Raw genomic sequence first — 56638 nt, 5'->3', positions numbered from 1 at the left:
AGACAGGGAAATAGCAGTTGGTAGGCCTGCGGCCATCTCTTTGGCAAACGTTGGACCCGATAATACGGCGATAGGGTAAGAGGTGCCTAACACGGACTTAGCTACGTCCTGCAGGAGATTCCCTGTATGAGGCTCCAAGCCTTTGGTTGCCCAGGTAATAGCGTGTTTATTGGTAAGCAGCGGTTTAATAGTTTTGAGCATTGCTGTGAACGCGTGACTGGGTACTACTACCAACACATCTGACGCGTTAGCAATGGCGTCTTGTAGGCGCTTTGTAGGATGCAAGGTTTCAGGAAAGTCAAAACCCGGTAAATAGCGTGTATTTTGGCGAGTATCTATGAGAGTTTGAATGTGGTTAGGATCACGTCCCCACAGATATGTTGGGACGTTATTCCTGGCCAGACAAAAAGCCAAGGCCGTGCCGTAAGAGCCAGCGCCAAGAACGGCTACGGCGGCGTTTTTGTCTGTGTTACTCATAATGTTTGGCTTATGCGTCTAGCTTAGGAGAAGGTTGAGACGCTTGCTCACCCTGCTCAGCCTTTGCTGCTTCTGCTCGCTTTTGCACATATGCTGAAAAGATAGCATCGAAGTTAACAGGTGCAAGGTTTAGTGGAGGGAATGTGCCTTTATTAACTAAACTTGAAACTGTTTCTCTGGCGTAAGGAAACAATAGGTTAGGGCAATACGAACCCACCATATGTGCTTTACTTCCATCAGGTAAATCGCCAATAGCAAAAATACCGGCTTGCTGAACTTCACACAAAAACGCCGTTTCACCTTCAACGGTAGCGGTAACGGTTACCGCAAGCACCACTTCAAACAAGTTATTTTCAAGTTGGTTGGTACGGGTATCAAGATCAAGCTTTATCTCAGGTTTCCACTCTTTAGCGAAAATAGCGGGTGAATTAGGCGTCTCAAACGACATATCTTTTGTGTAAATGCGTTGAATAGAAAACGCTGACTGTTGATTCTGTGCGCCTTGATCGGCTGTATTCTGTGTGTTTTGCTCATCTGCCATGAGTACTTTCCTATAAATTTATTGAGTGTGTTCGATCATGCGTTCAGCAAAGGATCGAGTGCGTTCTTTGTCTCTAATGCAAACATATCGTCGCAGCCACCAATGTGCTTTCCGTCGATAAAAATTTGCGGGACAGTATACCCGCCGTTGGCGCGCGTGATCATTTCTTCGCGCAAGTCGGGTTGTTTGTCTATGGGATATTCAATGTATTCTATGCCTTTGCTCTCTAACAGAGCCTTAGCGCGGTGGCAATAAGGACAGTAGCCTTTGGTGTATATTTCAACATTACTCATAACAAACCCTATTTGCTTACCGGCAGCCCAGCTGACTGCCAAGCATTCATGCCACCTTTCAAAAGTGTTGCACGAGCAAAACCGGCTTTATGTAAATCTAATGCAGTCTTACGCGCGGTATTTCCCATTGCACACACTACGATAATGGGTTTGCTCTTCGATTTTTCAAGTGGCCCGAACTGACTGTTGCGGATCGCTTCTGGTTTTAGTTGCCGTGCACCCAAAATGTGTCCTGCATTGAAACTTTTAGCATCGCGAATATCCAAAACGATGGCATCTTCCTTGTTAATCAACAATGTTGCTTCATGGGTGTTCACTTCTTTGACTGGTGAAACTGCGCTGCTCACGAAACTGTAAATTAGCATTGCGACTAGCGCCACCCAAATAGCTGACAAAATGAAATTATTGCCAGCAAACTCAATCAGCTGTTGCATTGACCATTACTCTTTGTTCAAAATCAGCGCCGAGTATAGCGATTTTGTTCTCAAAAACCAGTGTTCGACGGTGAAGTTGTTGGCAGATAGTCGTGGTATCCCCCGCCTGCTTTGATAAACTGGTTGAACTAGAGAATTGCGTATGGCTTGTAACCCTTTGTTTTTTAGTCAATACCAATTCCGTTTTTATTGAAAAGGTGGGTAGCAAAGAAAATGAAATTTGGGGTGTGTTGTTTGCTTATCCTTGGTGTCTTGTGGCCACGCTTTTGTTACGCCCAAACTGAAGATCCGCAAACGGCCCAGCTCGAAGAGTTGCAGCGAGAGCTAGCAGAACGTCAGGCGAGGCTTGCTGAACAAAAAGCATCAGCCAAAGAACTGGAAGCTATTCTAAAGGAGTCTGAACTTGCTATAGGTCGCGTAGCAAGAGCGTTAAGCAATACACGCAATGAATTACAGACCAATCGAAATGAACAATCTTCACTAAAAGCAGAAAGGCGGGAATTGCAGGCTCGCATCAGTGCTCAACAAGCGCAGCTCAGTGCGCAGTTACGCAGTGCCTATATGGCTGGAAATTACGATTACGCTAAAATGCTGTTTAACCAAGAGGATGCGTTGAAGTTTGAGCGAGTACTTACTTACTATCAATACTTCAGTAAGGCAAGGCAAGATGCTATCAGCCTATTTCGAAACGACATTGCTGAGTTGGTCACCGTCACGCAACGTTTGGAAGAGGCTGAACGCACATTGACGCAATTACTATCCAGACAAGAAAATCAGCAGCAAGAATTATCTGCCCGGCAGGATGATCGCAAAAAAACACTAGACCAGATAAACCGTCAAATTATCTCTGATGCGCAGGCGGTTGCTTCACTGCAAGAAAATGAACAAGCCTTGATACGTGCGATTGAAGCCGCTGAGGCCGCCAGAGCTGCTGCGCGTTCAGCCGAAGTAACATTAGTAGGTCTGGATCAAGTAAAAGGCAATTTGACAAGACCGGCGCAAGGGCGCGTTCAGCGTTTATTTGGTCAAAGAAGACAGGGGCAGGTCAGGTGGAAAGGTATAGTTATTGAGGGACGAGCCGGTAGCCCTGTTAATGCTGTTCACGATGGCAAAGTACTCTATGCGGATTGGCTAAAAGGCTTCGGTCTGGTCAGTATTATTGATCATGGCGAGGGCTACATGAGTGTGTACGGCCACAATCAGGCACTCTTAAAACAGGCCGGTGATATGGTAAGAAGCGGAGAGACTATTGGTCTGGTTGGGCAAAGCGGTGGCCAGGCTTACCCCAATTTGTATTTTGAAATTCGTCACAAAGGTAAGGCCTTGAACCCAACCGGCTGGATAGCTTTTTAGGTAACAACATCATGCAATTTCTTGAATGTCGTATTCCCCCCGTATTGGTTTTATTGATTGCTGGTCTAGGTGCTTTTTTCACTAAACAGGTCTATTCAGATTACATTTGGATTGGCGAATGGCAGCGGGGGGTAAGTGTGTTACTGCTCATCGCTGGCATCTTGGTCGCGGTGGCTGGTGTAATAAGTTTTAAACGTGCGAACACGACGGTTAACCCGGTCGCAATAGATAAAGCCAGTGCATTAGTCACCACTGGCATTTTCCAGTATACCCGCAACCCCATGTATCTTGGGATGCTCCTTGTACTCACTGCTTACTGTATTAAAGCAGGCGTACTCATGGCACTTATCTGGCCCTTATTGTTTGTGGTTTACATGAACCGTTTTCAAATTGTCCCAGAGGAAAAAGCTCTCACAGGACAATTCGGTCAGGTATACATAGATTACACCTTGCGAGTGCGCCGTTGGTGTTAGTAACAGTCATGATGATTGTGTTGAGATACCAAAGAGACGATATATCGGACAAAAACCAACAATGCCAGTAAGAAGAGGCACAATACCAATATAACCCAACGGTGATGTTGGCCCCCAAAATACAAGGCTTAACAACACGAGCCCAAGTACAGTTCTTGCGATTCGGTCTACCACACCTTCATTCATAAACATAGCCATGCTCCAATCTTCATTGAGGTTTTTAGCATACGCTTATTCTCGGAAAGGAGCTTGACGTAGGTCAATCCGGCGTATTGATGATCGACTTTAACGTGTCAAAACTGATATTTTTCCCGCACACAACAATTGCGATGCGTTTCCCTTGATACTGTTCCCTCAATTTATATGCACCTGCAATAGCTACGGCTGCAGCACCTTCAATAATAGTATTATCCAATGCTAATGTACTTTTTATGGTACTGGCTATTAGCTGCTCCTCTACCAAGACCTTTTTATCAATCACAGACTGACAAATATCAAAGGTAATTGTGTTGGCTTCTATGCCGCCTGCAGTGCCATCTGAAAGGGTGGGTTGTTCTTCAACCTCGATAACCTGACCTGCGTCTAGACTCGACGCCATGGCAGTAGAATGCTGAGGCCAGCAGCCAATAATATCTGTGTGAGGTGAAACCGATTTGATGATGGTGCCAATCCCACCAATTAACCCGCCTCCGCCAACGGCGATAAAAACAGCGTCGAAAGGGACTTTTGTATCCAGTAGCTCAATACCTATGGTACCTTGTCCTGCCATTACGGCCCAGTCGTTATAGGGAGAGATATAGGTTTTTTTCTCTTGGCTAGCGAGCCTTTGCGCGTATTGCTCAGCGACAAGACAATCGCCGTTGACTTTAATTAATTGTGCACCCAAGCGGCTGATATTGTCACATTTAACCTTGGCAGCATTGTCTGGCACGCACACGGTTAGCGGTATATCCAATGATGCTGCGGCATAAGCACAACCAAATCCATGATTACCTGAACTGGCAGTAATCACGCCTCGTCTTTTTTGCTCATGAGTAAGACTGAGTATCTTATTTAACGCACCACGAAATTTGAATGAACCCGTATACTGTTGATTTTCTAGTTTTAGCCAAACTTCATTTTTCCATTCCTGCGAGAGTCTGTAAGATTTAACGCAAGGCGTTTTCAACGGCGAAACAGGCGCTTCGTCGAAACGTTGTTTAGCCTGCAAAATATAAGAACAAAGCGCTTCATTTATCATTGAGTTTGAACCGAATTATCGTTGGGTATTTGCACAATACCTGATACAGTAACAAAGAAAAAAGGAAAGGTATTGCATTGAAAGCTGTGCGGCTATGTTGTCAGGTTTTTGTTTGTATGGTGGTTGTAGCTTTTGGTGTACAAGCAGCCGACAAAACACATCGTTCAAAAGTAAACTCGCTCCCCAAAATCATTATTGTGCTCGATGATGTTGGTTATAAAAAATCCGACGCTGCTGCATTTGATTTGCCTGTAGAGGTGGCCTTTTCAATTTTACCTCAAACACCTTACGCCAATGAGTATGCCAATAGGGCAAATGCGCAAGGGCGAGATGTCATGTTGCACTTACCCATGTCTTCCCAACGCAAAAGAGCATTGGGGCCAGCGGCGCTCAAAGTAGGTATGTACGATCAGGATATTGAACAGGTGCTTATTGACGCGTTAGACAGTGTTCCCCATGTCATCGGGGTCAATAACCATATGGGAAGCGCACTTACTGAGCAATACGCGCCCATGCGAACCTTGATGAGTGCGCTAAAATCGAGGTCTTTGTTTTTTTTAGACAGTCGAACATCACCCCACTCTGTTGCTTTTGAAACCGCACGTGACATCGGTTTGGCAACTGATAAGCGTCATATTTTTATCGACCATATTCAAACTGAAGCCTTTTACGAGCAACAGGTCCACCGATTGATACGCATTGCTAAAAAGTATGGCCGGGCGATAGGTATCGCACATCCTTATCCGTCCAGTCTTCGCTATCTCTCACATGCCCTCAACGATATAGAACGTCAAGGCGTCACATTACAGCATGTGTCTGACTACTTTGATTCAAGGTTCCCTCGAGAACGCAAAAGCTATAAAAGTACAGAGTTAGTAGCAGCGCCTTCAGAATAGTTTTTATACACGTTAACACTATCTTCTTTGTGCATTATGCTATATTATCACGTTCCCTTAAAATGTAACCTTATAACATATGCACGAAGCCAAAATACAGTCTACGTTTCTCGACAAATGCGGCATCTGGATTTCCAGCCTATGCGCCGTGCATTGTCTAGTCTTGCCTGTAACTATCGCTGTTCTGCCGGCGGTCGCGAGCACCTTCTTTGCGCAGCACTGGTTTGAGAGGGCTATCTTACTTGCCTCTTTATGTTTAGGTGGCATCGCTATGGGAATCGGTATCCTTAGGCATCATGGTCGTAAAAAGCCCATTTATTTACTCGCAGCGGGCGGATTAACGTACTGGTTTAAAGACAGCTTAGGTCACGACCTTGAGCCCGTGCTGGTGTTGATTGGTGCTGTGCTTATTATTGCGGGGCACACACTAAACATGCGGTTAATTAGGCGTTGTAAAGGATGCAGTAAAAAAGCCACAGTAGACACTGCAACCGCAGCAGAGAGTGCCAGTTACTAAATACAGTCCAGTGCTATGTCAGGGTAATTGGTAAATATTCCGTCCACACCCATTGCCCGGCACCTTTTCATATCCTCTAACTTATTCACAGTGAATACCCAAACCTGCTGATTATTACTGTGAATTACATCAACCAGTTTTTGATTGATGATGTTGATATCCACATTTACTGCAAAGGCATCAAATTCTTTGATTGTTTTTACTATATGCAGAGGGTAATGCGCGATGAGGTAAGCGATTTTTACTGTGGGCATTTGATTCGCGATTTCTCTTAACCAAGGATGGTTAAATGAAGAGATGACCAACTTGTTCACAATATAAGGATAAGCCGCCAGTAGCCTTTTTATCTCATCAACCCAAGCGTGAATGTCCTCGATATATTTCAGTTCTAAATTACACCAGGTAGTCTCATTCAGGCATTCAAACAATTCAGACAAAACAGGGACTTTATTGCCATTGCCCGCATTCAATCGGCGAATGTCTGTTAAGGTGCAATCGGGCACAAAACCCTTTCCATTTGTTGTTCTGTCAAGGTGAAAGTCATGAATAATGACACTGGACGTACCTTCGATTTGAAATACGTCACATTCAATACCGTGAGCTTTTTGTATTAATGCAAGTTTGAAGGCTTCTACCGTGTTTTCTGGCGCGTATCCACTCGCGCCTCTATGTCCGATAATCAACATTGTGTCAATGCTAGACCTTGCTTGACTTGTGTGTCACTACTGTCTCATAGATAGATGCGCTGGTCACCAGAATTCCGCCCAATAGCGTTTGCCAGTTGGGGGATTCATTCAAAATGATGATCGAGAGTGCAACACCGTATATAGGTTGCATCGAGGCCACCAACGAAAATGTTTTAGCGCGTAAATGCTTGAGAGACTGCGCAATTAATGCATGCGGTAATGCGGTAAATACTGTGCCTAAAAGCAATAGCCATAACCAGTCGTCTATGTCGGCTACACGCAATCCATTAAAACCGAAAGGCAATAGGAGTATACAAATTACAGCGGTTTGCCACGCCATGGCTTTTGCACCGCTATACTGGCTAAAATGCTTGCGGTGAATGAGGTTGCGCAGTGAATACAAAAACGCAGAAAAAACACCTACCAACACACCCATTGTTATGTCATTACTGAGGTCAGGCGCTGGGACGATAAGAGCAATACCTAGTAATACTACGAGTGCACTGAGTATGTCCTGCCAGTGAATGGTGCCTTTTTCAATGAAAGGCTCCATAAACACAGTAATCACAGGAAAAGTAAAAAGAGCAATAATACCGACAGAAACACCAGCATATTGCATTGCAGCAAAATAGGTTACCCAGTGCACAGCCATCAATGCGCCTAAAAAGCACGCCATCACATAATCTCGGATATTTGTTAGCACCAGACTGCCCCGTTTGCTATACACGAGCAACGTGAGTACAACAAAGGCAAATATTGACCTGCCTAAGGTAATATCTGTGGCTGGGAGACTGATGATTTGAGAAAAGAGCGCAGTACCACCCAGCAGTACAACAGTGAGATGCAGTGAGACTAAACTGCGCTTAACAGGGTCCATTGACTGAGGCGTCTAACGTATTATCTTGCCAAACAAAGTGCCCAGTTTGGTTGGGTCACCGCTTTGCATGGCTTCCAGGGTGACGGCGTCAGGTTCAAAACATACCACTATGGTAGAACCAAGCTTGAAGCGGCCCATTTCTTCGCCTTTCTTCAATGCAATAACATTATCTCCGTTAGTGGGATATTGCCAGTGAACAACATTCTTTCCCGTTGGTGGTGTTACGTTGCCCGCCCATACCGTTTCAATACTCGCTACTATGGTAGCGCCCACCAATACTAATGCCATCTTACCTGCAGGCGTATCAAAGAGAGTAACAAGCCGCTCATTACGTGCAAATAATCCAGGTACATTCTCGGCCGTTAACGGATTCACCGAAAAAAGTTCTCCGGGAACATAAATCATATCGGTCAGCACGCCATCAACGGGCATATGGATCCTGTGATAATCTCTTGGAGACAGATAAATGGTGGCAAAGTCGCCGCCTTGAAAAGGCGCTGCAATATCAGGTTTTCCGCCTAACAAACTCGTTAATGAATATTCATGCCCCTTGGCCTGAAAAATCTGGTCGCCCTTGATTGGGCCGAGCTGACTAACCGCACCGTCCACGGCGTGACACAATTCGTCGGTCCCTTCAACAATTGGACGAAGCCCATCTTTCAAAGGCCGCGTGAAGAACTCATTGAAGCTTCTATACTCTTCAGGCTGCTCAAATTTGGCCTCTTGCATATTCACATTGAACTGTTTGATAAATAGTCTAATTAATGTGGTTGTTACACTACCAGCTTCTGCCGCAGCCAACTTGCCGACAAGTCGGGATATCAGATGTTTAGGCAAAACATACTGAAGGTTAACTTTAAACCAATTAAGCACAATTTAACTCCGTAATAAAATCAGGTGTAGTGTACATGAGATCGTTGAGATGGTCGCAATGAAAAGGTTATGAATAATAACTTTGTTTGAACGCGGGTTTAAATAAACGACGGCTTTTGTTCTTCCATTGTATCAAGGATTCTATGGTAGCTCTCATAGCGCGACCGGGCTATCTTGCCGCGCTCGACAGCATCGGTAATGAGGCATCCTGGATCACTTTTGTGCTTGCAGTCTCTAAATTTGCAGCCACCTAAATAGGCTTTAAACTCAATAAACCCGTTGGTAACGCGTTCTGCTGGTAAATGCCACAGGCCAAACTCACGCACACCAGGACTGTCTATAAGGTCGCCACCACCGGGTAAATGTAACAGTTTGGCTGCTGTTGTAGTGTGTTGTCCTAGCCCCGAGTTTTCCGATATATCACCAACCAGTTCGTTGGCATTGGGCAAAATTTGATTAATTAAACTGGATTTACCAACACCGGATTGCCCTACGAATATGCTGGTCTTGTCTTTCAGTTTGTTGGACAAATCAGGAATGCCCTGTTGGTCTTTACAGCTTGTAAGCAAGGTTTCGTAACCCAGCGATTGATATACGTGCATCGCTGACTCGATCTGCTTAACTTGATTGGGATCAGCCAATTCAATTTTATTGCCTACCAACAATGGCGCAATACCGATATCTTCGCAGGCTACCAGATAGCGATCAATGATATGTGTTGAGAACTCCGGCAATACCGCACTGACTACAACGATGTAATCAATATTGGCTGCGACCGGCTTTACGCCATCATAATAATCTGGCCTGGACAACAAGTTACGTCTGTCTTTAACAAGCTCAATTATTCCACTGACTTTGTCATCACTGTCGCCGCCTTGTGACACCAGTACTTCATCACCGCATACTACCGAATCGATGGTTCTGCGGATGTGACAGCGCACAAGTTCGCCTTGGATTTCAACATCGGCCTGCTTGCCAAAACGCCCCACAACGCGTCCTGCCTGTGTGGATATAAGGTCGATGTCTGCCTTAGCAGCATCCAAACGCCGTTGTCTGTTGCTGGCAACTCGGCGTTTTTGCTGTCTGGTAAGCTTAGGTTTTTTGGCCACGATTACCTTTCTTGTTGCGTTTACTCAATCGACAGTGTTAAAGATACACTGACAATGTTCATACTCGATTATTAAAATAGCTATGATACGCTTACCCGGAAATGGTTGCCAGAGGACGTTCTCATGAAAAATGATTTAAACCTTGTTTGGATAGATATGGAGATGACAGGGCTAGACCCAGAAACCTGTGTAGTATTAGAGATTGCAACCATAGTCACTGATCCACAATTAAATGTGTTGGCAGAAGGGCCGGTTATTGCGGTGCATCAACCCGATGACATACTCAACGGGATGGATGAATGGTGTACCAAAACACATGGTGAAAGTGGTTTAACTCAGCGCTGCAAAGAAAGTCGCGTGAGTGAGGCTGACGCAGAAAAAATGACTATCGACTTTTTAAGTACCTATGTTGATCAGGGAAAGTCACCGCTATGTGGCAATACCATTGGGCAAGACAGACGTTTCATGGTTAAGTACATGCCAGTATTGGAAGCGTATTTCCATTATCGAAGTATTGATGTTAGTACGATTAAAGAATTAGCTCGTCGTTGGCAACCTGAAATCGCCACTGGATTTAAAAAGAAAGGCGTTCATTTGGCGTTAGACGATATTCGCGAGTCAATTGAAGAACTGCGTTATTACAGAGAAAAAGTGTTTAAGATTTAAGCAAACAAACAAAAAAACAAAAATAGGGCTTGCACGCCGTCAGTTTTTTTGTAAAATGCGCCCCACTTCAAACGAAGTGTCCAAATTGCGAAAGCAGTTAACGCGGGAATAGCTCAGTTGGTAGAGCACAACCTTGCCAAGGTTGGGGTCGCGAGTTCGAGTCTCGTTTCCCGCTCCAAATTTTCACACNCGAGTCTCGTTTCCCGCTCCAAATTTTCACAGCTATGTAAGAAAATAAACATCAAGCATGACCCCAAGGGGTACGCGATCGGTGACCGCAAGTTGCGAGTCTCGTTTCCCGCTCCAAATTTTCACAGCTATGTAAGAAAATAAACATCAAGCATGACCCCAAGGGGTACGCGATCGGTGACCGCAAGTTGCGAGTCTCGTTTCCCGCTCCAAATTTTCACAGCTATGTAAGAAAATAAACATCAAGCATGACCCCAAGGGGTACGCGATCGGTGACCGCAAGTTGCGAGTCTCGTTTCCCTCTAGTTAAGAATCTCAATACTTTTTCTGGTCATACCAGTTAAGCCCAAAGTACTTTTTGAATTCTAAAAATATATGCCAGTTTTTTACGAGCGTTACCCTGAGAACTCATACACGCAATTTTAACTTGCGAATTGCTTTTTAGTTGGTGCTGTATGGCGCTATATCAAGTCAATAAAAAATAATGTGTTTTGCCAAAATTGAGTGTCTTGCATTTATGTCATTGAGAACTTGGAAGTCGCAGTGATAACAGGCAATTCTCAGAAAAAGACGAGCAATATCTTTTCGCCAATATATAAGTTTTATGGTCTTTTCCGCGGCCTACATCATTGTTGTTTATTGACCACGACACTCTATTGCGCATTGTCATGAAAATTTTATTTGACACTTTCGCCACTGTTATCTAAATAAAAGTGAAACCAATGCGAGGTAGAAAGCGATGGCAACACTAACACGTGAACAACTCATTAAGCGCGTTTTTGCTGACCCCAAAAATTACCCATATGGATTTGCGCGCTCCGGTGACTTTTCAATTAATGAAAGCAGAGCATTGTCTCAGTATGGATCGTTAATTGCTGCGTTGGTTGATGGAAAGCTGACACCTGAAATGGATGAAGATTTTAACTATCTGGCAGTCGCACATGGTGATAAAGAGCCAGAAAACATCGCTGAGCGTGCATGGTTGAAGTACCAAAAGCGGATTAATCGCCCAAAAGCTGCAAGCATTTACGGCAGGACGCGTGTGACTGTTGATGAAGACGATGACGATGAAATAAGTGACAATAGTGACCTCACGTTAACAATCAGTGAGGACTAATGTTAACGCAATGTTAACATTATCCTACTTTTAATCTCTTTTTTAATTGGATCGAGATATCTGTCCTAAATTTTCGCTTATATGGGATAAATATCTCACTATTTGCCATTTTGCTGTTTTATCTTCCTAATCACTTCGTTATAGTCACATCAAATTACCTATTCCTGTCAATATGAGGAGAAAAGCAGTGAAAATGATGTCGGGCGCGGCCATGGTTGTGGAAGCGCTGAAAGATGTAGGTGTTGAGCTTGTATTTGGCTACCCAGGTGGTGCAGTACTTGATATTTATGATGCGCTATTTGCACAAGATCAGGTCAAGCACGTACTGGTCCGTCACGAACAAGCCGCTGCTCATATGGCGGACGGTTACGCACGATCTACGGGTAAAACGGGGACAGTGCTGGTAACCTCTGGGCCAGGAGCAACTAACACTATTACGGGCATTGCTACTGCTTATATGGACTCGATACCAATGGTTATTTTATCGGGTCAGGTACCGTCAATGCACATTGGAGAAGATGCTTTTCAGGAAACCGATATGGTAGGGTGCTCGCGACCCATCGTTAAGCACAGTTTTTTAGTTAAGAAAGCAACAGACATTCCGCAAGCAATTGCAAAAGCATATTACATAGCAAATACGGGACGCCCTGGGCCTGTGGTGGTTGATTTACCCAAAGATCTGGTCAACATCGCCGATGAGCACCCCTATGTATTTCCTGATGATGTGACAATGCGCTCTTATCAGCCCACTTTAAAAGGGCACAATAAGCAAATTAAAAAGGCAGTTGAGGTGTTGTTGAGCGCAAAACGTCCGGTGATGTACGTGGGTGGTGGCGCAATTACCGCCGAAGCTGACAGTCGCTTGATCGGGTTAGCAGAAAAGTTAAACTTGCCCGTTACCTGCACACTCATGGGGTTAGGTGCTTTTCCGGGTACACACTGTCAATCCTTGGGGATGCTGGGGATGCACGGTACCTTGGAAGCCAATAAAACCATGCATAATTCTGACTGCATTTTGGCTTTGGGTGCCCGATTCGACGATAGGGTCACAAATAATGTGGCTAAATTTTGTCCCAATGCGACCATTATTCATGTTGATATCGACCCAACGTCAATTTCTAAGACAGTCAATGCCCATATTCCTGTTGTGGGCTCGGTTGACAAAGTACTGGATCAACTCGAGTCACACATAGGCGATATCGACGAGCAGCAACAAAAGCATAAACTAAGTGAATGGTGGGAACAGATAGAACAATGGCGTGCAAAAAAATGCCTGAACTATGCCAAGGGCGTGGACCAAATTAAACCGCAAGAAGTGATAGAGTCACTCTACAAGCATACCGACGGAAAGGCATTTGTTAGTTCAGACGTAGGACAACACCAAATGTTTGCGGCTTTGTATTATCCTTTTGCTAAGCCTCGTCAGTGGATTAACTCAGGTGGGCTGGGCACCATGGGGTTTGGGCTTCCTGCAGCCATGGGCGTGCAGTTTGCCAACCCGAATGCGATTTCCGCTGTTGTTACTGGTGACGGTAGTATTCAAATGAATATTCAGGAGCTATCAACCTGCTTGCAGTACAACTTGCCAATTAAGGTTATTTCTTTAAATAATCGCGCATTAGGCATGGTTAGGCAGTGGCAGGATATGATCTATAAAGGTCGTCACTCCCACTCCTATATGGAGTCGATGCCTGACTTCGTGAAACTGGCCGAAGCCTATGGACACGTTGGAATTCGGGTTAATCATCCTGATGAGTTAGATGATGCAATGCGCGAATGCTTCTCGCACACAGATCGATTGGTATTTATGGATATAGCGGTAGACCAAAATGAACATGTGTATCCCATGCAAATTAAGTACGGTGCCATGGATGATATGAGATTGAGCAAGACGGAGCGTACCTAATGAAAAGAATAATATCGGTATTAATGGAAAACGCACCAGGCTCATTGTCACGTATTGTCGGGTTGTTTTCGCAGCGTGGCTACAACGTTGACTCCTTGTGTGTAGCGCCGACTGATGACTCTAGTTTGTCTCGCTTAACTATCATTACGCACGGTGATGACAAAGCCATTGAGCAAATTACTAAACAAGTGAATAAGCTTATTGACGTATTGCGTGTGGTAGATCTAACAGAGAACGCGCACATCGAGCGCGAATTGATGCTGATTAAAGTCCTAACGCCCACAGACGCCATTCGCGCCGAGGTGAAACGCAACGTTGATATCTTTAGAGCGCGGATTGTAGACGTCAACGCATCAAACTACACCATTGAAATCACGGGTACGACCGAAAAACTTGATGCTTTTGCCGATACGATGAAGCAGAGTGCAGAAATCATCGAATCCTCCCGCACTGGTGTTTGTGGTTTAGCTAGAGGGGAGCGAGCGCTCCGAGTCAGTTAGTTTTTGTGGTTTAAAAGCCATTCTGATGACTCGCTCTTGTTTTACTGAATACCGTGATATTGGTAATGCAGAGGGCGAGTGAATGGCATATTTTGCCTTCGCATAATTAGAGTGAAGTGGTATATCCGCCATAGAAGACTTCAACCCGAAAGGCGACACCGTAAGAGGTGTCAAAATCTTCTTCTCGCAGCCACGTCAAATAAGGCTCAACTTCAAAATATAGCCACTCCCTCAGAGGGTTGGTTCGCCAGCGTAAGCTGGTGTAGACCTCTTCAACCTGGTAGCTGGGTTCGGTCAGCCCCTCAGTAAAAAGGCTCAAAATGGTTGCAGATTTTGGACCTGTTTGTTTTATGTGGTGGAATTCGTGCCTCCACCGCCAGTCTTTGCTTATGTCGCGGTAGTAAAATCTGTTGCTGACACGAGAAAATGACTTGTCAACGTTTTGCAATTGCCAAGTAAAACCTAATTCTGCTCCCAACTGGTCTCGCGTGTAATAATAGACTTCGGCGTCGTAGATAATCTGGTTTCTATTGTCAAAATTTACACTGTCACGGTATCTCGTTTTTACAAACAACTGATCCCTGCGCCCACCGCCTATCCGGTAGGATATTTTGGCGTCTTCACTGGCTCGAAAACGAAATGCAAGATTTGCTGAGTCCTGCTCATTTAAGGTAACAGGGCGATTGCTTTCAAGGGCTTGTTCATTGAGGTCTTCTTCATTATCGGAAAGAATCAAATCGACTCTGTCTTTTAAGGCAGGCAAAGTGACATTGATACGAAACCTCACAGAAACGTCACTTAAATCTCTTGAGCGAGGAGACCACCCAAGGCGTATTCTGCCTTTGGCCCTGGCAGATGTTGATTCTTCGCTCCCTTCCAGGGCAAAAAAACGGTCCAGCCACTGCGCCGACGTATCCATAGAATCGCTAAGTTCAACATGCCACCTATCGAGCCATTCATGAGGTGGAGGAGGCGTTTCCTCCTCGGCGTTGCAGAACCGCGAGACAGCAAGGGTCAGAATTAGCATGCCAGTAGCGTATTGCCTTACCATGTTTACTGCATCCAGTCAGATCTACTTCTCAGAATATAAGAATGGGCCGCTAATTTACCTAGGTCAACTAAATAGCAAGGTAAAAATAAATATGCTTCTATCAATTCAACACAATTCAGTTAAACTAATCAGCAGTAGGAAAAAACGACTTAATTCGTGGAGTTAGATATGGGTATCAGTGTTCCCAGTTTATTAATAATTCTATTAATCGTGGTCTTGTTGTTTGGGACTAAACGCCTCAAAAGTATCGGCAGCGACTTGGGCTCAGCATTAAAAGGTTTTAAAAAAGCGGTGAATGACGAAGACGCTGACTTTAAAGAAGAGCCTAAAAAAGTGACTGAACAAGCCACTGACGCAACGACAACAAGTAAAAAAGAGTCAGTAGAAAAAGACTAGCGCATGTTTGATATAGGGTTTTGGGAACTGTTGGTGATTGGCGTGCTGGCACTTCTGGTGCTGGGCCCAGAAAGGTTACCCGGCGCGATTCGCTCGACGCTGAACACCGTCAGATCAATTAAAAATACCGCACACGGTTTCAAGAGTGAGGTAGAACAACAACTTCGTATTCACGAACTCCATGAGAATCTAAAGAAGGCCGAGGAGCAAGGGTTGAAAAACTTGTCTCCGGAACTAGAACAGAGTGTCGAAGAACTGAAACGCGCTGCTGAATCTGTGCAACAGCCCTATCAAAGTAAAAAAGATGACTGACTCTCAACCGCTCATTTCACATTTGATTGAGCTTCGCAACCGCTTGCTCAAAGCTATTGGGTGCGTTGCTTTAGTTTTTCTAAGCTTAGCTTATTTTGCGCAAGATATTTACCAATGGCTGGCGGCGCCGCTGCTTGATGCGCTCCCAGAAAATGCGACCATGATAGCTACCGACGTCGCGTCACCGTTCTTTGCACCGTTTAAACTTACTTTAGTTGTAGCTTTTTTTGTTGCTATTCCCTATGTGCTGTATCAGGTGTGGGGTTTTATAGCGCCAGGCTTGTACAAAAAAGAAAAGAAACTAATAGCCCCCTTGCTGTTATCCAGTACGGTTTTGTTCTATGCGGGCGTGGCTTTTGCTTACTATATTGTGTTTCCGCTCGCCTTTGCTTTTTTCAGTAGCGTGGCGCCTGATGGTGTCATTATGAACACAGATATCAATAGCTACCTGAATTTCGTGTTGAAGATATTCTTTGCGTTTGGCTTGTCATTTGAGATACCGGTGGCCATTGTATTGATGTGTTGGACCGGAATGACTTCTGCGAACAGTTTGAGAGCAAAACGTCCTTATGTTGTTGTAGCTGCATTTGTGATGGGCATGCTGCTGACTCCGCCCGATGTGATATCCCAAATACTGCTGGCCATACCTATGTGGATCTTATTTGAACTTGGCGTCATTATTGGTGGGCTCTATGCAGGAAATGATACTGCTGAGACAGAACAAGCTGCAGAATAATGACAACAGAGAAACAGCAGTGCAATGGTAAACGGAATCGGCGATGACGTGGTTTGATGCTGGCGTGAATTTATTGGATTCGCGCTTTGACCCTGCCGAAGTGATCGAGTCTGCGGTCGCGGCAGGTGTAGAAAAAATGTGTGTTATTTGCACCCATCCAAACGAGTGGGATAGCGCTAAAGCCTTATTCGAAACGTATCCACGCCATATCGTCTATACGCTGGGTGTGCACCCGCATAATGCTAAAGTTGTCGATACGGGAACCTTAGATGAGTTGCCTGAACGCCTGACTTGTCCGGGCGCCATTGCTGTAGGTGAATGTGGTTTAGATTTTAATCGTGACTTTTCACCGCGTGACAAACAAATTGATGTATTTGAACAGCAACTGCAAATAGCAAAAGCTGAGTCTATGCCGCTTTATCTTCATGAAAGAGACGCACATGAACAGCAACTCAGGTGCATAGAAAGTGTGTATGGCGAAGAGAACATGTATGGCATTGCACATTGTTTTACGGGCGACACGTACCAGATGAAGGCCTACTTGAAAAAAGGCTTGTATATTGGTGTTACCGGATGGCTTTGCGATGAAGCGCGAGGTCAGGCATTGCGCGATGCGGTGAAGGTGCTACCACTAAATCGGCTGATATTAGAGACTGATGCGCCTTATTTGTTTCCCAAAACGTTCAGACCGCGCAAACGCAATAATATGCCCGCACTTATTCCTCACATTGCCGAGGAATTGGCAAAATTAGTCGACCAGCCTCTCTACGAGATTGAAAAGTTCAGTTACACTAACGCCATCACTTTATTTAGGATTGCCAAGGACTGATGCAATTCGAAGCCAGTAAACATGACAAACGTCACATATGGTTATTATTACCTTGTGTGTTGATTATATGTATATGCGCATTGTTACTGCTCATGTCAACGAGTGGGAAACGTCAGGCAGATGTGCCCTTGTCGGTACTGTATGTGGCAGATACAAGCAACTCCATGACATTACAAGATGTACGCTCTCTTCCAAAGACAGCGTTTAGCCGCGGGGAGGCGAATACCAATCTTGGGATGGCACAATACGCGCATTGGTTCGTGCTCACATTGCCAACGACATTAACCAGCGAGCGCACCAAGTTGCTCGAAATTCCTTATCCCTTGCTTGATAGTCTTGATGTTTGGTTTTTTAGTGGGCCGCGTTCTCCGAACCCGCTTTCCAGGACCAGTCTTGGTGACAGCTTGCCGTTTGCCGAAAGACCGATTAATCATGCATCGTTTCTTTTGCCTATACCCCCCAATGCTGATGGCGAAATTACAGCGGTGATTCGCGTCGCCACAAATGGAAGTATTAAATTGCCCTTCCAAATATGGGAAGAGCAAACTTTTATTGAATACACCTCAAAAGAGCATATTGCAGCGGGTCTTTTGTTTGGTGTACTGGCCGCTATTGCGATTTCCAACTTGTTCTTTTTCCTCACTACCAGAAATGCCACATTCATCATATATACGGGGTATGTTGTTTCTGTTTCGCTCACGCTTGCTGCTATTCACGGGTACGGTTTCGAGTACTTGTGGCCGGAGCAAACGTGGTTGCAGTCGAGGGCTGTGGCTGTTTTTGCTAACGCGAGTATTATGTTCGCGTTGTTCTTTACCTACTTGCTGTTGGAGTTGCCTCGGCACAATAAACACATAGCTATTGTGGTAAAGGCATTGGGCTGGGTGTTTTTTGCTAGTGTCCTTTTTAGCTTGTTTTTACCGTATTTTTATCTGATACAGGCTTTTCTGCTGCTGCTTATTTTAGCTGTGTTAGTGGTCTTTGGTGCAAGTCTCTGGCTTTCATTAAAAGGCGTTATTTTGGCGCGCTACTATACATTGGCCTGGTCAGTATTAATGCTTAGTGCGTTTGTAGTCACATTCGACAATCTGAACTGGTTTACTTTGCCCGTCTCAAGTAGCACGCTATTACTGTATGGTGCCATTGCAGAAACCTTACTCTTGGCCTTTGTGCTAGCAATGAGCTACGGGTTTCAGCGCGATGAACTTGTGCAAACAAAAGATATCGCGCTGGCTCGTGAAAAAGAAGTCGCTGCAGCGAAAGACAAACTACTCCGTACCGAGCAGGAAGCTAAAGATGAGTTGGAATATAAAGTACAGGAACGTACATTGGAGCTTGAGATTACGCTGCGTGAATTGTCAGATGCCAACAGAGAACTTGAGCGACTCAACACGATCGATCCACTGACAGGTATCAAAAACCGTCGTCATTTTGATAAGCGCTTGCTCGCAGAAGGCCGACGAAGTCGCCGTGAGCGCACTGTACTGACGTTGGTAATGCTGGATATTGATCATTTCAAATCAATCAATGATACCTACGGGCATGATGTGGGTGATAAATGCATCATGCATATTGCGGAACTTGCGAAATCGTTTATAAAGCGACCTAGCGATGATATTTGCCGTTATGGTGGCGAAGAGTTTGCTTTCATTTTACCCAATACAGAACCTGAGGGCGCACTGGCATTGATTGAACAAGTAAGAGAGGCTATTGAAAACAGTCCACTTACGGTTGATGAGAAGCGTATTCGTATCACAGCGAGTGCTGGTGTTTCGAGCGGTATTGTTGATGAAAATGGTGGAGAGGTAGCCCTCTTAAAGCAAGCCGATAAAGCGCTGTATGAAGCCAAAGAGCAGGGCAGAAACAAAGTTATTATGTCGATGGAGAGTTAAATGCAGTTCGGACAATTTCCCACTACTCGACCGCGCCGATTGAGAAAATCAGATGCATTGCGCCGGTTAGTCCAAGAGTATGCGCTAAGTGCCAATGACTTGATTTTTCCTATGTTTGTTTTGCCAGGAAGTAACAAAGTCGAACAGGTCACTTCTATGCCAGGTATTGAAAGACTGTCTATCGATCTTTTGCTAAAAGATATAGAAGAATGCATTCGTCTTGGCATTCCCGCGATTGCTTTGTTTCCTGTCACCCCCAGTGCGCTTAAGTCATTGCATGCCGAAGAAGCCTACAATCCGGATGGCCTAGCTCAGCAGGCAGTTCGTGCTATCAAAAGTACTTTTGGGGATGCCATTGCGGTTATCACTGATGTCGCGCTAGACCCGTTTACTACCCATGGTCAGGACGGCATTATCGACGAAAATGGCTATGTAATGAATGACACAACGGTTGAGGCACTGATTAAGCAAGCGTTATCTCATGCTGAAGCCGGGGCAGATGTTGTCGCGCCCTCTGATATGATGGACGGCCGTATTGGTGCTATTCGTCAAGCACTTGAACAGGCCGGGCATAGTTTGACCAATATTATGGCGTATTCTGCCAAGTATGCGTCTCATTATTACGGCCCTTTCAGGGACGCAGTAGGCTCTTCAGGTAACATAAAGGGCGGAGACAAAAACTCGTATCAAATGGCACCACACAATTCTGATGAAGCCATCAAAGAGATTGCATTGGATATTCAAGAAGGGGCTGATATGGTGATGGTTAAACCTGGCATGCCTTACCTGGATATTGTGCATCGGTGCAAGCACACATTTGGTGTGCCCACATTCGCTTATCAGGTAAGTGGGGAATATGCCATGCATCAAGCCGCTTTTGCGAACGGCTGGTTGAAGAAAGAGGCCGTGATGTTGGAGTCCCTAATAGCCTTTAAGCGAGCTGGTGCAGACGGCATTCTGACCTATTTCGCTAAAGAAGCAGCACAACTACTGCACAGCAGCCGTTAAGCTTCATTTAATTCCAGCTGCCAGCCTACCCGGTGTTGTAACCACACTTCATTCATAAGCTCGGCCCGGATTAATGGATGGCTTTTGAGCCATCCTCGGGGGAATGACAATTGCCAATGGGTGTCTTCAATGGTCAGGTCTAACGTCGGCAATTCGTTGTTGTTACGTCTGATACACAACACCACGGCAAGCCTTAATATCCGCAGTAAACCTTGTAACATCGGTTTGATGTCGTCGTGATACGGTGTAAGAACCTCCGTCTCAATAGGTGTTCTGTGTTGGCGCACCAAATCTCTTATTGCCATACGCTGCAGGCGATTAAAACCAGGCATATCAATGTGGTCAAGAATGTAAGCGCCATGCTGATGATATTTTTTGTATTCGATATGTAAGCCAATTTCATGCAAAACGGCAGCCGCACCAAGAATGGCCTCAGTGTCTAAATGACAGACTTGAGATTGCTGGCAAAGCTTCCGACAGAGATCAATAGCTACGCTTTTAACTAGGCCTGCATGCGATTTGTCGATGTGATAACGGCTCATGGTAATATTAAGCGTTTGTTGTTGACGATCGTTCTCAGTCACACTGTCCAGCATGCCGTAGATAAGCCCTTCGCGCAGCGCCCCGCCAGAAATATTCATGGTGCGGATATGCAAGCAAGAAAACAGGCTGATCAAAATAGCCAGGCCGCTTGGGAAGATGGTTCGCCGGGTTTCGGCCAGCCCATTTAAACGCAAGTTATCTATATGGCCTGCCTCGATACACTCTTTTTCCAGTGTATACAAGTAGTCCAATCTGATTGCATCACTGATACCACGGGCAACCAGTATTTCTGTAATTGCCTGAGGAGTGCCTGAGGCTCCAAGGCAGTGATGCCAGTCAAAACACAAAAAGGCATCTTCAACATCGGAAATCAGCTCAGACGCATAAGCCTTGGCCTTGGCAAAGTTTTCCTTTGTTAGCGCACCGTCAGAAAAGAAACGATCCATAAAGGTAACGCAGCCCATGTCTAAACTTGTAAGATGGATAGGGTGCATATCATTGCCGATGACCACTTCGGTACTTGCGCCACCGATATCAACAACTAACATATTGCCTTGGTTTGCAGACGTATAGGCTACCCCTAAGTAAATTTGGCGGGCCTCTTCTTCACCACTGATAACATTCAGCTTATGACCCAGTATCGACTCAGCTTTTTCTATAAACTGGTTTGCGTTATTAGCCAGTCTTAAGGTAGCAGTAGCAACAATTCTTATGTTTGATGTAGGGATGTCCTGTAGGCGCTCTGAAAATGTTTCTAGGCACTGCCAGCCTCTTTCCATACTTGCCTGATCAAGGTTGGACTCTGCATCTAAACCAGCCGCCAAACGCACCTTCTGTTTTATCTTATTAACGATTTGTACATTGCCATTCACCACATGTACAACAACCATATGAAAGCTGTTTGAGCCTAGGTCAACTGCAGCATAGTACTGCCCTTTATTTTCCATTTTCAGCGTTTTCTTTGTTTGGGTCTGCGTTGCCCCTGGCGCTGATTTGTTCCACGTCTTCGGTTGACTGGTTTGGGGGCTTTTATGTCATCAAGCAATTCGCTTGAGTCATAATCGGTAACGGGAATAGCATGCCCGATATAGGCCTCAATCTGGGGCAGGTTAAGTGCGTACTTTTCACAAGCGAAACTGATTGCATGCCCGCTTTTTCCCGCACGTCCTGTTCTACCAATTCGGTGCACATAGTCTTCTGCATCGTCAGGTAAGTCGTAGTTAAACACATGTGTGACGGCTTCAATGTGAAGTCCTCTTGCCGCAACATCTGTGGCAACCAGCACATCCAGTTCACCGGTGGTAAAACCATTGAGTATAGATAGGCGCTTCTTTTGCGGAACATCACCACTGAGCATGCCAACCCTATGGCCGTCAGCTTTTAGCCAAGCTTCTACATTTTCACAACTGTGTTTCGTGTTGGCAAAGACAATTGAACGCTCAGGCCATTCTTCTTCCATTAGGGTTAACAGTAAAGGCATCTTGTCTTCATCTGACGGATAGAAAAGCTCTTCTTTCACTCGACTAGCTGTTTTTTGCTGAGGCTCTATTTGTACATGGGTAGGGTTATTCATGTGTTCATAGGCAAGCTCCTGTACGCGAAAACTTAGCGTTGCGGAAAAAAGCATGCTCAGGCGTTGATCTGCAGGTGGCATTCTGCGGAATATATAGCGAATATCTTTGATGAAGCCCAAGTCAAACATGCGATCTGCTTCATCAAGCACGGCAACCTGAATGTTTTTCAGCGAAAACACGTTCTGTTTATAATAATCGAGGATGCGCCCTGTGGTACCAATGATGATATCAACGCCTTGTTCCAAAGATTCACGTTGACTTTGGTAACCTTCGCCCCCATATATCAATCCAAGGGAGAGCGATGTGTGTTTGCTGAGAAGCGCAGCATCATTATAAATTTGGACCGCGAGTTCACGGGTAGGCGCCATAATAATGGCTCTGGGGCCTGCGCCGCTTTTATTGGGATTAGATAAAAGGTGGTGAAACGTGGCGACAAGGAATGCCATCGTTTTACCCGTCCCGGTTTGCGCCTGGCCTGCAATGTCATTACCCTCTAATAACGGAGGTAAACTCATTGCCTGAATAGGGGTGCAGCGATGAAAACTTGCTGCATCGAGCGCATCAATAACCTGTTTATTGAGCGGTAAATCTGTAAAGTGTGTATCGGTCAAGTGTGTAGTTTGCATAGCTTATTGCTTATCGGTGCTTGCATTAAATAACAGTTTCTATATAACACTTATGGTAGAGCTGAGACAAATCAGCGACAGTACCTTTTTTATCGGAGAAAAGAATGAGCGACAAAATTATCACGTTATCTGATGACAAGTTTGAAGCAGATGTTATCAATGCGGATGGTCCTGTGCTGGTTGACTTCTGGGCCGAATGGTGTGGCCCATGTAAAATGATTGCTCCCATTTTGGAAGAAATCGCCGGCGAATATGATGGGAAAGTAACAGTTGGCAAGTTGAATGTCGATGAAAATAACGAAACACCACCAAAATATGGTATTCGTGGCATTCCAACATTGCTTTTGTTTAAAGACGGTAATGTTGCTGCCACCAAGGTGGGGGCTTTATCAAAGTCACAACTAGCTGACTTTTTGAACGATAACCTGTAAGCCTTACTTCGTTTTGAAACACATTAATGATTGACCGGCGCCTATGGCGCCGGTTTTTTGTTAATTAAATGCTGGACGTAGTCAAAGTATGGTGCTAACGTTTCCTTAGACTCTTACCTGAGCCTTTTTTCATTCAGCCTGCTCGATTCAGCGGCGCCAAATCTAAAATAGTAAAATTAACCTAATCTGACAGCTAAGATATAAGCACAAAGACCCACCAATATGAACTTAACCGAACTTAAGAATAAACCGATCAGCGAACTGGTTGCGTTGGCTGAGGAGATGGGCCTTGAAAACATGGCCCGTGCTCGTAAACAGGACATCATCTTTTCAATTTTAAAATCACATGCCAAAAGTGGCGAGGATATTTTTGGTGATGGCGTACTGGAAATATTACAGGATGGTTTTGGCTTCTTACGTTCAGCTGACTCATCATATTTGGCTGGGCCTGATGATATCTATGTGTCACCGAGCCAAATTCGACGTTTTAACTTGCGAACAGGTGATACGATTGCCGGCAAGATTCGTCCACCAAAAGACAGTGAGCGTTATTTTGCTCTCTTGAAGATACGCGAAGTCAATTTTGACAAGCCAGAGAATTCGCGCAACAAGATCCTCTTTGAAAACCTGACGCCACTACATGCAAATTCTCGTTTGAGAATGGAGCGTGGTAATGGCTCGTCAGAAGACATTACGGCGCGGGTACTCGACCTCGCTTCGCCGATAGGTAATGGCCAGCGTGGGCTGATTGTTGCGCCGCCTAAAGCAGGTAAAACACTATTGCTGCAAAACATCGCACAATCCATAGCGGCCAATCACCCCGACTGTGAGTTAATGGTACTCCTGATTGACGAACGTCCGGAAGAAGTGACGGAAATGCAACGTTTGGTGCGTGGTGAAGTAGTGGCGTCAACCTTTGATGAGCCAGCAAGCCGACATGTACAAGTAGCCGAAATGGTTATCGAAAAGGCCAAACGACTGGTTGAGCATAAAAAAGACGTTGTCATACTGCTAGATTCGATTACCCGTTTGGCGCGCGCCTACAACACTGTAATTCCTTCATCAGGTAAGGTACTCACTGGTGGTGTTGACGCAAACGCACTGCACAAGCCTAAGCGTTTCTTTGGCGCTGCACGTAACGTGGAAGAAGGCGGCAGTTTAACGATTATTGCAACTGCACTTATCGATACCGGTTCCAAAATGGACGAAGTTATCTACGAAGAGTTCAAGGGAACAGGTAACATGGAGCTGCACCTTAATCGCAAGATTGCTGAAAAACGGGTCTTCCCTGCGATTGATTTCAACCGCTCTGGTACACGTCGTGAAGAGTTGCTGACTTCACAAGAAGAGCTGCAAAAAATGTGGATATTGCGAAAAATTGTTCATGAAATGTCAGAAATTGATGCCATGGAGTTTTTGATCAATAAATTGTCTATGACGAAAACAAACGACGAATTCTTTGACGCGATGAAGCGACAAAGAAGCTGATTTTCGTACAGCCAGTAAGTGTCTAAACCCCGACTTGTTCGGGGTTTTTTATTAATGATGTCCAACATTTAGGATTTATACGTTAGATCCATTGGTCCGTTCTTACGACTAAGGTCGTATTGACTGCTAGTGGGGGTGTGTATGAACGATTATCTTCTCAAAGCTGCCCGTGTGGTGAGCGACCCTGAGCAAACCAGTGAGGCTAAGGTTGTCGCTACGCAGATATTGCGCAATGCCGGTTTTTCAAATCAAGATATTGCCACGTTAAATGTTGAAAAAAGCGAGACTTTTGTTAAAGAGCATATGATATTCTTGGCTTGAGAAGCGCATTATTTTGTTATTTTTTCCGGTTGGTTAAATGCATCTATTAGGCTGTCTCTAAACGCACTTGCAGCCAAACTGATTGGTCTGCGCTTATGCGTTACTACCTGCCAGTGTGATTTCAGAGGAAAGTCTTTTATATCTAACGTTTTTAAGTCGTCCTGGCGACTATTCGCGAGGGTGTGCTGGGATAAGATTGCCAAACCAAGACCTGATGCAACCGATAGTCGAATAGCCTCGTTACTTTCAACAATCATCACTTTGTTCAAGATGACACCGTTTTGTCGGCAGTATTGGTCAACAAGTCGCCGTGTGCCACTACCCGGCTCTCTTAGTAAAAACTTTTCTTCTGCCAGGTCAGCGAGTTGGCAATTATTTGGGCCTGAATAGTTGCAGGGAGCAACAACCTGTAGTTTGTTTTCAGCAAAGGGGTAACACACCAATTCTGCATCTTCTGGGGGCTGACTAAAGATATAGAGGTCGTCTTTGTTGTCAGTCAGTCGCTGAATTATTTGAGCTCTGTTGCCAACCGTAAAGTTGATTTCAATATTAGGATGAGCACGGCAAAACTCACTGAGCAGCGGCGGTATAACGTATTTCGCCGTAGTTACCACGGCTAATTTTAAGCTTCCTACCTCTACGCCTTGCAAGGCTGCTATTTGACTGTTCAGCCGAGCATGCGCTGTCAGTACCTCCTGAGCACAACGATAAACCGCATGGCCTGCATCGGTCATAATAATGGAGCCTTGATGCTGCTCAATCAATGGCATGCCTATTTGCGATGAGAGCTTTTTTAATTGCAAAGAAACTGTTGGTTGTGACAGTGAGAGTGAAGTGGAAGCGGCTGTTATCGACCCTAAATCGACAACGCGCTGAAATACTTCCAACAAGCGAAAGGTTAACGCGTTCATTTATCGGATTTATTTTAACTAAAGTAATTAATATAGATGTTTACTATTATAAATACAATGGCAGCGTTAAAAAACGCTGTTTGGTTTGTCTATAGGCTTCGTTGTGGGAATGAGTTAAACTTACGCGCTTTCTCTTTAACAGATTTCAAAATTAGGTAAATAACTATGGCAAAAGTCGCCATCGTGATGGGCTCAACATCAGATTGGCCTACCATGCAACACGCTGCACAAATGCTAACCGATTTGGGCGTGGAATACGATGCCTCAGTGGTGTCAGCGCATAGAACCCCTGACCTGTTGACTGAGTTTGCAAACAGTGCACATGAAAAAGGCTATCATGTCATTATTGCCGGTGCGGGTGGCGCCGCGCATTTACCAGGTATGATTGCAGCACATACGCACTTACCTGTATTCGGGTGTCCGGTGAAATCTAAGGCGCTTAGTGGTGTCGATTCGTTGTATTCGATTGTTCAAATGCCCAAAGGCGTGGCCGTGGGTACCTTAGCGATTGGTGAGGCAGGGGCTGCTAATGCAGGGTTGCTGGCGGCACAAGTGGTTGCCTTACACAACGATGATGTGCGAGAAAAGCTGCTTGCTTTCAGACAGAAGCAAACTGATACCGTGCTTGCCGCGGGGCCGCTGGAGTTAGGTTGATGCAGGTCTTAGTTTACGGCGCAGGTCAACTGGCCCAAATGATGTATTTGGCCGGCGCGCCACTCGGCATCGAAGTGTGGGCGGTAGACGTGTCTGACAAAACTGTTGTTCATCCCGTTTCAAAGAAACTTTCTGACATGTCACTTACACAGGCAATCGATGCCGCCAATGTGCTCACTGTTGAATTTGAACATGTGCCGGAAGAGTTGCTGGAAGAAGCCGATCGCACAGGAAAGCTTTACCCGTCAGTGGATGCCATTTTAGTGGGAGCTGACAGAGTCAGGGAGAAGAAACTTTTAACATCTCTCAATATTCCAAATTGCCCGCATAAAATCGTTACCCATGTTGATCAGCTTGACGAATGCGTCGAGCTCTTAGGGGAGTCGCTGATTATAAAAGCCAGCCGTGATGGGTATGATGGTTATGGGCAGTGGCGATTGAAGTCAAAAAGTGGTCTTGATGACATAAAACAACAGCTAGCAGGTTTAGATTTACGTGCGGTACCGCTAGTTGTGGAACAATGTATCGCCTTTGACCGTGAATTATCAATTATCGGTGCGCGAAATCAGGACGGTGATATTCGTATTTATCCACTGGCACAAAATTGTCATCACGAGGGCCAGTTGCACGTCACCATAGCTCCAGCACCTCGAATGTCAGATGCGTTACAAGAGAAAGCCAATAAAATATTTCATGATCTTGCAAACGGTCTTCATTATACCGGTGTGCTAGCCGTTGAACTTTTTCAGGTGGGCAATGACCTATTGGTTAACGAAATTGCGCCACGTGTTCATAACTCAGGCCACTGGACCTTGCATGGCGCTGATACCGACCAGTTTGATAATCATTTGAGGGCGGTACTCGGGCTGGCACTTGGGAGTACCCGACCACTAGGTGTTTCTGCAATGGTTAATATTATCGGTTGCAGTAGTTTTTCTCGGGATTTGCTGAGCTTGCCTGGCTGCCACATGCATTGGTATGGAAAAAGTGTGCGCGAGAAGCGTAAAATGGGGCACATAAATGTACTTGCTGAAAGTACGTTGGCTCTGGGCTCCACGTTGGAAAAGCTAACTCAGTTTTTGCCTATGGCACATTTTCCTGTGTTACAGTCAGAAGCAGAAAAGCTGTAAAAAAGAAAGAGGTGCTTCATGCGATTGGTCAAAGTAGGTTTGTATGCCCTTTTGTTTGTTTCCTTTTTTTCCTTTGCCACTATTGAAGTCACCGATGCTAAAGCCAGAGCGACTTTTGCAATGGCAAAGACGGGCGCAGCCTACTTAACGATTACAAACAAAGGCATTAATGCTGACGTACTGGAGCGCGTTACAGTTGCTTCTACTGTGGCAAAGACGGTGGAAATTCATACTGTGCTTATGGACGGCGAAATGATGCGTATGCAGGCATTGAGTGAAGGTCTGTCTTTGCCGCCTAAAAATACCGTGACTATGCAACCTGGCGGTATTCATCTAATGCTGTTGGAGCTGGTTTCCCCCTTAACAGAAGGCGATGAGATTGTGCTAACCTTACATTTTAAAGATGCCGAACCAAAGGCATTGCGGGTGCCCGTTGTAAAGATGTAAACGGTTCCAAACGCGCAATCGTGTAGCGTTAACAAACTCTGAACAGGAAAGGATGATATGACAGCTATAAACATTGGTATTGACGAGAGTGATCGAGCAGCAATAGCTGAAGGGCTAAAGAAGTTGCTTGCTGACTCATACACCTTGTATTTGCAAACACACAACTTCCATTGGAATGTAGTGGGTCCTCAATTCCGAGAGCTACATCTGATGTTTGAAGAGCACTACACCGAACTTGCCATTGCTGTTGATGATATTGCCGAACGTATTCGCACCTTAGGCGTAGCCGCACCGGGTACATATAAAGCGTTCGCACAGCTCAGCAGTATTGAAGAAGTCGAAGGTGTGCCAAATGCTGACGAGATGGTTAGATTACTCAATATGGCGCATGAGCAGGTGGTTCGTACTTGTCGAGAGGTACTGTCGCTTGCGCAGAATGCTGATGATGAATCAACGGCTGCGTTGGTGTCTGACCGAATGCGTATCCATGAGAAGACTGCATGGATGTTACGTGCCATACAGCCTCAGTAATTGCTAGAGAGTAAGTGCCGGTGTTATTGCTTTGCCGGCACTGTGTTGTATGTATTGAACCAGGCAACAATGTTACCTACTTTTTGGATCAAGCGGGAAGGCTTGGCCGTGATGCCATGCGGTGCCCCAGGTATCCTTACCATAACTGTATCTATTTGACGCAATTTTAACGCCTGATAATACTGCTCAGTTTCACTGATTGGTGTGCGATAGTCTGCTTCCCCGGTCAATAACATAGTGGGCGTGTTTACGTTGCCTACTAATGACAGCGGTGAGCGCTTCCACAAAGCCTCATGGTCGTTCCATGGCATGTCAGGCATCCAGTATTGTGAAAAATAGGGGTAAGCATCGGCAGTTAATGCAAAACTTACCCAGTTGATGACGGGTTTAGCAACCACTGCAGCGTTAAATCGGTCTGTTTTTCCTATGCTCCACGCTGTAAGTACACCGCCTCCAGAGCCACCTGTTATAAACAGATTGTCATTATCTATGTAAGGGCGAGCACTGACCGCATCTACCACATCCATCAGATCCTGATAATCGTTTGAAGGGTAGTTGTGATGGATAAGGTTACCAAAGTCTGCACCATAAGAAGCACTTCCCCTTGGATTAGACCAAACGACTACATAACCTTGTGCCGCCATCAATTGTACTTCCATGCTAAATTGAGGACCATAAGCAGCATGTGGACCACCGTGAATCTCAAGAATCATGGGGTAGCGTTTACTGCTGTCAAATCCTGGAGGGAAAGCTATCCATGCATCAATGCTAAGGTTATCAATTGATGAGTTGACCACAATAGCATCAACTTCAGCCATGGTGCGCTGAGTCAGTAAATCCTCATTTAATGCTGTCAATGGAGTGATATTGCCCGACCTGCTGAATATGTGTAGTTCTGCAGGATGAGAAGCCGGCGAGTGCGTAAATGCGACGTCCCCGGACTTTGCAAGCGCAAACTCACCCGATGTATAGGGACGTCCCAGTGCCTGACCCCCTACTTTAACGGGCAAGCCTATGATATCTCCATTGAGGCGGACTTCAGCCAGTTTAGTTTCACCTGAATCAAGATACGAAAAGACGATATAATCACTGTTCTCTGCCCATTCAAAAGCAACTGTTTGTCTGTCCAGCGGGGCAGATAACCTTTGCTCTTCACCACTCTCTAGATTGCGTAAAACAAGCTCGGAAAGCTGATACGCCATCTTTTTATCTTCTACGTGCAAATATGCCAGCCACTTACCATTAGGACTAATTTTGGGGTTACTTTCACTGCCTTTCCGTGACGTAACCTGAGACATTTTTTTGCTTGTTATATCCACTTCAACGAGATCAGTACCAAAGGGGGTTAATTCAGGGGAAGGTGTTAAATTAACAGAAGTCACAATACTGTTTGATTGTGGTGAAATGGTAAGCGGTCCGGTAAAGCTATGCTCTCCCTGTGTGATTTGCTCGACCATTCCCCCCTCAGCACTGACTCTGAATACATGGGTGAAACCAGGGTGAGTGTAACCGCCTCCGTCAGCACGGTAGGCAATGCTGTTGATAACCCTGGCCGGTTCAGCCCATTTTGCGTCAGGTGGTGCAGAGGGCATATCAGTGAATATAACGGGAACCTGCGCTTCAACTTTGGCGACAAAATACAAATGTTTATTATCAGGCGACCAGGTCAAATGAGACGGTGAAGTTGTCAATTGTGTAATTTGTAGTGATTTGTCCAAGGATAAATAATGAACAAAAATTTGCGGCCCATTATCTGTCGACGCAATGTATGCAAGTTTTGTGTTATCAGGTGAGAGCGTACTTTGCGCTAAGCCTGGAATGTCATTTAGCACTGGCGAAGCTTCGCCCGTATTTACATCTATCTGCCATACACCAGAGCGAACAGTATCGGAGAAAATGTCCATACTGCGTCGTGTATATAGTAGGCGCTTGCTATCGCTAAAAAAGTGTGGGTCGGCAGCGTATTCCAGTGCAAACACGTCTTCATACTTTAATGGCGAGACAAAAGGGGGCTTGCCTGAGGCTTGGCTCTGCATCAAAAAAGCAAAGCCCAAAATACCCAATATTATCGGTAGCGCTTTGCGCATTAGCCTTGCTCCTTATTCAGAGAGGGAAATCTTTCCAACTAATATATCTTTAAACATCACCCAGTCACCCATTAAGCTGTACCAAGGGTGTTTAAACGTCGCAGGCTTGTTGTGCTCATAAAAGAAATGACCTACCCAGGCAAACCCATAGCCAGCCACAGGCATCAGCAGCAAAAGCCAGGGGTTTTGTAAATAGATCGCCGTAGCCAATAAAAAAAGGACAATCCACGACCCGACGAAATGTAAAGTGCGGCACGTTGGGTTGCTATGTTCCTTAAGATAGTAAGGATAAAAATCGGAGAAGGACTTAAACGGTGTAGGGTGCTCTGTCATAACCTCTGGCCTCTTTGGATAATTAACAAGAGAGTAACAAAATGCGCACTGAGGGCAAAGCGGGTTGTAAAAGTACATAACAACCCTCATATTGGCTGAATAATAGTGATGAAAGAGAGGCTTCATGGATTCTTTGCTAAGTGCAAATATTGTCGATATTACTGTTGAGAACTTTCAGGAGGTTATTCTCCAGGGCTCAATGGAGAAAGTGGTTGTGGTCGACTTTTGGGCAGACTGGTGTGAGCCCTGTAAAGATCTAATGCCCATTCTTGAAAAGTTGGCAAATGAATATGCCAATGAGCTTATTTTGGCGAAGGTTGATTGTGATGCTCAGCAACAAATCGCTGCGCAATTCGGCGTAAGAAATCTACCTACTGTAATGATTGTACAACAAGGTCAGCCAGTTGACGGTTTTGCAGGTGTTCAGCCGGAAAGTGCTATTCGTGAATTGTTGTCAAAATACTTACCTAGTCCTGAAGATGCGTTTCTTGCCGAGGCCAGTGAATTAGTCAGTCAAGGTGATTATCAAGGCGCATTTAGTGCAGCAAAACAAGCCTACGAGGCTAACCCAAACAACATAGATGCCAGATATTTGCTTGCAGATTGCTTCATTGAAACAGGGTCACTTGACGCGGCAAAAGGCTTGTTAGCTGATATAAAACTGGCCGATCAAGATAATCGCTATCAAGTGTTAAACGGCAAAATAGAACTGGCTGAGCAGGCTGCTGAATCACCTGAGATAAAAGCCCTGCAAGCACAAGTTGACGCAGAGCCTGACAATCTTCAGGCAAAAGTTGATTTGGCTGTTCAACTACAGCAAGCGAACAAGGCTGACGAAGCTCTTGCGCTCTTATTTAGTGTGCTGCAAAAAGATTTAAATTTTGGTGAAGCAAAGAAAACCATGCTGGATATGATCAATGCATTACCCGACGGAGAGCCCACTAAGTCAGCTTATCGCAGAAAGGTCTACAGTTTGCTTTATTAAAAATTGTGATTTTCGGGTGAATTGTGCAGTGATTTTTTGTAGAATCCACGCCTAATTTTTAAACTGCAATTCGTTATGGCAAAAAATGTAGTGGTACTCGGCACGCAATGGGGTGACGAGGGTAAAGGTAAGGTGGTCGATTTGCTTACCGACCGCGCTAAGTATGTAGTTCGCTATCAGGGTGGGCACAACGCAGGACACACGTTAGTAATCGACGGTGAAAAAACCGTGCTTCACCTGATTCCGTCAGGTATTTTGCGTGAAAATGTTACCTGTATCATTGGCAACGGTGTTGTGCTAAGTCCGGAAGCGCTTATGACTGAAGTAAAAATGCTTGAGTCTCGCGGAGTACCGGTAAAAGAGCGTCTTAAAATAAGTGAGGCTTGTCCTCTGATTTTGCCTTATCACATAGCGCTTGATGTTGCCCGTGAAAAAGCGCGTGGCGCAAAAGCAATTGGAACCACTGGCCGTGGTATCGGACCTGCCTATGAAGACAAGGTTTCTCGCCGTGGATTGCGCGTAGGCGACCTTTTCAATCCTGATTCCTTTGCAGCCAAATTGAAAGAAGTGATGGATGTTCACAATTTCACATTAACGGAATACTACAAAGAAGCGGCCGTTGACTACGACAAAACACTTGAAGATGCGCTAGCCGTTGCTGATATTTTAAAAGCAATGGTCGTCGATGTGACCGACGTGTTAGATAAAGCCAATCGGGCTGGTCATGCAATTATGTTTGAGGGTGCACAGGGCACACTTCTAGACATCGATCACGGCACATACCCGTATGTAACTTCATCGAATACTACTGTAGGCGGTGTGGCAACCGGGGCGGGATTTGGTCCCATGAACCTCGACTATGTACTTGGTATCGTAAAAGCGTATACCACACGCGTAGGGTCTGGCCCTTTCCCAACAGAGCTTGAGTGTGAAGTTGGCCAGCATCTGGGTGTGAAAGGCCATGAATTTGGTGCTACCACCGGTCGTAAACGTCGCACAGGTTGGTTTGACGCGGTAGCAATGAAGCGTGCAGTACAAATCAACTCTATTACCGGTTTTTGTCTGACTAAGCTCGACGTACTGGACGGCCTGGAGTCGCTTCAGATTTGTGTTGGTTACAAAGATAAAAATGGTCAGGTGCGTGATGTACCACCAATGGCCGCAGACGGTTATGACGAAATGAAGCCAGTTTATGAAGAAATGCCGGGTTGGACTGAATCAACCGTTGGTGTGACTGACTATAATGCATTGCCTCCACAAGCTCGTAACTATATTAGTCGTTTGGAAGTGCTAACAGGTGTACCTGTCGACATTATTTCAACCGGTCCTGACAGAAACGAAACCATGGTGCTGCGCCACCCTTTCGACGCTTAAGCATCTTTTCACTGCAGTCGGAATCAGGTAAAGTTAACGACATGTTAACTACTGGTCCGACAACATGCAGTTTGAATTAAACGAGCGCGCCATTGATGCCACACTCGGCACGTTGCGAAAGGCAGCAACAAGTCTTAAGGCTCATGATTATCAATGGCGCATCGCACAACTCGATGCACTTTTTCAGCTTACCGAAGACCACGAAAAAGCCATTTGTGAAGCGTTAAAAGCTGACTTGAACAAAAGCTATACTGAAGCATTTGTCACTGAGGTCGGTTACCTTCAATCTGAAATTCGACACGCTAAAAAACATCTTAAAGCGTGGATGAAGCCAAGAAAAGTCGGCACTCCACTTATGGCTTTTCCGGGTAAAAGTTTCCACTACCCTGAACCGCTTGGCGTGATCTTTATTATGGGAGCATGGAACTTTCCTTTTCAATTGACCATAGCCCCCTTGGTGGCGGCTATTGCTGCTGGAAACTGCGCATTACTCAAACCGTCTGAATTAACACCCAAAACATCAGCGCTGATTGCTGAGCTCATTCCTCAGTATATGGATAAAGACGCAATAGCTGTTGTGGAGGGCGGAAAAGAAGTATCAACTTATCTGTTAGCACAGCGTTTTGACCATATTTTTTATACAGGCGGGGAAACGGTAGGAAAAATCGTCATGCAAGCGGCGTCTCAGTATTTAACGCCTGTGACCCTTGAACTCGGTGGGAAAAGCCCGTGTATCGTTGACAAGCATTGTGACTTAACGGTTACTGCAAATCGTATTGTCTGGGGAAAATGGACCAATGCGGGGCAAATATGTATTGCACCTGATTATGTGTATGTTCACGAGAGCATGAAGGATGCCTTTTTAGCAGCACTGAGGAAGGCTATTACATCTCAATTCGGCAAACAGCCGCAGAACAGCCAGGATTATGGTCGTATCGTTAATAGCAATCATCTGGCTCGTCTATCAAATTATTTAGAAGGTGTTGAGAGTATTGAAATCGGGGGTGAAATTGACGCTGAGTCTCTTTATTTTGCGCCGACAGTGGTGCTCAACCCACCGTTAACCAGCCCATTGATGCAACAGGAAATCTTTGGCCCGATCCTGCCTGTGTTGACGTATGATTCACATGATCAGGTTATCGACATGATAGGCAGCAGAGAAAAACCCCTTGCATTATACTTGTTTTCATCCGATGAGGATATTCAACAACGCTACCTAGCGCAAACCAGCTCCGGCAATATGTGTATAAATGACACGCTCATTTTTATGACGAATGCAGATCTTGCGTTTGGCGGTGTAGGAAATAGTGGTATGGGACGCTATCACGGCAAGTCAGGGTTTGATTTACTGAGTAATTTAAGAGCGGTAATGAAACGCCCTTTCATACTGGATGTGTTTATTCGGTATGCACCGTACAATAGTCTAAAGACAACACTGCTTAAGGCATTTCAATGAACAACAGCAATATTGCGCCTTTTCACTTAGCGATTCCCGTTACCGACCTTGTGCTGGCTCGTAAATTTTATGGTGAATTGTTGGGGTGTACACAGGGGCGTTGCGATAGCCAGTGGATAGACTGGAACTTTTTTGGGCACCAGCTTGTGACGCACCTCGTTGCGAACATGCCCACTCCGATAAAGCCTAATGAAGTAGACAGTAAGCATGTGCCAGTACCGCATTTCGGTATCGTGTTTCCTATGCAAGTGTGGAGAGCATTAACCGAATCGCTACAACAGTCTCAGGTCGACTTTGTGATCGCACCGTATATCAGGTTTGAGGGGCAGGCCGGGGAGCAAGCAACCTGCTTTCTCCATGATCCATTTGGCAATGCGCTTGAATTTAAGGCATTCAAGAATATGGATAATTTATTCAAAGCCTGATGATATGACGGGGTTATACTGTAAATTTTTCCTAGCGTGGATTATTTACATAGTGCGACGCTATTAAATCCCCTTTTATTGCTCATAAATCATTTGGAATATTTAATAAGCTTCTGATAAATATAGTATAAAAATATTTTTATGCTTTAGGCGTAAAGCTTGCACTTGTTTAGCTACAAACAGCAAATTAACGAGTGTTTTGTTTTATGTTTACTTGTTCTGGCAATCAGTTACCTACTGCCACTGGTGTAGCACCAGATATCTATCAAACTGCTTCGAATGCCTGCGATCACTTTTTTGATACGTTTGATTGTCTGGTTGCGACATCTGAAACCGAGCGGCTTGCCTGCTTTAGAACACGACACAACGTTTATTGTGAAGAGTTTGGCTTCGAACCTGAACGTCACAGTAAATTAGAAACAGACGAATTTGATCAGTATTCTGTCCATTGCCTTATACGTCATAAATGTACGAAAGAAGTTGCGGGAACTGTACGACTCATTGTCCCTGAATATGCATCACAGCCACTCCCCGTTGAACGTCTTTTCAAGGGCATTATTGCTAACCGCGCATGTGTGCCTAGTGAAGTGTCTCGTCTTGCAATTCAAAAAGCGTATCGACGCAAGGGAGGGCAGCTATTTTCCTCGCAGGCCAGTGTAAGCGACTATATTTCCCTTGTGCTTTTTATTATGGCAGCACATACATTTAATTTGCTTTCACGAACAGAAGTCTATGTTGTTATGGAACTGTCATTGGCTCGACGTATTCAATCTGTCGGTTTTAAGTTGGAACAAATAGCCAAGCCTATAGACCACAGGGGCTTACGCGCGCCTTACAAAATGTGTGTTAAGCAGGTTTTACATGACCTTTCTTGCGTGCTACAGCCATTTTATAGTGCTCTCCAGTCGCATATCAGTGAAACGAGTGTTTCCATGGCTATTCCACCGCAAGAAGAGCAGGTGGCTTAAGCGAGAGGAGTAGGAAAGCGAAATTGTTCCATGTGGTTGTTGAAATGCATTGAATGCGCGCGTTCATAGTCCAGTTTACTTAATTTGCCATAGGCAAAGTGTGGCTTGAGCTGACCGTCGAAACGTTTAAACGCGTGAAGCGCCTGAGCCAATCGCTGCAATGCCTGTGTGAGGTTGCCATCCTCAGGAACTAGAGGCGCACCGGGGATAGGGGCGTCCAAAGAATGGTACATGCGTTGCTTGGCAGAAAAAACAGCGAAGGCAGTGGCGCCTATCGTTTGTTTGAACCAGTCTGATTGATGAGACGGGTAGCCAGTCATTGACAACTCCACACTTTGCGCACAGTGGTGAAGCACCTTGGCCAATGGCCAACTGCCTGAATTAATCGAAGTGCTAAAGTTGAGTGTATCCAGTTGTGACAATACGCCATCTATGGTTAAAGGCGTTGACTGATTGCGGATATTTAGCCATGTAAGCCCCGAAACACTTAGTACTGATGTGCCAGCAACCAAGCCTGTTATAAATTGTCGACGATTCATCGCGCAGCGCTCTTTATGTTATGTTCAGTGAAACATTCAACTCCGCATAATTTTGCTCCCATAAAACACTATGGGGAGATCATCGGGGGGCTGTAAATAAAGTATATTTATTACCCGTTATTTCGTCCACTCAGATAAGCGTGTCAATCACGCCGTGATCACAGAGCGCCCTAATGCAAGCCCGCTCGGTCTTGCCGAAATCATTTTATTTTCATGACTCTTCGGATGATACGATTTTTAATTTTGGCCATAATGTAAGCCAATTCTTAGTTGCTATTCTATCGGCAAATACGTCAGGCTGTGCTTTCACGTCATTCAGGGTGACAGTGCCGGCAAAAAGTAGCTGTAAATCAAATGCAGTAACAACTTCTATATTACTGTCTTCATTCAGTCTGACACCCACGGCTGTCTCTTTTTCTATCCAATAGCGCATAGCATCCACCGTGGATGAATAGGCCTTGTCGCCATTACGCAAATGCATTCGTGCTTGATTTTTGACTGACCAAGGAAGCGCTGCCTTTCTTCTAAGTTGTTGCTCCAAGGTCTTATCTCGATGAGCAGACACATTCGATTTGTCGAAATAGATCAGATCTAAATCATTGAGAGGGCTGGGCTTTGAAGTGCAAAAAATGTTGTCCCACACCAGATTTCGCACAAAGCCAGCGGCAAGACACCAATCAGGCAAATTTAACTCTGCTGCAATATTCAGTGCCCGTAAACGGTTTGTATCTGCTTTAACCCACTGCGCAATCTGTTTGCCGTAGTTGCTGTACATTTGTTTAAACTATTGTCGTATATATGATCAATTACTTATATATTAACTTATGTATGGGCTTTATAAGCATAATAGGTGTTGCCTTGCGGGCATTTGTTTTTCTTTTACTGATAGCGATATTGTCGGCAGGGGCTATTGCCAATGAAAATCGCATAGACGCTAAATTGACCGTCGCCGTCTCTGATTTCCCACCCTACTATACAATCACGTTCAGTGATAAAAAATCGGAAGTATCTGGCTTTGAAGTTGATATAGATAACGCGATCTCAGAAATCACAGGGATTCAATTCGAGTACAAAATTTGTCCTTGGGCAAAATGTGTTCAGTGGCTGAAAACAGGTCAGGTTGACATGGCTGCGGCGATAGTAAAAAACAAAGAGAGAGAAGCCTATTTGCGTTTTTCTTCCAATAACTACGCCAGCATTAATGCGTATCGCACTGTCTATTTTTACGTTAGTAAAGCAGGCTCTGTAACGCTGAAAGACTATACAGATTTACGAAACCCCAATTACCTTGTTGGCGTGATACGCGGTGACAATCATTTTCCTGCATTTGACGAAGATACTGCGATAAATAAATACCTGGTGGCTGATGTGCGAGATGGACTGGATTTACTTCGCAAGCAAAGACTGGATGTACTGGCGCTACTTGAAACGCCGCCAACTTGGTTACCCGAGGAATATCAAACTTCGGTCGAGATAGCGTCATTTAAGCATCAACAAGAAGCGCGCTTGCACAGGGCCTTTTCTCGTAGGGGTAAGGGATTGGCTTATCAGCGCATGATAGAACAGGCAATGACGCAACTCGACCAAGATGGGTTCATAAACGCGCTACTAGACAAATATTGCAAACAAGCAAGTTGTAGAACACGGGAGGATTCTGATCGATAGATATTTGTGTCAATGATGTCGATCTCTTTGGAAAATGTGCGCGTATCACATACTTTACAAAGAGGGACCATAGGCATGCACATTCTAATTGTTGAAGATGATGAAGAGGTATCTGCGTTTATTCATAACGGCCTAGCTGAAGTTGGGCATACCGTGGACGTGGCGCATGACGGAAGAGAAGGGCTTGGACTCGCTCAGTCAGGTTCTTACGATATTTTGATTCTTGACAGAATGTTGCCCTCTATTGATGGCGTGTCGTTGTTACAAGCGCTAAGAGATGAAGGCATCGACACTCCCACCTTATTTTTGAGCGCGCTCGATAAAGTTGAAGATAAAGTAAATGGATTGCGCGCTGGTGCGGATGATTACCTGGCCAAACCGTTTGCTTTTGAAGAGTTGCTTGCTCGGTTAGACGTCATGCATAGCCGAAGTCTGGCAAACGGCAATGAGCCAACCACTATCAATGTAAGTGATTTGTCGCTCAATCTCATTACACGTAGAGTGAAGCGGGGAGAAAAAGAAATACCATTGCAAACTCGTGAGTTCAAACTGCTGGAGTTTCTTTTACGCAATCAGGGACAAATTGTGACAAGAACTATGCTGCTGGAGAAAGTATGGGATTACAACTTTGACCCTCAAACCAACATTATTGATGTGCACATTAGCCGTTTACGACAGAAAATTGATAAAGGCTTTCCAACGCCTATTATCAAAACAGTGAGAGGCGCTGGGTATCTTGTAGCAAGCCAGACATCATGAAGGCAATCGGCCATTTTTCAAGAAGTTCGAGCTTTCAGGTTGGCGCACTCTTCACGTTTCTTTTAACGCTAGGCGTTTTGTTTGTGGCCTACTTCTTACATCTTGCCACCAATCAGGTGTTTCTTAAGGAGTCTCAAGTTGCCATAGAGGCAGAACTGGATGGACTATCTCGACTTTATGAGTTGCATGGTGTCGAAGCGTTTAATGCAGCACTTGATGCAAAAGTAGACCCATTAAAACGTAATTTCTTTTATGCCTTTAAGCAGGATGGCAGCTTGACCCCGCGTTCTGATTTTTTGTACTGGCCACAATTGGGGCGTGAGGCTGAACGCGAGCCTGTGCAATATGACCCGGACCATTTTGACGATTCCCTGATGTCAGGTATAGACGCTGTACTCATGTTGAAACAGGTCACGTTGTCAGACGGCAGTCAACTTATTGTGGCGCGAGATGTTCACGATTTAAACGTGGCGCAATGGGTTGCCAGAACTTTTGGCTGGCTTATGATTGGCACCATGATACTCATTAGCGGCCTGAGCTTGTGGGTGGGTTACTATGTGGTTGACAGAATCAACAGAATTGCCGATACCACTGACAGAATTGTACAAGAGGGGGCATTGCATGAGCGCTTGCCCATTGATAGCAGCTGGGATGATTTAAGCCAATTGTCCAGTGCGCTCAACCGGACATTAGACGAGCTTGACCAAATGGTGCAAAGCATTAAGTCAGTTACAGATAATATTGCACATGATCTTCGCACCCCACTTACTCGACTGCGGGCAGACATAGAGCATGTTAGTGACCATGAGCATCGGTCCCGATTGTTAAAAGAAGTCGACGGTATCATGGCTATGTTTAAAGGCCTGCTGCGAATTGCTGACGTTGAATCGAACAAAAAAAGACAGGCATTTGCAGTGTATTCGCTCAACACCATTTTAGAGGATGTGATTGAGTTATATGGCCCCGTTGCTGAGGATAAAGCGATCAATGTTCAACACCAGATTAATCCAGCAATGGTTGAGGGCGACCGGGACCTATTATTCCAGGCTCTGGCCAATGTGCTCGACAATGCCATCAAATTCACCCCTGAAAATGGCACCATTACGTTAGTACTCAGCTGCCACAATCGAGAGGCCATTGTGCATGTGTGTGACAGTGGTCCTGGCATCCCTCAAGCGCTTACAGAAAAAGTCACCCGACGCTTTTTTCGTGCTGACGACAGCAGAAATACTGCGGGTTATGGACTGGGCTTGGCGATGGTCAACGCAGTCGTCAAATTGCACAAGGGCAGCTTGTTGTTTAAGGAAAACCCACATAGTGAAGGCTCTCCTGGATTGTGTTGTTCAATCAGCCTTCCTTTGTCGGCATAACGGTTTTTCGAAGGTGATCAGGGTATGCCAGAAGGCCCAGAAATTAAACATGCTGCCGATGAAATAGCCCGAGTCTTGGTTGGTCAGGGGTGCAATAACATTGCTTTTGGTCTAGCTAGACTCAACACCCATATCAAACATCTGAAGGGGTACAACATTGATTACGTCAAACCTAAAGCCAAAGCTTTACTTATTGGTTTTAGTTCAGGTTATGTTATTTACAGTCATAATCAGTTGTATGGAAAGTGGGTATGTGTAGAACGAGGGCAAACTTTTGAATCTAACCGACAACTGAGAATTAAAATTGAAACCGACAAAGGAGAGGCGAGGTTATACAGTGCTTCAGACATTGACGTGCTGCATTCCAGTGAACTTGGTTCACATTCATTTTTGGCAAAATTGGGCCCGGACCTATTGGATGACGATACGACCATAGAGACCGTACTGACTAGGCTGAAGGAAAGTCGGTTTTCCAAAAGACGCTTGGCAAATTTGTTGCTCGACCAGTCATTTTTGGCAGGTACAGGCAATTACTTGCGCAGCGAAGTCTTATTTTCAGTTGGTATACATCCGTTTAAAAAACTCGGAGAACTCTCAGACGACAAAAGGCATGCGCTTGCCAATGCGCTGCTGAGCATTACCCGAAGAAGTTATGAAACCAACGGGATTTGTGTCTCTGAAGACATTAAACGCTCGCTACAGGCTAGCAGAGATGAATTTGAGTATTACCGTTTTGCGGTTTTTGGCCAGGCTCAGCGACCCTGTATAAATTGTAAAACACCCGTGGAAAAAACGGACATGGCCGGGCGGCGACTCTATCTTTGCCCGACCTGTCAGCATGCTTAGGACGTGTTTAGCTATTAGGTAAAATAACTTTATCGATGATATGAATCACGCCATTACTCGTTGCAATGTCGGTTTGTGTAACGGTGGCACCGTCTATCATCACTTTGCCGTATTTTGTTTTTATATCAATGGTGTCACCTTGCACAGTCTCAGCTTGTGAAAGACTGACTACATCCGCTGCTTTTACCTCACCTGCGACTACATGATAGGTCAGAATGCTCACCAGCTTTTCTTTGTTTTCTGGTTTTAATAACGACTCTAACGTGCCGTCAGGCAGCGCCGCAAAGGCTTCATTAGTGGGTGCGAATACAGTGAAGGGACCATCGCTTTTAAGCGTGTCAACAAGTCCAGCTGCCTGAACTGCAGTAACTAATGTCGAAAAATCAGAGACACTGGCGGCAGTGTCAACAATATCTTTTTTAGCCTTGTAATTTCCGGCAAGGGCGACCGTTGAGATTGCGAAAGACAAACCTATAGCGAATAGAGATACTTTGCGAAACATTATTTGCTCCTTTGAGAACGAAGGCACGATTGCCTACCAGTTTTTACTCATAGTGCTAAATTTTAGTTGATTAAACATTTGTAACCTTGATTGTAACTAGCTGTTACGCTCAGGGGCGATAGTCATATTGTCAGCTATACTTATTACAGCGAGCATGTAAAAGTGAGGTGACAACATGACGCGATTACTTGTACTCATTACTTTAATAGCTGTGGCTGGGTGCACGGCAACACCACAAGCTTATCAAGCCGCTGACCGAGAAGCCCTGTTCAACGACGCGCTTTTTCCCGACTATCAGTCCCGCAACATTGAGTCCATGGAGCAGGTATTTGCGCTAAATAAAGACGCAAAAGAATTTGTTGATGAGGCTGTGGGTGTTGGAAGAAGTAATGAAGATAAAATAAAGCTGCTTTCCAGAGCAGTTTTTAACCGCGCCTATCTAGGATTGAAATACAGCAACGAGGCGACAGCGACAGCCAGTGAGACCTTTAATACTGGTGTGGCAAATTGCCTTTCAATGACAATCATGACATACAGCATGGCAAATTATGCCGGTTTGCAAACACAGTTCTATACGGTTGACGTACCCGAATATTGGACTCGGCGGCAGGGTGTTAGCCTGTTAAATGGCCATGTTAACCTTGAATTGAAAACCGGTGAGTCCACCTTGGGTTCTAATGTTAAACAAAGGGCCGTTATTATTGATTTTGACCCACAAGAAATGCGAAATCTGTTCCGCACTCACAAGATGAGCAAGCAGCAAATACTCGCATTGTTTTATAACAATCGTGCAGCTGACGCGCTGATTGCCAGCGACTTTGTGCTCGCTTATCACTATTTAAATGCGGCGGCTGAATATGCGCCTATGTTAGATGACATCTGGATAAACTTAGGCGTGCTTTATCGCATGAAGGGTGAATACGATCTCGCTGAAAAAGCTTACCACTACGCTGCTGACTTACGGCCACAAAGCTATACAGTATATGAAAATTTAGCGATTTTATATCGCGCCATGGGACAGCTAAAAAAGGCTGAAAAGCTCGATGCTCGGGTCGCCATCGCTAGACGTGATAACCCCTTTTATCATTTCATTCTTGCTGAAGAGGCCCGGGGAAGTGGAGACTATGAGCGAGCACTGTCGCTTTATCGCAAAGCGATTCGACTAGATAACGCACGCCATGAATTTCACTATGGTATGGGAAGTGCTTATTACGAACTGGGTGATATCACTCAGGCGGTGAAATTCCTGGAGCGCGCTGCGCGCCATGCTACATTAGAAGAAGACAAAACGCGCTATCGTGGCAAACTCTCAGCGTTGCAGAGCGGCGTTAGATAACGCCAAGCTCTTTTAGTCGCTCGGTAAGATAGCTGTCCGCGGTATACCTTTCGGACAGCACCACATCTGGACGAGGATGCAAGAATAATGGCAAAGATATCCGGGCTTTTTGGGTGTCGGTTCCCTCGGGGTTTATGACTCTGTGTGTGGTCGAAGGGTAATAATGACCAGATGCTTCCTGCAACATGTCACCAATGTTGACGATCAAATTACCGAAGTCACAAGGCACATCTAACCAAGAACCCTCTTTTGTTTTTACCTGTAAGCCAGGCTCATTGGCTGCTGGAAGAATTGTCAGCAAATTAATATCTTCATGGGCAGCGGCTCTGATTGCATCAGGTGCTTCATCACCTTGCATAGGGGGGTAATGCAACACACGTAACAGTGTTTTGTCGCTGTTCTCTATCATAGAAGATAAAGGCATACTAAACGCCGACTGAACGTCTGCAGGTGCATTGTTTTGAACCCAGCCAAGCAGTTCCTGAGCCAATGCATTGGCATTGTCATAGTATTCCTGCAACGGACCTCTGAGCGCTTCAGGGCACTGACCCCAAGGATAAAAGTGGAAATATTCCTTGATATCTTTGACCTTGTGGCCTTTTGCAACTTCCGATACAGACTGGGGAAAGTACCCGTCTTGTGTATCAACATTAAAAGCGAAGTCATGCTTGCTTTGGTCAGCAAAAAAAGTACTGGCGAGTTGATAGATGTTTGCGACCTTATCCTGATCAATAGGGTGATTTTTGAGGACCCCAAATCCGGTTTCTCTCAGTGAACGAGTAAACTGTTGTTGCGCATCGGGTGCGCGATAGTCAACGGCTTCTAATTTCATATTATTATCTCAAAACTAATTTCACAGCCTAGTGTACCAGCTTAGGCGATAGACAAATATATGCCTGCCAATGATGCACTCATTAAGTTTGCAAAGGTAGCGGCAATAACAGCCCTCAAACCCAAAGTGGCAATTTCTTTTCGTCTTGTGGGCGCCAGCGCACCAATGCCTCCCATTAAAATAGCAATAGAAGAAAAGTTGGCAAACCCACATAGGGCAAAGGTAACGATAGCCTGAGTACCTGCTGATAAGTCCTCTTTGTATTTCACGAAGTCGATATAGGCAACAAATTCATTCACTACTACTTTTTGGCCAATAAAACTTCCAGCCAATTGGGCTTCTTGCCAAGGCACCCCAATAGCCCATGCTAAAGGTTGTAGCAGGTACCCCAAGATCAACTGAAAGGTAACGTCTTCGTAACCAAAGAGCGAACCTAACCAGCCTATCCCCCCATTTAACATGGCGATAAGTGCAACGAATGCTAATAGCATAGCGCCAACATTTAGTGCCAACTGCAAACCAGATGCAGCGCCGCTTGCCGCCGCATCAAATACATTCGCGTAGCTGGCGTCTTCAGTATTAATTTCGCTCAAATCATTTTTAGGTTGCTCGGTTTCAGGTAGCATAATTTTTGCCATGAGCAAGCCCCCTGGTGCCGCCATAAAGCTGGCCGCAAGTAAATACTTGAGCTCCACGCCGAGCCCCGCGTACCCGGCCATTACTGAACCTGCGATGGATGCCAAACCGCCGACCATAACAGCAAACAATTCTGAGCGGGTCATATGTGGAATGAAAGGTTTTACTACCAAAGGCGCTTCAGTTTGTCCGACAAAAATATTTGCTGCCGCAGACATAGATTCAGGTTGGCTGGTACGCAGCGCTTTCTGCAGTACACCCCCAATGATCTTAATTACCCAGCTCATAATCTTTAGGTGGTACAGCACGGCGATCAGTGCCGAAAAGAAAATGATGACAGGTAACACATTGAATGCAAAAACAAAGCCCAGAGACATATTGCCTACGGGGCCAAACAAGAAATCAATGCCACTTTGACTAAAAGCGATTATTTGGGCGACAAAATCCGATATCGCCAACAACATTTGAATACCTGGCTCGAAATATAAAATGAATGCGCCAATCGAGGCTTGAATCGCAAATGCGCCACCTACTGTTCGCCAGTTGATTGCGCTTCTGTTCAAACTGAGGGCAAACGCCAACGCCAGAAGAAGAATAACTCCAATAATACCCATATTTTGTTTCCCTACAGTAAGGTCTGGCTAATGTGAGACTTGATAACATCAAGTGCTATTTGATTCATCCCGCCTTGTGTCACGTTGACATCAGCGGTAAAGCGACTGGGTTCAATAAACTGATGATACATAGGCTTAACAGTTGCTTCGTACTGACGAGCTACTGATTCAAGGCTTCTGCCACGTTCCTTAACGTCCCGAATCATTCTTCGCATTAGACATATGTCCAGCGGTGTGTCGATGAATATCTTCACATTATACAGCGGTAATAACTCAGGCCTTGCTAACAACATGATGCCTTCAAGGATGATAACCGGTGCTGGTTGAAGCGTTTCTGTTTTAGCTAATCGAGTATGTGTTTTAAAACAATAATGGGGGTATTCGATTGACTTGCCATCGCGCAGGTTCTGTAAATGTGACTTGAGCAGTTCATGCTCAAAGGCGTTGGGGTGATCGTAATTGGTCTTTTCTCTATCTTCCATGGCAAGGTGATCCTGTGCCCGGTAGTAGTGATCTTCTCTCAGTATTTGAACCGGTCTGCCTTTCTCCGAAAAAGCATTAAACAGGTTCTCTGTGAACAGAGATTTACCGGAACCGGAGGCCCCAGAAATCGCAATTATAAGCGGTGCTGACATAGATTCTAATTATTGTGCGTGTTTTAGGTGCAACCATAGCCTGTTGCAGGCACCGAATCAATTTTCAATGAAGGTTACATCACCTTTATTAAGCTGGGTTAGGGCATAGGAGTGTTGTTTTGATCTCGAACCTTCGCCTTGTGCGCGAGGTGGGTAATACTTTTGCTTCTGTTGGGGAAGAGCAATAAACAACTCGTCTAATACAGCTCTTATTTCACTGAGCGTTTTATCTAAATTCGCAGAGAAATCAGGTCTTTTGCGTTTGGTATGGCCGAGTTCAATCAGTTTGGCGAAGGCGTCATTTGCAAGTTTGAGAAGCTCTTCCGGAATGGCTTGCTGATGGTTTAAATGACTATTGGGGTGCTTTGCGCAATATTTTAACAGTGCGATATAAAAACAAAGCGGTTTGTTTTGTAAAACGATGCTTTCTTCTTCACCTTCCAGCGAGAGTGTTTTGGTCTTTAAATTGATAACAACGTTTTTTACTGGCTGATTGTTCTGAGAGTTATGCTGATTAGGTGTCTCGGACTTTTCATTGCCTGAATGTGCCTGTGCACCTTTGAGACGCTGCTTACGTGTGGGCAGCAGCAACCAGCAGAGTACCGAGAACAGGGCAAGATAACTCACGCTAAGGCCACTATAAAGCGGGGGCTTACTGAGCGCTAACGTGACTTTTTGTTCATTGGACAACAATTCAGAAGACACGGTATTAGAAAAAGTAAATGGATCTTTGTCACCTTTTATACCGTTAATACTAACCAGCTGAAGCGGCATACTTTTGTCGATCAAATAGGTATTAAGGCTATCGATGTAGTGTGCAATGTCTGGCCTGTTGGGTACTGAGTTTAACTCATCGTTACCAAGGTCAAGTCTCGATGTGTCCAGGCTAATACGCTGTAAAACTTCAGACAACGCGTCTTGTTGCGAAATATAAGACGCTACCAATGTGCCGACGAAAGCAGCACCCTGAACAGATAAGAAAACGATCAGAGCAATCGCAAGCTTCTGCCTTAAAAAAGCGCGGCTGAGGTTACTCATTGACACAACCTCCTGCTAAAGATGCCTGTTTGTAATAGGTTGAATCGTGTTGCTGACCGGCTTGTTTGATCAGTGTTTGCAATGCACAGGTTAAGTCAGGGTTATTTTTTGCACTTCTTAAGTACCATTGTAGACCGCGCACAGGCTCGTCTATCTGAGTGATGTACGACGCTGAAAAGCGTGCCTCATCTGAGGATGACCAATAAGATGCAATAATATCAACTTCGCCTGACAAGAGCATGCTACGCAATTCAGAGTGCGAATTGTAATACTTAATTTCTACGGCGTTTTCATTTAGCCCAATGGTCTGGAACAGGGATTTGGGCGCGATGTGACCTGAACGGCTTGTAGGGTAGTCTAGTAAACCGATACGCTTGTCGAGCAAGTACTCTTTTGTAAGTAGCGGCTTTTCTCTCATAGCAATGAAATAAGCATTGTAGTCTGGGTAGGTTGCGATGGGTTGAAGGTTTTGGGTTGTAGAGGCCTGAAATGCGTCAATGACATTACTCTTAACTAATGCCAAATCGGCAATGCCATAGTTGATGGAGCGAAAGGTGTCATAATCACTTTGCCCCAGTATCACCTCAATATGGCCAAATTGACGCTGTAAAATTGGGTTTTGACACAACAAGTCTGAAATGATTTCTCCCATTTTTCCATCTGTTACATACACACTGAAAATCTCAGGATTGCTAGACTGAGCAACCGAGCAGGTTAATTTTTGTGCTATTTGTGGCGGGATAGCTGAAAAATCATTTTTTTTTGAAAAAAAATCGAGTCCAAATGATAAGGAACACAGTACGAGAATTATCCCGGTAAAGACACTTCTTGTTGGCACAATAAACCCTTTTATACTCATAAGAAGTCCAAAAACAGTGGCCGTATTTGAGCAGTTAGCCTTATTTATTGCAATAAGTAATCTTATTTTTACCTGCCAATTGTTGCATTTTTATTGAGGTTGGAATAAATCAGTCTGAATATTCTTCTAAGCATGCTTATTTATTTACATTCATGCAACAACGTTAGATACCCGCAAACAGTAAAATCAAAGGTAAAAGGAAAGGTATTCAAATTGTGCCATATGATTAAATAATGAACAGTTATAGTGTTTTTTTTCGCATATTGACTAAAATCCGCACATCCTTTGTAATAAAACTGTAATCTTTGACAGAAAAAATGCCTGTCACAACAAAAAGCAAAGTCTTGTTGTGAGACAGCTGTTTTGGGCAAACAAAATTAATAAGTATTCGTCATATAGATGACACAGTTTGCAGTTTAAATATCCACAAATTTTTGGCGTACTTTTCGCCAGAGCAAATGCAAATAGGGAAACACACATGAACTTGAAAACATCACTCAGCCGGGTTGCTATTGCGGTAGCAGTCTCAGCAGGCTTAGCAACGTCTGCCATGGCTCAAGAGACCTCTTCATCAATAAGGGGCACAATTGTCGGGCCAAATGGTAACCCTGACACAGGTGCGACCATTGTTATTACGCATGTTCCTTCTGGTTCTGTTAAAACAGTTCAAGCTGGTGAAGGTGGAACATTTAACGTAAGCGGCCTACGCGTAGGCGGTCCTTACACTATCACCGTTGATTCTGAGCAATTCAAAGACTCAAGCTATGACGGTATTTCTTTGGCGCTAGGTAAGCCTTTCATCTTTGATGTTCAGCTGGATTCCGCTGAAGCGATGGAGACTATCGTAGTGTCAGCTTCTGCCTCTAGCCTGCTTGCATTCAATAATGTTCGTGGCCCAGCAGCTAACTTTGGTCAAGAGCAGATTGAAAATGCGCCAGCGATTAACCGCGCGATTACCGATATTGTTCGTATTGATCCACGTATCTACGTTTCTGAAGGAAACGACGATGGCGATACCATTCAGTGTGCGGGTAAAAACCGCCGTTTCAATAGTTTTACTGTTGATGGTGTGCGCATGGATGACATCTTTGGTTTGAGTGACACAGGTTTGCCTACAAACCGATTCCCGTTCTCATTCGACTCTCTAGAGCAGGTTTCTGTTGAACTAGCACCGTTTGATGTGGTTTACGGTGGTTTCTCGGCCTGTACTATCAACTCAGTGATCAAATCCGGTTCAAACGAGTTTAGTGGTTCATTCTTCTATGATTACACTGACAATAACCTTCGTGGCGACAAAGTTGACGGAAACAGCTTTGACTGGCCTGATTACGAAGAAGAAAGGTATGGTCTGACGTTTGGCGGTCCGCTAATTAAAGACAAACTATTTTTCTTCGCTTCTTATGAAAAACTTGAAGGTGCAGACCTTTATGAAGGTGGCCCCATTGGTTCAGGTGCCGGTAACGAGTCTGAAGTGGTTACGCAAGCCAACATTGACGAAATTATATCTATTGCTAAAAACCTCTACCAATATGACCCAGGTACGGTTCCTTCAGACTTGGCAAAAGGCGATGAAAAGTATCTTGTGAAGCTAGACTGGAACATCAATGCTGACCATCGTGCATCACTCACTTACATTAACAGTGAAGATTTCGACACCAGAGATAGCTCTTTTTATGATATTCAGTTAGCGAGTAACCTCTACAGAACACAAAAAGAACTAAGCTCTATATCAGCATCAGTTTATTCCGATTGGAATGCTAACCTTTCCACGGAAGTACGCGTAACGAGTCTTGAAGTCGATAACGATAATGCGCCCCTGTTCGGAACTGATTTTGCAAATATTGGCATCAGAATCGACGGTGATAGAGCAGTCACTATGGGCCCTAACATATTCCAGCAAAGCAACCGTGTTGAATATGGTGTAGATACGTTTGCGCTTAAAGGTAACTACTACCTAGACGATGGTTCTACCATTACAGCAGGTTTTGAGAGAGAGCAAATCGACGTATTTAACTTGTTCGGTCGTTATTCTGAATCTGAAATTGTATTCAACAGCATCGATGACTTCCGTGCTGGTACGCCTTCAAGCTTTATTTATGAGAATGCTGCGACTGGCGACGTTAACGACGTGGCTGGAACTTGGGAATACGCGACCAATACTTTGTACGCTCAGTATGACTTCGAAGCCATGATTGGTTTGAATATGGTGTTTGGTCTACGCTATGACGAATACGACACTAGCGACACACCTGCTGCTAACCCGTTGTTTGAGGCGGATTATGGTTTTACCAACGCACAAACATTAGACGGTGTTTCACTACTACAACCAAGATTTAGCGTAACCTATGACTTGTCAGACGACATCATTCTTCGCGGTGGCTTGGGCTTGTACTCAGGCGGTAATCCTGCTGTTTGGCTAACTAACAGCTTCGTTAGAACGGGTGGTAAAACATTCCAGGTTCGTGATGCAGGCCTTGAAGACGGTCAGAGCTTGTTTGATGTGCCTCATTCAGGTGCTGAAGATGGCAGACCAAACGCCGCGGGCTGGGGTATTCCTTCTGCAGCGTATGATGCAGTTAATGCAAACCTTGGTCAGTTCAGTGAGTTTGCTGATGTAAACTATCTTGACCCAGACTTTGATATGCCTTCTGAGTGGAAGTTATCGATTGGTTCTACACATACTCTAACTGATGAGATTACGGCTAACTTTGATATCTTAATCTCCAGAAGCAAAGATGCGCTTATGGTTAAGCGTGGTGACTTGGATCCCGTACTTAACGGCAATGGCGATCAAGTTTACACGAATGCATTACCAGAGTACGAGTCAAACCGAATTGAGTCTTACGTTGTAACCAATGCAGACACTGATGCCTCTTCATACATTTTGTCTGCAGGTTTTGCAGGTGAGCACGACAATGGTATTACCTGGACATTGGGTTATGCCTACAGTGATGCCAAAGATGTTCAAGGCTTGGTAAGCTCGCAAGCAGTGTCTAATTACCAGCGTACCGCTCGTCGCGATGCACAGGGCGAAGTTGCTTCAACGTCAAACTACAACATCGAGCACAGACTGACAGGTACTCTGAACTACACTACTGAGTTCTTCTCAGGTTACGACACCCGCTTCTCCATGTTTGCTGTTTACCAGTCTGGTGAAGTGTACAGCTTGACAGAACGCGGCACAGGTACCTATGACCGCAGAGGACCTCTTGGTGAACTAACTGAAGATGGTTTGGTACTGGTTCTTGGTGAAGAGCGAAATGGTCAAGAGGGCCCTTCATGGGCGAAAGTTGACATTCGAGTAACGCAGGAACTTCCAGGCTTTATGAGTGATCACAGAGCGTCAGCGTTCTTCGTAATCGACAACTTTACCAACCTGTTGAATGACAGCTGGGGTGTATTGGAAGAGCAGGACGGTAACTATCAGTTCAGCGAAATCGATGATTCACCTTTCACTAAGCGAAATGCGTCAGCATACGAAATTCGTTTTGGTGTTCAGTATAAATTCTAAACGTGTTTAGAATGAAAAAGGGCCGCATATAGCGGCCCTTTTTATTGGGCAGTTAGCATTAAACATTTTCAAACAAATCTTCAACGCGTTGCTTAAGCTCATCAATTTTATTGGTGTCAGCTGGTGCAATAAAAATAGTATCGTCTCCGGCAATGGTACCTAATACACCGTCTTTTTGACTCAACGAATCCAACAATCTGGCGATAAGCTGAGCCGCACCTGGGCTGGTGCGTATGATTAGCATCACGTTGTTATGCACAATGTCCAGCACTAGCTGCTTGAGTGGGCTCTTAGCGGTAGGCATACCGAGTTCAGGTGGCAAGCAGTACACCATCTCGCCGCGTGCATTACGAGTGCGTACTGCACCGAATTTACTCAGCATGCGCGAAATTTTAGACTGGCTAATATTGTTATGACCTTGAGATTTTAGTAGGGTGACGATCTCGCCTTGAGAGCCAGCGTTTTCCGCTTTTAGGATTTCTTTAAAGGCTTTGATCAGTTGTTCTTGTTTTATATTCGCCATTGGTCGTAGTCACAATAAGTGTAAAAAAGTTGTGATATTGTGGCGCAAGTTTAAAGAACGTGCAATAAAAATGCATAATAATTCATTAAATTGCATAAATACGAACATTTTGTTGAGTTTTTGCCGAGGTTGCAGTAACGTGTCGGCCTCATCCAGATAAGCAAAATCCCTAGGAGATAGATAATGAAAGTAGCCGTTTTGGGCGCTGCCGGTGGTATTGGTCAAGCCTTGTCTTTATTACTTAAAACCCAGTTGCCTGCGGGTTCTTCTTTGGCGCTGTATGATGTTGCTCCAGTAGTACCTGGTGTAGCTGTGGATTTGAGCCACATTCCAACAGGCGTCACGGTAACAGGTCATGGTAAAGATGATCTGGCAGAGGCTCTTACGGGCTGTGACATTGTGTTGATCCCAGCAGGTGTGCCTCGTAAACCGGGTATGGATCGCTCAGATCTTTTTAATATCAACGCGGGCATCGTTAAGGCGTTGGTAGAAGGGATTGCTGATCACTGCCCCAAAGCGTGCATTGGTATCATCACTAACCCTGTTAATACAACGGTTGCTATCGCGGCTGAAACCTTGAAAGCAAAAGGCGTATATGACAAAAACAAATTGTTTGGTGTGACAACGCTTGACGTAATCCGTGCTGAGACGTTTGTCGCAGATCTAAAAGGCTTAGATGTGGCATCGGTGCATGTACCTGTTATAGGTGGTCACTCAGGCACGACCATTCTACCGCTATTGTCTCAGGTTGAAGGTGTTAGCTTCTCTGATGATGAAGTGGCAAGTCTTACAACGCGTATTCAAAATGCGGGTACAGAAGTGGTTGAAGCGAAAGCTGGTGGTGGTTCGGCTACGCTTTCGATGGGCCAGGCAGCAGCACGTTTCTGTTTGTCACTGGTAGCCGCAATGAACGGTGATAATGTGGTTGAGTACACTTATGTGCAAACCGATGACAGAGACGACGCCGCGTTTTTCTCTCATCCAGTACGTTTGGGTAAAAACGGCGTAGAAGAGATTCTTTCCTATGGCGAATTAAGCGCCTTTGAGCAAAAAGCGAAAGAAGATATGCTAGAAGGCTTGCGCGGGGACATTAAACTTGGTGTTGACTTTGTAGCCGGTTAATCGAATATCTTTTGATAAAAAGCACCGAAAGGTGCTTTTTTTATGCCCGCTTTAAATGAACTAAATGCCAATACACAGGCTCTATGGTACAGAAAGGGAAAACAGAGAATAAGTTCATGAAACAACAGCAATCACCATGGCTAAGGCGCATTTGGAAAGAAAATAAGGGGTTTATCGTTTTTATTGTGCTGATGGTTTTCTTCAGAAGCGCCATCGCAGATTGGAATGATGTACCCACAGGTTCAATGAAACCGACCATATTAGAGGGTGATCGTATTTGGGTTGATAAGTTGGCTTATGATGTAAAAGTGCCTTTTACCGAAATCAACTTAAACCCTCACAGTGAACCTGCGCGGGGCGATATTATTGTTTTTGAATCAGAAAAAGCGGAAAAGCGTTTAGTTAAACGCGTAATTGGCGTACCCGGTGATCAGGTGTCGATGCACAACAACATTCTGATTATCAATGGAAAAGCACTTGATTACGTGTTTGAGGGGGAGCGAGTTGGCTATCAGGAGTTTGCCGAAGACTTACTGGGCGTTACGCATTCAGTAAGAGTGAGTAAGGAAACGTCTGTATTGCAAAGCTTTGCGCCTGTTATTGTGCCCGAAGACCACTATCTTGCCCTCGGTGACAACAGAGACAATAGTGCTGATTCCCGGGTAATTGGTTTTGTGCCAAGGCATGAGATTATTGGCCGGGCAGACTACGTGATGTTTTCATTGAACTACGAGAATTATTACCTACCCCGACCAGAAAAGGTGTTTGCACGACTTTAAGAGTAAAAAAGGTCAGCGTTGAATCTGACCTTTTTTAAGCCGTGATTGTCATTTAGCCGGTATTACGCATACCAATAGCGATACCTGTTATGGTTACCATCATGGCACGCTCCAATTCGCTGTTGTAAGCATCGTCATCTTGTTCTCGGATGCGTTTGAGCAACTCTATTTGCAGGTAATGCAGCGGCTGCAAATAAGAAGCGCGAATATTCATTGACTCACTACCTTGTGGGTCACTCTGCATAATGCTTTCCTGGCCTGTAATGTCCAGCAATGCCTGAACGCTGAATGTCAGTTCATCGCGAAGTTGCTGTCCAAAATGTTGTAGCGACTCGGGGACTAAATTGTGGTCATAAGCTTCGCTTATCCGTGCGTCAGCTTTGTGAAAGACCATGTCGAGCATGGAGAGACGAGAACTAAAGAACGGCCAGTTGGCGATCATATCAGCCACTACTTCATTGTCGTCCTTCTGCTTTGTTTGAATGGCTTTCATTACACCCAGCCAGGCCGGTAATACCAAGCGCGTCTGCGCCCAGGCAAAAATCCACGGGATTGCCCGAAGACTTTCTATTCCACCCGTAGGCTTACGTTTTGCCGGGCGGCTACCCAAAGGTAACTTGCCTAATTCCTGCTCCGGTGTTGCGACCCTGAAATAAGGTACAAAGTCTTCATGGCCTCTGACTATTGCCCGATAATTATCACGACCATTGGCCGCCATTTCAGTTATGGCAGTGCGCCAAGTGTCTTTTGGCACCGGAGGTGGAAAGAGCATGGCTTCAATAATTGCACTGGCATAGATGCTCAGGCTGCGCTTGGCCAGCCTTGGCATACCAAATTTATAGCGTATGGTTTCGCCCTGCTCGGTAACTCGAAAGCCACCGTCAAGAGAGCCTGGAGGTTGTGAATGAATCGCTGCGTGTGCAGGTAAGCCACCGCGACCTATGGTACCACCACGGCCATGGAAAAGCGTTAATTCGATACCAAACTTTTCAGACAGTGTAACCAGCGCTTCCTGAGATTCATATTGGGCCCAACCTGCAGCCAAAGCCCCCGCATCTTTTGCCGAATCACTGTACCCAATCATGATATATTGACGACCATTAATGTAGCCCCGATACCAGTCTATGCTGAGCAACTTATCCATGACAACGGGTGAGTTGTTTAGGTCATCAAGTGTTTCAAACAGGGGCGCAACAGGCATAGGCCAGTCCACGCCCATCTCATTAAGTAATAATTGTACTGCCAATACGTCGGATGCCTGGCTTGCCATTGAGATAATGTAAATACCAAAGCCATCCTTGCTGTTTTGTGCGATAACTCTACAGGTATCAAGCACCTCCTGAACATCTTCACTGGCATTCCATTGGCTTGGGAAAAGGGGGCGCTTCGAGCTGAGCTCTCTGAGTAAAAATGCTTGTTTATCATCTTCACTCCACTGGGAATAGTCGCCTAGGCCTAGATAGCGAGTGAGCTCACTGAATACATCGGTGTGGCGTTGAGAGTCTTGTCTGACGTCCAGGCGAAGCAGGTGAATGCCAAAACAATGCACCCTGCGGATGGTATCTAACAACAAGCCTTTAGCTGTAATTGGCATACCGCATTCGATCAACGATGAATAGCATAAGTTAAGCGGTTCAAGCAATTCAGAATTAGATGCTACCCAATCGGCCTGATTAACCGGTTTGCCGTTTAAATAATCGGTTATGCCGTCGCGAGTTTGTTCCATGCGTTTAAACAGTGGGCGCAACAAGGCGCGATAAGGCTCGTTTGTCTCTCCCACAACCTGGCGTAATGCCTGGCTACAATCTCGCATGGATAACTCAACCTGCAGCTGGTCCAAGTCACGAGCAAATAGTTTGGCTGCACGTCGCCGGGCGCTGAGGAGGACTGTCTGTGTAACCTTTGCCGTAACAAACGGGTTTCCATCTCTGTCGCCACCCATCCATGAACTGAAATGGACGGGCGCAGCATCTATAGGCAGGTTAATATCCAGATGTTGTTGCAATTTGCTGTCGAAATCTCGCAAGAAATCGGGAACCGCCTCCCAGAGTGAATTTTCAATAACGGAAAATCCCCACCTCGCTTCATCAACAGGAGTAGGGCGCTCAGAACGGATCTCTTCCGTGTGCCAAGCCTGGCTAATGAGGTCGGCGATGCGGTTTTGTAAACGTTCTCTTCCCGTATCGTCAAGCGTATCGGTATGGAGATCCTGAAGGCAAGCGGCAAGTTGACTGTGTTTGTGAATGAGAGTACGCCGCGTAACCTCTGTCGGGTGAGCCGTTAGTACTAGATCAATATCAAGTTTCTTGAGTGCGGTTTCAACGCTTTTTTTGTCTACCGATTGACCCTTTTCACTTGATAGGTGGGAGAACAGTGAGTCCAATGCGGATTCCGCATTGAGGTTACTGTTGTACTCC

At 45.1% G+C, this 56638-nt stretch carries 60 protein-coding genes and 1 tRNA gene (2 of these 61 only partly in view); 35 read left to right on the top strand and 26 right to left on the bottom strand.

The genetic code is table 11. From position 1 onward, the window contains the following. The 4 genes in view from gpsA to DRW07_RS09630 are tightly spaced (at most 35 nt apart) and all read right to left on the bottom strand, a layout consistent with a single transcriptional unit that may run on beyond the window. Positions 1-477: the 5' end (the start) of an NAD(P)H-dependent glycerol-3-phosphate dehydrogenase gene (gpsA, locus tag DRW07_RS09645; protein ID WP_124027709.1), read on the bottom strand. It extends 537 nt beyond the left edge of the window; the window shows 477 of its 1014 coding nt (coding positions 1-477); the start codon lies at positions 475-477; its stop codon lies off the left edge, out of view. Positions 478-487: 10 nt separating this feature from the next. Continuing rightward, positions 488-1018, bottom strand: a complete 531-nt coding sequence (gene secB, locus DRW07_RS09640) for a protein-export chaperone SecB (RefSeq protein ID WP_124027708.1) — start codon at positions 1016-1018, stop codon at positions 488-490. A 35-nt stretch (positions 1019-1053) separates the two neighbouring features. After that, entirely contained in the window at positions 1054-1311 is a 258-nt protein-coding gene (gene grxC, locus DRW07_RS09635; protein WP_124027707.1) for a glutaredoxin 3, read from the bottom strand. An 8-nt stretch (positions 1312-1319) separates the two neighbouring features. Further along, on the bottom strand, positions 1320-1745 hold the full coding sequence (locus DRW07_RS09630; RefSeq protein WP_124027706.1) for a rhodanese-like domain-containing protein: 426 nt from the start codon (positions 1743-1745) through the stop codon (positions 1320-1322). Between the two features lie 213 nt (positions 1746-1958). Here DRW07_RS09630 and DRW07_RS09625 point away from each other — a divergent pair, with 213 nt between their 5' ends. After that, the gene (locus DRW07_RS09625; protein ID WP_124027705.1) at positions 1959-3098 is read left to right on the top strand and encodes a murein hydrolase activator EnvC family protein; all 1140 of its coding nucleotides are present in this window, start codon (positions 1959-1961) and stop codon (positions 3096-3098) included. Positions 3099-3109: 11 nt separating this feature from the next. Further along, on the top strand, positions 3110-3571 hold the full coding sequence (locus DRW07_RS09620) for a methyltransferase family protein (protein WP_124027704.1): 462 nt from the start codon (positions 3110-3112) through the stop codon (positions 3569-3571). Between the two features lie 6 nt (positions 3572-3577). On the opposite strand, the gene DRW07_RS09615 is transcribed toward DRW07_RS09620, so the two are convergent. Beyond that, on the bottom strand, positions 3578-3763 hold the full coding sequence (locus tag DRW07_RS09615; RefSeq protein WP_124027703.1) for a YgaP family membrane protein: 186 nt from the start codon (positions 3761-3763) through the stop codon (positions 3578-3580). Between the two features lie 67 nt (positions 3764-3830). Next, positions 3831-4811 carry a threonine/serine dehydratase gene (locus DRW07_RS09610; RefSeq protein WP_124027702.1) on the bottom strand — a complete coding sequence of 327 codons (981 nt, stop codon included), beginning with the start codon at positions 4809-4811 and terminating at the stop codon, positions 3831-3833. A gap of 116 nt (positions 4812-4927) precedes the next feature. On the opposite strand from DRW07_RS09610, the gene DRW07_RS09605 reads away from it, so the two are divergent. Together DRW07_RS09605 and DRW07_RS09600 are read left to right on the top strand one after the other, a co-directional pair. Beyond that, positions 4928-5707, top strand: coding sequence for a divergent polysaccharide deacetylase family protein (locus DRW07_RS09605; protein ID WP_124027701.1), 780 nt, complete (start codon positions 4928-4930; stop codon positions 5705-5707). Positions 5708-5786: 79 nt separating this feature from the next. Continuing rightward, positions 5787-6224, top strand: coding sequence for a MerC domain-containing protein (locus tag DRW07_RS09600; RefSeq protein ID WP_124027700.1), 438 nt, complete (start codon positions 5787-5789; stop codon positions 6222-6224). Here DRW07_RS09600 and DRW07_RS09595 read toward each other — a convergent pair. The 4 genes from DRW07_RS09595 to rsgA form a co-directional block, all read right to left on the bottom strand. Further along, positions 6221-6910: a glycerophosphodiester phosphodiesterase gene (locus DRW07_RS09595; protein ID WP_124027699.1), complete on the bottom strand. Its 690-nt coding sequence runs from the start codon at positions 6908-6910 to the stop codon at positions 6221-6223. The two genes, DRW07_RS09600 and DRW07_RS09595, sit on opposite strands and share 4 nt — an antisense overlap. A gap of 10 nt (positions 6911-6920) precedes the next feature. After that, entirely contained in the window at positions 6921-7787 is an 867-nt protein-coding gene (locus DRW07_RS09590; RefSeq protein WP_124027698.1) for a DMT family transporter, read from the bottom strand. Between the two features lie 12 nt (positions 7788-7799). Further along, complete coding sequence (gene asd, locus DRW07_RS09585) at positions 7800-8660, bottom strand: archaetidylserine decarboxylase (protein ID WP_124027697.1); 861 nt, start codon at positions 8658-8660, stop codon at positions 7800-7802. A gap of 98 nt (positions 8661-8758) precedes the next feature. Then, positions 8759-9769 carry a small ribosomal subunit biogenesis GTPase RsgA gene (gene rsgA / locus DRW07_RS09580; protein WP_124027696.1) on the bottom strand — a complete coding sequence of 337 codons (1011 nt, stop codon included), beginning with the start codon at positions 9767-9769 and terminating at the stop codon, positions 8759-8761. Between the two features lie 123 nt (positions 9770-9892). On the opposite strand from rsgA, the gene orn reads away from it, so the two are divergent. The 5 genes from orn to ilvN all read left to right on the top strand — a co-directional run bounded on the left by orn (position 9893) and on the right by ilvN (position 14147). After that, the gene (gene orn, locus DRW07_RS09575; RefSeq protein WP_124027695.1) at positions 9893-10435 is read left to right on the top strand and encodes an oligoribonuclease; all 543 of its coding nucleotides are present in this window, start codon (positions 9893-9895) and stop codon (positions 10433-10435) included. A 102-nt stretch (positions 10436-10537) separates the two neighbouring features. Beyond that, positions 10538-10613, top strand: a tRNA-Gly gene (locus DRW07_RS09570). Positions 10614-11363: 750 nt separating this feature from the next. Then, positions 11364-11741 carry a MaoP family protein gene (locus DRW07_RS09565; protein ID WP_124027694.1) on the top strand — a complete coding sequence of 126 codons (378 nt, stop codon included), beginning with the start codon at positions 11364-11366 and terminating at the stop codon, positions 11739-11741. Between the two features lie 187 nt (positions 11742-11928). Further along, positions 11929-13647, top strand: a complete 1719-nt coding sequence (locus DRW07_RS09560) for an acetolactate synthase 3 large subunit (protein ID WP_124027693.1) — start codon at positions 11929-11931, stop codon at positions 13645-13647. Continuing rightward, a complete protein-coding gene (gene ilvN / locus DRW07_RS09555) occupies positions 13647-14147 on the top strand; it encodes an acetolactate synthase small subunit (RefSeq protein ID WP_124027692.1) in 501 nt (166 codons plus the stop codon). The genes DRW07_RS09560 and ilvN overlap by 1 nt, the downstream gene beginning before the upstream one ends. A 106-nt stretch (positions 14148-14253) precedes the next feature. On the opposite strand, the gene DRW07_RS09550 is transcribed toward ilvN, so the two are convergent. Beyond that, positions 14254-15198 carry a hypothetical protein gene (locus DRW07_RS09550; protein ID WP_124027691.1) on the bottom strand — a complete coding sequence of 315 codons (945 nt, stop codon included), beginning with the start codon at positions 15196-15198 and terminating at the stop codon, positions 14254-14256. Positions 15199-15366: 168 nt separating this feature from the next. Here DRW07_RS09550 and tatA point away from each other — a divergent pair, with 168 nt between their 5' ends. Genes tatA through hemB form a run of 6 tightly spaced genes read left to right on the top strand, consistent with a single transcriptional unit; the run spans position 15367 to position 20371 of the window. After that, the gene (gene tatA / locus DRW07_RS09545) at positions 15367-15594 is read left to right on the top strand and encodes a twin-arginine translocase TatA/TatE family subunit (protein ID WP_124027690.1); all 228 of its coding nucleotides are present in this window, start codon (positions 15367-15369) and stop codon (positions 15592-15594) included. A 3-nt stretch (positions 15595-15597) separates the two neighbouring features. After that, positions 15598-15906 carry a Sec-independent protein translocase protein TatB gene (gene tatB, locus DRW07_RS09540; RefSeq protein WP_124027689.1) on the top strand — a complete coding sequence of 103 codons (309 nt, stop codon included), beginning with the start codon at positions 15598-15600 and terminating at the stop codon, positions 15904-15906. Next, on the top strand, positions 15899-16642 hold the full coding sequence (tatC, locus tag DRW07_RS09535; protein ID WP_124027688.1) for a twin-arginine translocase subunit TatC: 744 nt from the start codon (positions 15899-15901) through the stop codon (positions 16640-16642). Before tatB ends, tatC begins: the two co-directional genes overlap by 8 nt. Positions 16643-16685: 43 nt before the next feature. After that, a complete protein-coding gene (locus DRW07_RS09530) occupies positions 16686-17471 on the top strand; it encodes a TatD family hydrolase (protein ID WP_124027687.1) in 786 nt (261 codons plus the stop codon). Next, on the top strand, positions 17471-19363 hold the full coding sequence (locus DRW07_RS09525) for a sensor domain-containing diguanylate cyclase (RefSeq protein ID WP_124027686.1): 1893 nt from the start codon (positions 17471-17473) through the stop codon (positions 19361-19363). Before DRW07_RS09530 ends, DRW07_RS09525 begins: the two co-directional genes overlap by 1 nt. Then, positions 19364-20371, top strand: coding sequence for a porphobilinogen synthase (gene hemB, locus DRW07_RS09520; RefSeq protein WP_124027685.1), 1008 nt, complete (start codon positions 19364-19366; stop codon positions 20369-20371). On the opposite strand, the gene DRW07_RS09515 is transcribed toward hemB, so the two are convergent. Beyond that, complete coding sequence (locus tag DRW07_RS09515) at positions 20368-21861, bottom strand: Ppx/GppA phosphatase family protein (RefSeq protein ID WP_124027684.1); 1494 nt, start codon at positions 21859-21861, stop codon at positions 20368-20370. The genes hemB and DRW07_RS09515 overlap by 4 nt on opposite strands. Before the next feature lie 2 nt (positions 21862-21863). Further along, complete coding sequence (rhlB, locus tag DRW07_RS09510) at positions 21864-23114, bottom strand: ATP-dependent RNA helicase RhlB (RefSeq protein WP_124027683.1); 1251 nt, start codon at positions 23112-23114, stop codon at positions 21864-21866. 104 nt (positions 23115-23218) lie between these two features. On the opposite strand from rhlB, the gene trxA (DRW07_RS09505) reads away from it, so the two are divergent. The 3 genes from trxA (DRW07_RS09505) to DRW07_RS09495 all read left to right on the top strand — a co-directional run bounded on the left by trxA (DRW07_RS09505) (position 23219) and on the right by DRW07_RS09495 (position 25354). After that, positions 23219-23545, top strand: a complete 327-nt coding sequence (gene trxA, locus DRW07_RS09505; protein WP_124027682.1) for a thioredoxin TrxA — start codon at positions 23219-23221, stop codon at positions 23543-23545. 222 nt (positions 23546-23767) lie between these two features. Then, positions 23768-25033, top strand: coding sequence for a transcription termination factor Rho (rho, locus tag DRW07_RS09500; RefSeq protein WP_124027681.1), 1266 nt, complete (start codon positions 23768-23770; stop codon positions 25031-25033). A 141-nt stretch (positions 25034-25174) separates the two neighbouring features. Further along, entirely contained in the window at positions 25175-25354 is a 180-nt protein-coding gene (locus tag DRW07_RS09495) for a hypothetical protein (protein ID WP_124027680.1), read from the top strand. Positions 25355-25362: 8 nt separating this feature from the next. On the opposite strand, the gene DRW07_RS09490 is transcribed toward DRW07_RS09495, so the two are convergent. Beyond that, complete coding sequence (locus DRW07_RS09490) at positions 25363-26265, bottom strand: LysR family transcriptional regulator (protein ID WP_124027679.1); 903 nt, start codon at positions 26263-26265, stop codon at positions 25363-25365. 165 nt (positions 26266-26430) lie between these two features. Between DRW07_RS09490 and purE the strand changes: the two genes are divergently transcribed. Genes purE through DRW07_RS09470 form a run of 4 tightly spaced genes read left to right on the top strand, consistent with a single transcriptional unit; the run spans position 26431 to position 29027 of the window. Then, positions 26431-26919, top strand: coding sequence for a 5-(carboxyamino)imidazole ribonucleotide mutase (purE, locus tag DRW07_RS09485; protein WP_124027678.1), 489 nt, complete (start codon positions 26431-26433; stop codon positions 26917-26919). Further along, positions 26919-28049, top strand: a complete 1131-nt coding sequence (locus tag DRW07_RS09480) for a 5-(carboxyamino)imidazole ribonucleotide synthase (protein ID WP_124027677.1) — start codon at positions 26919-26921, stop codon at positions 28047-28049. The genes purE and DRW07_RS09480 overlap by 1 nt, the downstream gene beginning before the upstream one ends. 18 nt (positions 28050-28067) lie before the next feature. Beyond that, positions 28068-28496, top strand: coding sequence for a copper chaperone PCu(A)C (locus DRW07_RS09475; RefSeq protein WP_124027676.1), 429 nt, complete (start codon positions 28068-28070; stop codon positions 28494-28496). A gap of 57 nt (positions 28497-28553) precedes the next feature. After that, positions 28554-29027, top strand: coding sequence for a Dps family protein (locus DRW07_RS09470; protein WP_124027675.1), 474 nt, complete (start codon positions 28554-28556; stop codon positions 29025-29027). A 23-nt stretch (positions 29028-29050) separates the two neighbouring features. Here the strand turns inward: DRW07_RS09470 and DRW07_RS09465 are convergent, their stop codons facing one another. Further along, a complete protein-coding gene (locus DRW07_RS09465) occupies positions 29051-31114 on the bottom strand; it encodes a S9 family peptidase (protein ID WP_124027674.1) in 2064 nt (687 codons plus the stop codon). 12 nt (positions 31115-31126) lie between these two features. Further along, positions 31127-31447, bottom strand: coding sequence for an Mpo1-like protein (locus DRW07_RS09460; RefSeq protein WP_124027673.1), 321 nt, complete (start codon positions 31445-31447; stop codon positions 31127-31129). Positions 31448-31571: 124 nt separating this feature from the next. Between DRW07_RS09460 and trxA (DRW07_RS09455) the strand changes: the two genes are divergently transcribed. The 5 genes from trxA (DRW07_RS09455) (at position 31572) to DRW07_RS09435 (ending at position 36655) form a co-directional block, all read left to right on the top strand. Then, positions 31572-32432: a thioredoxin gene (gene trxA, locus DRW07_RS09455; RefSeq protein WP_124027672.1), complete on the top strand. Its 861-nt coding sequence runs from the start codon at positions 31572-31574 to the stop codon at positions 32430-32432. Between the two features lie 75 nt (positions 32433-32507). Continuing rightward, the gene (locus DRW07_RS09450) at positions 32508-33806 is read left to right on the top strand and encodes an adenylosuccinate synthase (protein WP_124027671.1); all 1299 of its coding nucleotides are present in this window, start codon (positions 32508-32510) and stop codon (positions 33804-33806) included. A gap of 64 nt (positions 33807-33870) precedes the next feature. Further along, on the top strand, positions 33871-35262 hold the full coding sequence (locus tag DRW07_RS09445) for an aldehyde dehydrogenase family protein (RefSeq protein WP_124027670.1): 1392 nt from the start codon (positions 33871-33873) through the stop codon (positions 35260-35262). Continuing rightward, positions 35259-35687, top strand: a complete 429-nt coding sequence (locus DRW07_RS09440) for a VOC family protein (protein WP_124027669.1) — start codon at positions 35259-35261, stop codon at positions 35685-35687. The genes DRW07_RS09445 and DRW07_RS09440 overlap by 4 nt, the downstream gene beginning before the upstream one ends. A 206-nt stretch (positions 35688-35893) precedes the next feature. Then, entirely contained in the window at positions 35894-36655 is a 762-nt protein-coding gene (locus DRW07_RS09435) for a PEP-CTERM/exosortase system-associated acyltransferase (RefSeq protein WP_124027668.1), read from the top strand. Here the strand turns inward: DRW07_RS09435 and DRW07_RS09430 are convergent. Both DRW07_RS09430 and DRW07_RS09425 read right to left on the bottom strand, forming a co-directional pair. Then, a complete protein-coding gene (locus DRW07_RS09430) occupies positions 36652-37194 on the bottom strand; it encodes a DUF1569 domain-containing protein (protein ID WP_124027667.1) in 543 nt (180 codons plus the stop codon). The genes DRW07_RS09435 and DRW07_RS09430 overlap by 4 nt on opposite strands. A gap of 211 nt (positions 37195-37405) precedes the next feature. After that, entirely contained in the window at positions 37406-37969 is a 564-nt protein-coding gene (locus tag DRW07_RS09425) for a nucleotidyltransferase family protein (protein ID WP_124027666.1), read from the bottom strand. An 83-nt stretch (positions 37970-38052) separates the two neighbouring features. Here DRW07_RS09425 and DRW07_RS09420 point away from each other — a divergent pair, with 83 nt between their 5' ends. From DRW07_RS09420 to nei, 4 genes are all read left to right on the top strand, one after another. Then, positions 38053-38859, top strand: coding sequence for a substrate-binding periplasmic protein (locus tag DRW07_RS09420; protein WP_165870460.1), 807 nt, complete (start codon positions 38053-38055; stop codon positions 38857-38859). Positions 38860-38934: 75 nt separating this feature from the next. Further along, positions 38935-39618 carry a response regulator transcription factor gene (locus DRW07_RS09415; protein ID WP_124027664.1) on the top strand — a complete coding sequence of 228 codons (684 nt, stop codon included), beginning with the start codon at positions 38935-38937 and terminating at the stop codon, positions 39616-39618. Continuing rightward, positions 39615-40988 (top strand): sensor histidine kinase, encoded by a 1374-nt coding sequence (locus DRW07_RS09410; protein WP_124027663.1) that lies wholly within the window; start codon positions 39615-39617, stop codon positions 40986-40988. The genes DRW07_RS09415 and DRW07_RS09410 overlap by 4 nt, the downstream gene beginning before the upstream one ends. A 24-nt stretch (positions 40989-41012) precedes the next feature. Continuing rightward, a complete protein-coding gene (gene nei / locus DRW07_RS09405; RefSeq protein ID WP_124027662.1) occupies positions 41013-41834 on the top strand; it encodes an endonuclease VIII in 822 nt (273 codons plus the stop codon). A 7-nt stretch (positions 41835-41841) separates the two neighbouring features. Here nei and DRW07_RS09400 read toward each other — a convergent pair whose 3' ends face one another. Further along, on the bottom strand, positions 41842-42336 hold the full coding sequence (locus DRW07_RS09400) for a fasciclin domain-containing protein (RefSeq protein WP_124027661.1): 495 nt from the start codon (positions 42334-42336) through the stop codon (positions 41842-41844). Between the two features lie 175 nt (positions 42337-42511). Here DRW07_RS09400 and DRW07_RS09395 point away from each other — a divergent pair, with 175 nt between their 5' ends. After that, on the top strand, positions 42512-43672 hold the full coding sequence (locus DRW07_RS09395; RefSeq protein ID WP_124027660.1) for a tetratricopeptide repeat protein: 1161 nt from the start codon (positions 42512-42514) through the stop codon (positions 43670-43672). Here DRW07_RS09395 and DRW07_RS09390 read toward each other — a convergent pair. From DRW07_RS09390 to DRW07_RS09370, 5 genes are read right to left on the bottom strand one after another with little or no spacing between them, the layout of a single operon-like run. After that, entirely contained in the window at positions 43665-44504 is an 840-nt protein-coding gene (locus tag DRW07_RS09390; RefSeq protein ID WP_124027659.1) for an isopenicillin N synthase family dioxygenase, read from the bottom strand. The two genes, DRW07_RS09395 and DRW07_RS09390, sit on opposite strands and share 8 nt — an antisense overlap. Before the next feature lie 41 nt (positions 44505-44545). Further along, positions 44546-45754, bottom strand: a complete 1209-nt coding sequence (locus DRW07_RS09385) for a NupC/NupG family nucleoside CNT transporter (RefSeq protein ID WP_124027658.1) — start codon at positions 45752-45754, stop codon at positions 44546-44548. An 11-nt stretch (positions 45755-45765) separates the two neighbouring features. Beyond that, positions 45766-46389: a uridine kinase gene (gene udk, locus DRW07_RS09380; protein ID WP_124027657.1), complete on the bottom strand. Its 624-nt coding sequence runs from the start codon at positions 46387-46389 to the stop codon at positions 45766-45768. Between the two features lie 57 nt (positions 46390-46446). After that, on the bottom strand, positions 46447-47427 hold the full coding sequence (locus tag DRW07_RS09375; protein WP_124027656.1) for an arylamine N-acetyltransferase family protein: 981 nt from the start codon (positions 47425-47427) through the stop codon (positions 46447-46449). After that, complete coding sequence (locus DRW07_RS09370) at positions 47420-48286, bottom strand: PhnD/SsuA/transferrin family substrate-binding protein (protein WP_124027655.1); 867 nt, start codon at positions 48284-48286, stop codon at positions 47420-47422. Before DRW07_RS09370 ends, DRW07_RS09375 begins: the two co-directional genes overlap by 8 nt. Before the next feature lie 478 nt (positions 48287-48764). Between DRW07_RS09370 and DRW07_RS09365 the strand changes: the two genes are divergently transcribed. Further along, positions 48765-51797, top strand: coding sequence for a TonB-dependent receptor (locus DRW07_RS09365; RefSeq protein ID WP_124027654.1), 3033 nt, complete (start codon positions 48765-48767; stop codon positions 51795-51797). Between the two features lie 58 nt (positions 51798-51855). Here the strand turns inward: DRW07_RS09365 and argR are convergent, their stop codons facing one another. Next, on the bottom strand, positions 51856-52320 hold the full coding sequence (gene argR, locus DRW07_RS09360; RefSeq protein WP_124027653.1) for a transcriptional regulator ArgR: 465 nt from the start codon (positions 52318-52320) through the stop codon (positions 51856-51858). Between the two features lie 183 nt (positions 52321-52503). Between argR and mdh the strand changes: the two genes are divergently transcribed. Together mdh and lepB are read left to right on the top strand one after the other, a co-directional pair. Further along, entirely contained in the window at positions 52504-53442 is a 939-nt protein-coding gene (mdh, locus tag DRW07_RS09355) for a malate dehydrogenase (RefSeq protein ID WP_124027652.1), read from the top strand. Positions 53443-53558: 116 nt separating this feature from the next. Beyond that, a complete protein-coding gene (gene lepB, locus DRW07_RS09350) occupies positions 53559-54221 on the top strand; it encodes a signal peptidase I (RefSeq protein ID WP_124027651.1) in 663 nt (220 codons plus the stop codon). 52 nt (positions 54222-54273) lie between these two features. Here the strand turns inward: lepB and ppc are convergent, their stop codons facing one another. Further along, positions 54274-56638, bottom strand: partial view of a phosphoenolpyruvate carboxylase gene (ppc, locus tag DRW07_RS09345; RefSeq protein WP_124027650.1) — the 3' portion only. 263 nt of this gene lie beyond the right edge of the window; 2365 of the gene's 2628 nt are visible here — the last part of the coding sequence; its start codon lies off the right edge, out of view — the gene reads right to left on this strand; it ends in the stop codon at positions 54274-54276.

The sequence above is a fragment of the Paralteromonas sediminis genome, from assembly GCF_003820355.1.
Lineage (GTDB): Bacteria > Pseudomonadota > Gammaproteobacteria > Enterobacterales > Alteromonadaceae > Alteromonas_F > Alteromonas_F sediminis.
The sequence above is the reverse complement of the archived record's forward strand: the minus strand, read 5'-3'. Positions and strand labels throughout refer to the sequence as shown.

Coding starts and splice junctions, on each gene's coding strand:
- secB (WP_124027708.1), bottom strand. CDS start 1,018: ATGGCAGATGAGCAAAACACACAGAATACAGCCGATCAAGGCGCACAG.
- grxC (WP_124027707.1), bottom strand. CDS start 1,311: ATGAGTAATGTTGAAATATACACCAAAGGCTACTGTCCTTATTGCCAC.
- DRW07_RS09630 (WP_124027706.1), bottom strand. CDS start 1,745: ATGCAACAGCTGATTGAGTTTGCTGGCAATAATTTCATTTTGTCAGCT.
- DRW07_RS09625 (WP_124027705.1), top strand. CDS start 1,959: ATGAAATTTGGGGTGTGTTGTTTGCTTATCCTTGGTGTCTTGTGGCCA.
- DRW07_RS09620 (WP_124027704.1), top strand. CDS start 3,110: ATGCAATTTCTTGAATGTCGTATTCCCCCCGTATTGGTTTTATTGATT.
- DRW07_RS09615 (WP_124027703.1), bottom strand. CDS start 3,763: ATGTTTATGAATGAAGGTGTGGTAGACCGAATCGCAAGAACTGTACTT.
- DRW07_RS09610 (WP_124027702.1), bottom strand. CDS start 4,811: ATGATAAATGAAGCGCTTTGTTCTTATATTTTGCAGGCTAAACAACGT.
- DRW07_RS09605 (WP_124027701.1), top strand. CDS start 4,928: ATGGTGGTTGTAGCTTTTGGTGTACAAGCAGCCGACAAAACACATCGT.
- DRW07_RS09600 (WP_124027700.1), top strand. CDS start 5,787: ATGCACGAAGCCAAAATACAGTCTACGTTTCTCGACAAATGCGGCATC.
- DRW07_RS09595 (WP_124027699.1), bottom strand. CDS start 6,910: ATGTTGATTATCGGACATAGAGGCGCGAGTGGATACGCGCCAGAAAAC.
- DRW07_RS09590 (WP_124027698.1), bottom strand. CDS start 7,787: ATGGACCCTGTTAAGCGCAGTTTAGTCTCACTGCATCTCACTGTTGTA.
- orn (WP_124027695.1), top strand. CDS start 9,893: ATGAAAAATGATTTAAACCTTGTTTGGATAGATATGGAGATGACAGGG.
- DRW07_RS09565 (WP_124027694.1), top strand. CDS start 11,364: ATGGCAACACTAACACGTGAACAACTCATTAAGCGCGTTTTTGCTGAC.
- ilvN (WP_124027692.1), top strand. CDS start 13,647: ATGAAAAGAATAATATCGGTATTAATGGAAAACGCACCAGGCTCATTG.
- DRW07_RS09550 (WP_124027691.1), bottom strand. CDS start 15,198: ATGGTAAGGCAATACGCTACTGGCATGCTAATTCTGACCCTTGCTGTC.
- tatA (WP_124027690.1), top strand. CDS start 15,367: ATGGGTATCAGTGTTCCCAGTTTATTAATAATTCTATTAATCGTGGTC.
- tatB (WP_124027689.1), top strand. CDS start 15,598: ATGTTTGATATAGGGTTTTGGGAACTGTTGGTGATTGGCGTGCTGGCA.
- tatC (WP_124027688.1), top strand. CDS start 15,899: ATGACTGACTCTCAACCGCTCATTTCACATTTGATTGAGCTTCGCAAC.
- DRW07_RS09530 (WP_124027687.1), top strand. CDS start 16,686: ATGACGTGGTTTGATGCTGGCGTGAATTTATTGGATTCGCGCTTTGAC.
- DRW07_RS09525 (WP_124027686.1), top strand. CDS start 17,471: ATGCAATTCGAAGCCAGTAAACATGACAAACGTCACATATGGTTATTA.
- hemB (WP_124027685.1), top strand. CDS start 19,364: ATGCAGTTCGGACAATTTCCCACTACTCGACCGCGCCGATTGAGAAAA.
- DRW07_RS09515 (WP_124027684.1), bottom strand. CDS start 21,861: ATGGAAAATAAAGGGCAGTACTATGCTGCAGTTGACCTAGGCTCAAAC.
- rhlB (WP_124027683.1), bottom strand. CDS start 23,114: ATGCAAACTACACACTTGACCGATACACACTTTACAGATTTACCGCTC.
- trxA (WP_124027682.1), top strand. CDS start 23,219: ATGAGCGACAAAATTATCACGTTATCTGATGACAAGTTTGAAGCAGAT.
- rho (WP_124027681.1), top strand. CDS start 23,768: ATGAACTTAACCGAACTTAAGAATAAACCGATCAGCGAACTGGTTGCG.
- DRW07_RS09495 (WP_124027680.1), top strand. CDS start 25,175: ATGAACGATTATCTTCTCAAAGCTGCCCGTGTGGTGAGCGACCCTGAG.
- DRW07_RS09490 (WP_124027679.1), bottom strand. CDS start 26,265: ATGAACGCGTTAACCTTTCGCTTGTTGGAAGTATTTCAGCGCGTTGTC.
- purE (WP_124027678.1), top strand. CDS start 26,431: ATGGCAAAAGTCGCCATCGTGATGGGCTCAACATCAGATTGGCCTACC.
- DRW07_RS09480 (WP_124027677.1), top strand. CDS start 26,919: ATGCAGGTCTTAGTTTACGGCGCAGGTCAACTGGCCCAAATGATGTAT.
- DRW07_RS09475 (WP_124027676.1), top strand. CDS start 28,068: ATGCGATTGGTCAAAGTAGGTTTGTATGCCCTTTTGTTTGTTTCCTTT.
- DRW07_RS09470 (WP_124027675.1), top strand. CDS start 28,554: ATGACAGCTATAAACATTGGTATTGACGAGAGTGATCGAGCAGCAATA.
- DRW07_RS09465 (WP_124027674.1), bottom strand. CDS start 31,114: ATGCGCAAAGCGCTACCGATAATATTGGGTATTTTGGGCTTTGCTTTT.
- DRW07_RS09460 (WP_124027673.1), bottom strand. CDS start 31,447: ATGACAGAGCACCCTACACCGTTTAAGTCCTTCTCCGATTTTTATCCT.
- trxA (WP_124027672.1), top strand. CDS start 31,572: ATGGATTCTTTGCTAAGTGCAAATATTGTCGATATTACTGTTGAGAAC.
- DRW07_RS09450 (WP_124027671.1), top strand. CDS start 32,508: ATGGCAAAAAATGTAGTGGTACTCGGCACGCAATGGGGTGACGAGGGT.
- DRW07_RS09445 (WP_124027670.1), top strand. CDS start 33,871: ATGCAGTTTGAATTAAACGAGCGCGCCATTGATGCCACACTCGGCACG.
- DRW07_RS09440 (WP_124027669.1), top strand. CDS start 35,259: ATGAACAACAGCAATATTGCGCCTTTTCACTTAGCGATTCCCGTTACC.
- DRW07_RS09435 (WP_124027668.1), top strand. CDS start 35,894: ATGTTTACTTGTTCTGGCAATCAGTTACCTACTGCCACTGGTGTAGCA.
- DRW07_RS09430 (WP_124027667.1), bottom strand. CDS start 37,194: ATGAATCGTCGACAATTTATAACAGGCTTGGTTGCTGGCACATCAGTA.
- DRW07_RS09425 (WP_124027666.1), bottom strand. CDS start 37,969: ATGTACAGCAACTACGGCAAACAGATTGCGCAGTGGGTTAAAGCAGAT.
- DRW07_RS09415 (WP_124027664.1), top strand. CDS start 38,935: ATGCACATTCTAATTGTTGAAGATGATGAAGAGGTATCTGCGTTTATT.
- DRW07_RS09410 (WP_124027663.1), top strand. CDS start 39,615: ATGAAGGCAATCGGCCATTTTTCAAGAAGTTCGAGCTTTCAGGTTGGC.
- nei (WP_124027662.1), top strand. CDS start 41,013: ATGCCAGAAGGCCCAGAAATTAAACATGCTGCCGATGAAATAGCCCGA.
- DRW07_RS09400 (WP_124027661.1), bottom strand. CDS start 42,336: ATGTTTCGCAAAGTATCTCTATTCGCTATAGGTTTGTCTTTCGCAATC.
- DRW07_RS09395 (WP_124027660.1), top strand. CDS start 42,512: ATGACGCGATTACTTGTACTCATTACTTTAATAGCTGTGGCTGGGTGC.
- DRW07_RS09390 (WP_124027659.1), bottom strand. CDS start 44,504: ATGAAATTAGAAGCCGTTGACTATCGCGCACCCGATGCGCAACAACAG.
- DRW07_RS09385 (WP_124027658.1), bottom strand. CDS start 45,754: ATGGGTATTATTGGAGTTATTCTTCTTCTGGCGTTGGCGTTTGCCCTC.
- udk (WP_124027657.1), bottom strand. CDS start 46,389: ATGTCAGCACCGCTTATAATTGCGATTTCTGGGGCCTCCGGTTCCGGT.
- DRW07_RS09375 (WP_124027656.1), bottom strand. CDS start 47,427: ATGAGTAACCTCAGCCGCGCTTTTTTAAGGCAGAAGCTTGCGATTGCT.
- DRW07_RS09370 (WP_124027655.1), bottom strand. CDS start 48,286: ATGAGTATAAAAGGGTTTATTGTGCCAACAAGAAGTGTCTTTACCGGG.
- DRW07_RS09365 (WP_124027654.1), top strand. CDS start 48,765: ATGAACTTGAAAACATCACTCAGCCGGGTTGCTATTGCGGTAGCAGTC.
- argR (WP_124027653.1), bottom strand. CDS start 52,320: ATGGCGAATATAAAACAAGAACAACTGATCAAAGCCTTTAAAGAAATC.
- mdh (WP_124027652.1), top strand. CDS start 52,504: ATGAAAGTAGCCGTTTTGGGCGCTGCCGGTGGTATTGGTCAAGCCTTG.
- lepB (WP_124027651.1), top strand. CDS start 53,559: ATGAAACAACAGCAATCACCATGGCTAAGGCGCATTTGGAAAGAAAAT.